Below are 57,671 nucleotides of genomic sequence, written 5' to 3'. Positions count from 1 at the left end.
GGTCACCGTCATAGGGCCGACTGATCCAGCTCAGGTTGGCTCCGGCCTCCAGCACATCGTTCCAGCTCACCCGCTGGCCATACCCCAGCAGCGCAACGGCACCTGTCGAATAATCGCGCTGGCTGTAGGTCCCGGCACCGACCTGGAATTGCTGGCTCCACTGGGTTTCGTAGCGGCTATAAAGCACATGATTGACGTTCACCGTCGGCAGCACGCTGAAGTCGGACTTGGGGTTGAAGTACGGCACGTCTTCGCTCTTGCTGTTGTGGCTGGTGCCGACCTCCAGGCCCAGGTCCACCTGCACATGGGCCGTGCTGTAGATACCTTCGCGTCCGGTAAGCAGGGCCTCGGTACGATTGTTGCCGTCGCTGAAATGCGAGGGCGTGACCGCCAGCTTCCACTCGCGGCTTTCGTCGGCGCGCCAACGCAGGAATGCACTCGCCGAATTGGCGCTGATGTCGCTGTTCAAGGCGCGCAACGGCGTCGCCGCCGACAGCCGTTCGAGGCTGCCGCCGTATTGCCAGTGATCGTTGATATCGAAGGCCGCCGCCAGGCGCGCGCCGAGTTTGTCGCCATAGCCGTAGGACTGGTTGGAGACCTCGGCCTGCAGGGTCATGTCACGGGTCCGATCTTCGATACCAAGCCGCTGCCAGCGCCGTCGGGCGTCTCCTTCGGTGAAGCGGCCAAAGGCGTAACCGGCCCCGGCGAACAGCCGCCAGTCCTCATTGATCGGCGGACTGTAGAGCGTGCTTTCAATGCCGTAGTCGCGACTGCCGGTCACCGCACCGGCACCGGCGGCGCCGCCACCGAAACTCTTGCCGGTATAGGCCTCGACCCGCAACTCGGCCATGTCATGGACTTCGCGCAGACGCTCCAGGCGCTGGACCTGCAGGCTCTCGGCAAACCGTGCGGCAACGTCGTCGGTGAGCACATCGAGCTGGCGCCACTCCTGCAACGCCAGGGCGGTGTTGGCCTGCGCCACTTCCAACCCCAGGTCGCGCGGCGCCTCGCTTTCGGTTTCCTTGTTCAAGGCCTCGGCACGCCGTGGCCACTCACGGGCCAGGTACATATCGGCCTGGGCCACCCGCAAGCCGACCTCGCCTGGCGCCTGTGCCACCAGCGCCTCCAGACCTTGCTCGCTGGCGGGCAGATCGCCGTTGTGCTGCCCCATCTGCGCCGCCAACTGCTGGGCGTCCAGCCAGGCATCGTTGGGAACACCGCCCGGCACGCCCTTGAGCTGCAATCGCGGCGGTACGGTGAGCGCCAGCGCGTCCGCCAACGCGCGGGCTTCTTCCGGCTGGTCGCTTTCAACCAGGGCATAGACCAGCGCCGAGGTATCGCCCGCCTGGTCGATGGGGTCCGCGCTGGGTGCCGCGAGAATCTGCCGATACAACGCCACGGCCTTCTCCGGTTCGCGCACCGCGAGGTAAGCCGAGGCAATCCAGCGCTGGGCATAGGGTGGGATCGTCACCCCTTCATCGATCAGTTTTTGCGCCTCGCTCAGCACCTCGGCATTGCGCGAGCGGGCCTTGAGCGCACCCAGGCGATCGATGCGCCAGTGCACCACATCATCATGGGCCTGCGGGTCCGCGGACCAGGCCGCGAGCAAGCGGTCGTAGTCGGCCAGGGCACGATCGGCGACGACAAAACGTTCCTGTTCGGTTCGGGTCGGCAGCTCGGCCAGGCGGACCCGCTCGGCGGCCAGCTCGCCTTCAAGGCGCCGGGTCGCGGCCGCGTCGATCAGCCCGGGATGCCGCTGGGCCAGGCGCAGGGCCGGTTCCGGCAGGCGCGTGCGCTCCAGGGCGAACAGGTATTCACGCATCACTTCGGGTTTATCCGACGCCCGGATAAAAGCCTGGTCGTACTCGAACAAAGCATCACTGTTAGCGCCCGAGCGGGTCAGCGCATACCCCAGGGCCATGCGTCGGGCCGGGTCGTTGGGTTGTTTGTCGACCTGTTCCCGCGCCCGGCGCACCGCATCCTGCGGGTCACCGCCATCGGCCTCGGTAATGGCCAGGCCCAGTTGCAGGTCGGCATTCTGCGGTTCGCGCTCCAGGGCCTGGCGATACAGGCGCTCGGCCTCATCCCAGCGTTTCAGGTTGCGATAGGCGCGGGCGACGGCGGTCAGGGCCTGGGTCGGCAAGACCCGCTGGGCACCCTGGGTTTCATAGACACTGACCACTTCGGCGTCCAGCCCGGCCCAGCTGGCGATCTGCAAGTGATCGCTGATCTGGCCGGCGGATTGTTGCGAGGCGGGCAGCTGGCGCAAGAGCACCAGTGCCGGGGTGTAACTGCCGTCACGGGCCTGTCGGATAAGCTGGTCGTAGGCGGCATCGGCGAAGGCATTGAGGGGCCAGAGCAACTGGCTGCACAACGCCACTCCCAGCAACGTGTGCAATCTGCCCCCGAGGCAGAGTTGAGCATTACGCGGCATATCGTCCATTTCCCCAATGACAGCCGGAGTTCAATGCTCCTGCCTGATGCAGACACACAGGGGAGCCTAGCGACAGCAGTCGAAAACGTCGCCCGCCTGTCGTTCTCGAAGGGTAGACCAAAAAAACAAGCTCAATACGTATTCAGTCGGTACTCACTAAAAAGACCTGGGGCAACGCGCGGTCAGTCCTGCCAGAGAGGCAGGCACAGCGTGAACGTCGTGCCCTGGCCCTCGACGCTGGCGCAGTGAATACGCCCCTCATGCCGGTCGATCACCGCCTTGACCATCGACAGTCCCAGCCCCAGGCCTTCGGTGTTGTCAGGGCCGGCAAAGCGTTTGTACGGTTCAAAAAGCTGCGGCAATGCCTGTGCGCCGATGCCCCGCCCCTGATCGCCAACGCTGCAGGTCAGTTCATGCTCCGCTACCGTTACATCGAGGCTGACGAAGGTGCCGGAAGGGCTGTACTTGATGGCGTTTTCCAGCAGGTTGAACAGCGCCCGGGTCAGCAGTGAGGCATCAGCCCGCACCAGGCTTTCATCGACCTCGTCGAGCCGATGGCGCAGCTCGATGCCCTTGAGCTGGGCCAAAGGGGCCACCTGGTCGAAGGCGTCCAGCACCAGCATGGCGAACAGCACCGGCTCGAAGGTGTAAGCCTCCGACTCGGCCTTGGCCAACTGCACGAAGGCCTCGGTCAGACCCAGGGCCCGGCGCACCTGCTGTTCGATCTGGCGATAGAGCGGCGCATCGTCGTGCTGCGCGCGCTGCACTTCCAGCAGTGCCAGGATCGCCGAGTGCGGCGCCCGCAGGTCATGGGACAGAAAGCGCAACAAGGTCGCCCGTTGCTGCTCGGCCTCACGTGCAAGACTCAGGTCCGCCAGGCTGAACAGCCAGCCGACGGTGACTTCATCTTCCGTTGACCGCAGCGGTGCCAGGTCCAGATGCAGGGTGCGCTGGCGACTGTCGCGAAATTCCTGGCTCGGCAGTTCGGTCAATGCTGGCCGCACTGGCCCGCCAACACCGGGAAAGCCAAGGCCCGCCAGGCAATCGAGCCAGTCCTCACCGACCAGCATGGGTCCCAGCAGGTCACGCGCGCTGCGGTTGGCGAGCAGCACCTGGCCCTGGGTGTCGGTGATCAACGTTGCCACGGGCAGGCATTCCAGGCCGTCGGCCATAAACCGCCGGGTATCGCGGGTGCGCCCGAGGGCCTGTTCCAACGCCGCGATGCGACCTTGCAACACATCACCCTTGGGTACCACGACCCGGCGCCGTTCTGGCAGCACCCTGGGCTCGTCGTTCAGACGGGCCAATTCCCAGCCGAAGTAAGCCAGTACCGCACTCAGGCGCCGCCAGTTCCAGATCAGGTAAGCCAGCAAAAAACCGCTCAGGCTGGCGGCCGGCGACCACCACAGGCCGAACCGCAACAACCCCCAGGCCGCCAGCAGCACCGCCGCCATGCTGCCGAGCGTCAGCCACAACGCATAACGCGCACGCAACAACAGCCCGCCCAGCAGGAGGGCCACCGCCAACACCGACAACAGCATGCCCGGCAGTGGCGCCAGCTCGACAATGCTGCGCTGCTGCAACAGGCCATTGAGCAGGTTCGCCTGGATCTCCACCCCGGCGGTGGTGCCGGCCTGCTCGGACACCGGCGTGACATAGCGATCCCCCAGGCCCGGTGCGGTCGCGCCCACCAGGATCAGCCGATCACGCAACAGCGTCGCCGGCACCTCACCGCGCAGCACGCTGATATAGGGCACGCTGGGGAAGCCGCCAGCCGCCGCGATAAAGGGCACCAAGATGGCGTTCTGCCGTTGCCATCCGTGGAGCTCGGAAACACTTCCGGCACCGGGCATCGGTTGCCGCTCAGCCTCCGGCAGCGCCATCTGATAGGCCAGCCAGGCCAACTGCTCACGGGGCTGGTGGACCGGACCTTCGCGCAGGAATACCCCGCGCACCACGCCGTCGTTATCCGCTTCGACATTGATATGGCCGACCGCCCTGGCGCAACGTCGCAGCGGTTCGATCGGCCCGATTTCGCCCAGCGCCGTGGCAAAGCGCGGCACGCCTTCGCGCAACAGCGGCAAGACCACATTGCCGGCGCGGCACAGGGCCTGGGCCAGGCGCTCGTCGCCGCTGCCCGCAGCCTCCGGCTCGCTGAAAATCACATCGAACAGCACACCCCGGGGCTGCGCGGCGCTCAAGCGCTCGAGCATTTCGGCATGCACGCTGCGCGGCCAGGGCCAGCGCCCCAGGGCCTCAAGACTGCGGTCATCGATGGTCACCAGGAGGATCCGTGGATCGACCGGCAAAGGGCTCAGGCGGCTCAACCGGTCATAGAGAAAATGGCTGAACGCCAGGTTCTGGCTCAAGGAGAGCATGGCGGTCAGCGGCAGCAACAACAGGCCCACCAGCAGCCATTCGCGCAACAAACCACGAAACAGCCGTTGTGCCTGCGTCGGCTCGCGTCCCTCGTGCCGTCGCCACAACCTCATGGACGCCGGATACCGCAGCTATTGCTCATGAACCGTCCTGGGCCAGTAGTAGATATCGTAGACCCCAGTCTGGCCCTCAAGTCCCTGCTCGTCGAATGCCGACAGCCGCACATGGTAGAACGCCGCCTGCAAACCACTGAAACGGATATCCGGGGTGCTGGAAAAACGTTCCTGCTTGATATTGAGAAACGCCGCGTCGGTGGCGACCTGCGCCCGATAGCGCCGGGCGCCGTCGAGGGGCTGGAGAAAAAGTTGCCAGATCGGCTTGTCGCCACGCTGGCCGTCCTGCCCGAGCAGGCGTGGAGCCGCCAGCAGGTCGACCGGCTTGAGCTCGCCTTGGTCCTGGATCTTCAGGCCCTGTCGGGCATTGACCCTGACCGCGGGCTCAGCCGCAACGGGCAGTTTGTCCCGCGCCTTGTTGCCGGGTGCCGGCGACGCTTCGGCGCGACTCACCGCGACCTGGCCGTCGAGCACTTCAACCAGCGACTGCCCCTCTTCGCTACGGGTGCGAAAGTGCGTACCGCGCACCCCGAGCACGCCGACCGAGGTGCGAATCTGGAAGCGATCATGTTCGCTGATGCGCTTGATCACATAGGACTCGACCTGACCCTGTTCGAGCTGTATCTGCGGGATCGACTGCGTCTCGTCCAGCTGCAAACGCACCTGCGAGTTGGACGGCAGGACGATCCGCGAACCGTCGCCCAGTACCAGGCTGACAAAGGCATCGCCTGAGGTTCTCACCCCTTCGTGTTCATCCAGGCTCATCCCTTCTTCCAGCGCCAGCGGCTTGCCCTTGGCATCCAGCTTCCAGGCCTCGCCCGCCAGGTGCAGCACCACCGCCGGAAAAGGCTGCGGACGGCATTGTTGTTCGCGATCAAGGTAAGGCGCGCGCAGGGCCGGTGTGGCCGCCAGGGCAGCGTGGCCGAACAGGCAGAAGACAATGCCGAGCAGCAGGCTCGGACGGGACGGGAAAGCAGGAAAATACGGGTGCGAAAGAAAGCGTTCGCTCATGGGCTTGGCCGCTCAGGCTCTGGAGGGAGCAGGATCGAAGTAAAGGAACGACGGCACACAACCATCCGGGCCCATCATGCCACAGCGCCCCCAATTGGCCGGGCCACACTGTGTTGCTTTGTATGAATGCACACCGGGGCCTGACGGAAAAATGGCCAAGGGAAGGCATCCTGGCTTCCCTTGGCGGCGGTCCGTGTGGATCCGAACCGCCACCCGTCCGTGGGTCGGACTTGCTCCAAAGTGCCCCTTTTAGTGCTGGAGCTACTCTATGGGTAAAACGGCGGTGCTCGGCGAATCTGTCAGATTTGTTCAGAATTGCCCTTGCCGGTCAGAACACCCAACGCGGCTGCTCCCGTGGGGTGATGACCTCACCGGTGGTCCATAGCGTCGGTGCGGAGAATGGCGCTATCCAGCTGCCCTCGGGCACCACGGGTAAGCGGTCGGCAACCAGCGAGGGACGGGCAGCCCCGTAATGGAACAGCCCGACGACAAAACCGAAACCAAGACACAGGCTCAACCCGGACAACAACCCGAGCACCGCCCAGGATTGCAAAGCGCTGAAACGAAAGGGACTGCCCATGGATCCTTCTCCTTGACCGTGCAAATCGTTACCCTGCGCCTGCCCCCACAAAGGCCGCGGTACGCCGGGTAAAAGCCATTTGACATCAGCCTAGCCAGCCGTCACCGGTCCTTGAGGAAATCGCCAGAATTGTTCAGATTTGACAGCCGACTTACAGACCTTCGCGTAGGAAATAGCCTGTAGAGTCCTCTTTTGAGAGACACATCCGCCGTTAAGCGAGGAGAAAGCTCCAGACATGCGTGTCGCCATACTCGACGACGAACCCGCCGAACTGCGCCGGGTCGAACAGACCCTGGGCCAGATGGCCGGTGTCGGGGAAGCCCCCTGGACCCTGCACGGTTTCGAGCGCGGCGAGGACCTGTTGCGTCAGTTGCGCCGGGAAACCTTCGACCTGCTGATTCTCGACTGGCAGGTGCCGGACCTCAGCGGCCTGGCGCTGTTGCGCTGGACCCGTGAGCACATGGAAGTACCGCCGCCGGTGATCATGCTCACCAGCCGCGATGCCGAGAGCGATATCGTCCTGGCCTTGGGCAGTGGCGCCGACGATTACGTGAGCAAACCGTTCCGCGCCAATGAGCTCAAGGCGCGGGTCAATGCGGTACTGCGCCGGCATGCCGGACAGCGCGGCAATACCAGCGAAATCGCCATCTTCAATGATTTGAGTTTCGACGATGCCGAACTGACCGTGACCCGCTCAGGCCGCCCGGTCAACCTGACCGAGCGTGAGTATCGCCTGGCGCGCTGCCTGTTCAGCAACCTCGGGCGGCCGCTGTCGCGCGAGTACCTCTATGAGCGCTTCTGGCCCCATGAGGAAATACTCTCCTCGCGGCCCCTCGATACCCATATCTATCGCCTGCGCAACAAGCTGGGCCTGACCGCCGAACACGGCTGGCAATTGCTGACGATCTATGGCTATGGGTATCGACTGGAAAGCGTCACCTCTGGCTGAACGCCGCTTAAGGCTGCTCGCCGCCGCTCGCACCACCGAACTTGGTCAGCAGCAAGGTGATGAAATCTTCCACCGGCATTTTCTGCCCGTTGAAGTCCACCTGGCCATTGGCGTAGTGCAGCGTCGAGATGATATCGCTGCCTTGCACCGTCGCCATCTCCGTGGACAAGGCCATGGTGCCGGCCATTTCACTGGCCATCGAGGCTTGCTGGGCAATCGCCTTGGCGTCGTTCTGACCCTGGATCTGCGCTTGCAGGCCCGCCAGGTCGGCGATCATCGGCTTGGACAACGACACCTTGGCATCCAGTTGCGAAACCAGTTGCTTGCCCAGTTCCACCGGTGGCAGGTCGGTGGAAGACGGGTTGGTCAGATCCACCACCAGGCTGGCGCGGCTCTCGCCGTTGGCGGTCTTGATCGAGAAGTTTTCCAGGGCGATCTGCGGCTTGCCGGTCAACACTTGCTTGATGTCCGCTTCGGCCTGGGTCTGCTGGGCCGGGGTCAGTTCCGGAACCGCCGCCTCTGGGTCTTCAGCCCCGGCCGCCTGGGCCTTTTGCAAGGCTTCCAACTGGACCTGATACAGCTTGATCAGCGATTGCATCGCCGGGAAATCCAGGTTCTTCGCCGTCCAGCTCATCTGGGCACTGCCCACCGGCTTGTCGTTGTAGTCGATCGAGGCGATGTTATAGGCCAGGCGTCCGGCGAGCACATTGCCCTGCGCTTGCGTCGAGTCTTTCTGCTCGAAGCCCTTGATGGTGACCACCGCCGGCTTGACCCCAAAGCCCAGCTTGGTCTCGCTCAACTCGAGGGTGTTCTGCCCCAGGTAGAAACCCAGGTCGCTCTTGGTCAGGTCGCTGGCCAGGGTCAGGCCGCTCAATTCGACCTGCACCGGCCCCTGCTCAGGGGTGACCGTGGAGACCTTGAGGTTATCCATATAGCCGTTGAGCTTGATCTTGGCCGCCTGGTCGCTGGCGGTCACCGCAAGGTTCAGCCCGGAGAATTTCAGGCTGCTGGTGGCGTTCGGCGCGAAGTCCAGCGGCACCAGTTCGACATTGCCGTCCACCGAACGGTTGTAGCCCAGGGCAACCTGGCCCTTGAGCGGCGCGGCGCCCTTGGCGGCATCGAACCACTTGGCGGTGGCGTCGTTCTTTTCCAGCTCGTAGTTGCTGTTGACCATCACCGGCGCCAGATTGAACGCCTTGAGACGCGACCACGGCAACGGCCCGTGCTCGATATGGTCGACGAACAGCAGCTCAAGGTCTTTCTTCTCCGCGCCGGCCTGCAGGTTCTGGAACTTGACGCGGTAGTGCGCGGTGCTGGTGAACAGATGGCGATCCAGCGATACCAGCTCGATCTGCGCGCTGCCGCCGGCACTGGCCAGGGCGGTCTTCAGCTGTTGGTTGGCGTCCTGGATCGAAGTGTTCAGCACCCCTTCCAGTTGATTACCGGTGTACCACGCGCCGACGGTGCTCACCGCACCGACCACCACGACAAAACCTAAAAGCAAGCCCGCTGATTTATTCATGAATTGACCCGATCGATGTCCGTTAAATGGAGAAATGCTGGTCTTCCTGACCCCTGACCGGAGCCGGCTCGACAATGCCCGAAGGGACGCAGGGTAGCATTTGCCGGAGCAGGCCCCAAGGCTTTGCCCGCAAGGCCATTGGCCACCACCTCATCCTACGAACAAAAGCGAAATGACTGACAGCGCAGTACGGGAATCGTGCGTTCGGCAGCGCCTATTGGCGTCCCGCGCACGTTTGCGGCGGATCAACAACCGCCGGGCAGGAACAGCAATGACTCAGGAATACTGGACTTCCATCTCATCCAGTTGATGGTCGAAGGTCTTCAAACGCGCGGTCCAGGTGTACACCAGCACCTCGAAGTCGCGGTTGATCACCACGCCGTCCGCCGAGTCATTGCGCGGGTCGCAGACGTCCAGTTGATGCCGCTCGCGGGCCATGGCCGTGGCCACATCGGACAATTCGCGGGCATTGGTCAACCAGTGGCGTTCGTCATGGGCCACTTCGCGGTCGAGTTTCAGGCATTGGATCTTGAGCATCTCAAGGCTTTTTTCCAGCGGCGTACCGGTGAGTTCGCCCATGACTTCCTGGAAGGTCCGACCGGGTTGCCAGTAGCTGCCCCAGAAATAGCGGTCGAAGACCGTTTCGACCCGGCGCAGGGCGACTTTGGTATCCCAGACCAGCACCAGGGTCTTGCTCTGGGAAAGCTGGCGTTTCTTCACCTGCTGCCCCTGGTAGCTGGCCCAGGCCACCACGGCGATGGACATCACCGCGATCAAGGCCGTGGCACTGTCGAGAAAGACCAGGGCCTTGTCGATCTGGTGCGCCAGCATCACGCCATAGAAGTAGGTCGCCGAAAGCAGGACAAGCGCCACCACCGCACACCAGAAACCAGGAGCATAAGGGTTTTTCATTATTAGAATCCCCATCGGGCCACGCTGACCACGATGGTTAGGATTCACCCAGTGCTCCCCACCAGCGGCGACCAGCCGATAGTTCAAAGCATAGCAACGGACTCAGGGTTTCGCGTGTTCGGCAGGTGGCGTTCGTCCGCTTTCCCAACCGCCGCCCAGGGCCAGGAACAAATCGATCTGGCTCATCGCGACCTGGGTATTGGCCGAGGCCAGTTGGGCGCGCACATCGGTGTAGGTGCGGGTCGCCTGCAGGTCGGCGAGGAACGAGGCGCGACCGGCGGTGAAGAAGCGGTGCGTCTGGTCCGCCGCCAGCCTGGCCGACTGCTCGGCATCGGCCAGGGCATCGCGGCGGTCGAGTTGCGCGGTGTACTGGGCCAGGCTGGTCTGGGTTTCGCGGATGGCGTTGAGCACCACGCCGTCGAAGTGCGCCAGGGCACCCTGGGTACCGGCCTCGGCTTCGCGGATGCGGGCACGGGCGCCGTTGGTCGGCACGGTCCAACTGATGGCCGGGCCGAAGCCCCAACGGTTGGTCGACGGATCGCCCAGATCCTTGAGGATACCGACCGTCCCCACCGTGGCACCGATGCTGATGTTCGGGTACAGCTCGCCCGTGGCCACGCCGATGCTGGCCGTCGCAGCCGCGAGCCGGCGTTCGGCCTGGCGGATATCGGGACGGCGCTTGAGCAACTCGGCACCGTCGCCCACCGGCAACAATTGAGTGATATGCGGCAGCGCGGCGCAATCAGCGACGCCCGCCGGCAGTTGGTCCAGGGGTTTGGCCAACAGCATCGACAGGCGATACAAACCGGCCTGGCGCGCGGCCTGATAGCGCGGCAGTTCGGCGCGCAGGGATTTGAATTGGGTCTGGGAACGGGTGACCTGGGTTTCGTCGCCACGCCCGGCATCGCGCAGACGCTTGGTCAGCTCGGTGCTCTGGGATTGCAGCGCGAGGGACTCCTCGGCAATCCCGCGCTCTTCGTTGGCCGCGCAGATCTGGGTGTAGGAGCGCACCACATCCGCCACCAGAGTGATACGGGCCACATCGCCCGCCGCCTGGGTAGCGTCGGCATTGGCTTTGGCCGCCTCGATGCCGCGCTGCAAGGTGCCCCACAGGTCGAACTGATAGGACGCGGAAAGCGCGATTTCACCGATATTGGCCACCGGGACCTTTTCCGGCAGCAGGAAGGCCTGGCCGGATTCCTGCAAGCGCTGGGCCCCGGCTTTCACCCCGGCACTGAAACCGCCGGCCGCCTCGGCCTCTTCCACCTGGGCCCGGGCCCGTGACAGGCTAGCCGCCGCCACGCGCAGATCGGTGTTGGACGCCAGGGCCTGGCGTACCAGCTCATCCAGGCGCGGGTCCTGGTACAGCCGCCACCAATCGGTCGGCACCGGCGCCGACACCACATTGTCGCCCTCACCGGCGAGCGTCCCTTGCAGGTCCTTGCGTTGCATCGCCGAGTCGGCCGGCAGGTGATAATCCGGGCCGACCATCGAGCACGCCGACAGCATCAGACCAAGGCCCAGGGTCGCGACTTGCGCCAGCGGTTTCATTGCGCGGCCTCTTTCTTCGGCGCGGCCTTGGCGTCATCGATGATCGACACCGTGGCCGTGCGTCCGGCGATCATGCGGAAGTCCGCCGGCACGTCGTCGAAGGCGATGCGCACCGGAATCCGCTGGGCCAGGCGCACCCAACTGAACGCCGGGTTGACGTTGGGCAGCAGGTTCGTACCGCTGGTGCGGTCACGGTCCTCGATCCCGGCGACGATGCTTTCGACATGCCCGCGCAACCGCGCGTTGTCACCGATCACCCGAATGTCCACGGCCTGGCCGACATGAATGCCGTCGAGCTTGGTTTCCTCGAAATAACCGTCGATATGGAAGGAGCTGCTGTCCACCACCGCCAGCACCGGCCGGCCGGCCGTGACGAACTCCCGCTCACGGGGCGCGCGGTCGTTGATGTAGCCGTCCACCGGACTGCGAATCACCGAACGATCGAGGTTCAACTGCGCGGCGTCCACCGCCACCTGGGCTTCGGCCAGGGCCAGTTCGGCACGGGCGACCCGCGACTGGCTTTCTTCCAGTTGCTCGCCGGCCACCAGGTTACCCAGACCCCGGTTGCGCTTGTTCTCGCGCTGGGCCTGGGCCAGGGTTTCCTGGCGGTCGGCGACGGCGGCCTTGGCCTGGCGCAGCGCCAGCTTGAAGCGATCCTGGTCGATGCTGAACAGCACCTGGCCGCGGCTCACCGGCTGGTTGTCGCGCACCTGCACCTGCTGGATCAGGCCGGACACGTCCGGGGCGATCTGCACGATATCGGCGCGGATATGCCCGTCCCGGGTCCAGGGCGCGAACATGTAGTACATCACCATGCGCCAGACCACCAGGCAGGCGAAGATCACCACCAGCAAAGTCAGGACTACACGGCCAATGGTCAAAAGAGGTTTTTTCATGTCATCAGGTATCGACTGAACGAATCCACAACGCCCAGCAACAAAGCGTAGAGACCGACGTTGAACAAGGCCCGGTGCCAGACCAGGCGGTAGAAGTGGACGCGCGTCAACAGCCCGTGCACCACCAGGTACAGCGCATACGTAATGCCCATCAGCACCAGCAGCGTGGGCAGGAACACCCCGCTGATATCCAGCTCACCGATCATAACGGCACTCCATTGATCCCATACGGAACGCTCTCCGGCTGATCGCCGCTATCGACAAACTCGACGCCGGGCAACAACGCCAGGCGCAGGCCACTCAAGGCGTGCAACAGGTGCAGGCGGGTTTCGCCATCGTCCAGGCCCTGGGAACTCAAGGCCCGGCGCGTGCGGTCCATCGTCATCAGCAAAGGCGCCGGGGCCGGCAAGCGCTCGCGGGCCTTGAGACAGGCACGGAAGTACTCGCCGACCTCTTCCACCACCTGTTTGAGCAACACATTCGCCACCCCCAACACACGCGGGGTGTAGGCCAGCAGGTCGAGCAGGTTGAGCGCGACCCGCAATTCGCGCAGCGCCGCGCCGGTGTCCTGGCCGGTCATGGCCAGGCGCGGCAGGTGCTGCATCAGCCGGTCGAGCATCTGCGCGCCCAGGTGCCGGTGTTCGGCCAGGGTCGCCGGCTCGGTCAGCCCGACGATGTCGTGCCAGCTGAAACGGGTCAGGCGCTTGGCCGCCAGCTCGGCGCCGAAAGGCCGCGCCACCAGGGTCCAGACAAAAGCGAACAGCAGGCCCACGGGACCGGCCAGGTTAGCGTTGGAAAAGTTCAGGAAGTCCGCGTCATAGGCCCCTGAAATGCTGATAAAGGACGAGGTGTTGACGATGGTCAGCAAGGTCCCGAGGTAGAAACGCGGCTGCACGGTGAGGGTGCCGACGCAGATAAAGGGCACGGCGAAGGCCAGCACCAGCATCGGGAAATCGTGCAGGTTGGGTAGCACCACGAACAGGTAGAGGCTGGCGAAAATCACCGACATCGCGGTCCAGAAAAAGAACCGGTAGATCTGTGGCGCCGGGTCGTCCATCGCCGCGAAAAAGCTGCAGGCCACCGCCGCGAGGATCACCGCGCTGGCCCCGTCGGTCCAGCCGAGCAGGATCCACAGCACCGAAGCGACGATGATCGCCAGCACCGTCGAGCCCGCCGAATAGAGCATCAGGCCACGGTCGAGAAACGGCGTCAGGCGGCCCAGGCGCCAGTGGCGATAGACCGCGCGCCAGCTGTCCTGGCTTTCGCACTGGATGGCATATTGCAGGCTGCGCAGGTCCTGCCACAGGTCAATCCATTCGCCGAGGCGGTAGAGGGCGTTGGAGAACAGCAACTGGCGTCGGTCATCCAGCTCGAGCGGGCTCGGTTGCAGGCTCTCGATCTCGGCCCGCAGGCTTTGCCAGCGTTCAACCGGCGCTCCTTTTGTGGTGCTTTCCAGCCATTCGCGGGTGGCCACGAGCAAGGGTTCGAAACGCGCCACCAGCTCCGGCGTGCGCCGCTCCATCGCATACAGAGCATCGTCCAGGGCATCGACCACCGGCAACAGGTGAATCATCCGCCCGCGCAACTCCTTGGTGTTGCGCACGGTCTGCGGCCGGGCACCTTCGTGGGGCAACTGGCCGATCATCAATTCAAGGCTGTTGAAGGTCGCCACCATCGCCGAGCGCAGCGCGCTGACTTCATCGGCCTGCACGTTGCGCGAAAGGAAACGCAGGCTGTAGGTCGAGGCATCGCCGAACCATTTGCCCGCCGCGTCGATAAACACCGGGGCCAGGCGCCGGGGCCAGAACATGCTGCCGACCACCGCCGCCACGGCGATGCCGAGAAAGATCTCCTCGGTCCGCGACACCGCCACATCGAACACCCCCAGCGGGTTGTCAACCACCGGCAGGGCGATCATCGGCATGGTGTAGCCGGCGAGCATCAGTGCGTAGCTATTGGCGGTACGCAGGTGTAGCGAGAGAAACAGCAGGATGCCGGTCCAGAGCGCGATCGCCACCACCAGCAGATAGGGTGTCTGCACGAACAGCGGGACGAACAGCACCGCCGCCGAGGCGCCAAGAAAAGTACCGACCGCGCGGTACAGGGCCTTGGAGCTGGTGGGACCGACAAAGGGGCTGGAAACGATGTAGACGGTGGCCATGGCCCAGTACGGACGCGGCATTTCCATCAGCAAGGCGATATACAGCGCGATCATCGAGGCGGCGAAGGTACGTACACCGTAGAACCAGTCGCGGGCGGGGGGCATGCCGGTCCAGAAACCGTTCACGGATTCGCCACTCCCAGGTTCCGCCCGGCCGCTTCGAAGGCGCGGATGACTCGCAGCGCCGCTTCCAGATCAGCGGGAGCGATGCCGTCGAGCACTTCACTACGCAGGCGGATCAACTGGATTTCGATGTCCTGCATCAAGTGCTCGCCGGCCTCGGTCAGGCTCAGGCATTTGGCCCGGCGGTCACTCGGGTCTTCGCTGCGCAGCACATAGCCGGCATTGCACAACTGGTCGAGCAGGCGCACCAGCGACGGGCTTTCCATGCCCGCTTCCTGGGCCACGGTGACCTGGCGCACGCCAGGCCCCATACGGCCGATCAACAGCAACGGCATGGCGCAGGCTTCGGAGATCCCATAGTTGACCAGCGTGGTCTGGCACACCCGGCGCCAATGGCGCGAGGCGACGACGAGGCCGGCACTGATGTGCTTGTGCAGCTGTTCGAGGTGCTTGGACACGGGGAGATTCGCATTGTTAGTTTGCTAACTATCAATATCTCGCATCAGTTGGGGGCTCGTCAAGTTTTGAAACAATTACTTCATTCGACCGGGTAACGGCTGGGGACAGGGTAGCCCGGCTGAACTCAAGCCTAGTTCACGGGTGATGAGGTGCTTGGGGAATCGTCGGGCTTGAATCGTAGCGTGATGTAAAAATTCTGCTGTTTTGGCTTGGGAAACTTCAGCGTTCTTGCACCGTTGCTCCGTGCCCGTGGACGGCGCTGCCCGCCACAATGGGGACGAGCAGCGATTGGACGAAAGCCACGCGTCACGCTTGCAATGGGGTTTCCAGGGGGAGACGGAACTGGATCCGGTCGAGAATATCCAGGCCATCCTGCAGCAGCAGGTAAGCCCCGTTGGTCAGCCGGTACAGATCGGCGTCATCGATGTTCCTGATAGTGACCGAGGTGAGGGTTTCCAGTTGCGCGGTACCCGCACGGATGCGGGCGCAGGCGGTTTCGTGGAGCAGGCGTAGCGGGGCTTGGGTGTCGATCAGCAGGACTGGGGTGCCGGCGGGGTTAGTGGTCAACGGGTGATATGTCGTCATGACTATGGCTCCAAAGTTATAGACCTAAAGCCATGGTTGATCGGATCGCCAAATCCGCTGTCAGCAGGTGCCGACGGGTCAAACTATAGAGTTGAAAAATCAAGGGACACAACAGAGGCAAAATGCCCAAGGCCGAATAAAGCGTTACCAAGCATGACGCCGATCCAGAAGACAACGAGTGACTGTGGGAGCGGAGCTTGCCCGCGAAGCTTTTAGCGGTTTCAGGGACCTCTTCGCGAGCAAGCTCTGCTCCCACAGTTTCTTGTCAGACTTGGGATCGTTCTTAACTGAACGACACTAGGACAATCTCGCTGGCCACACGACCACAGAAAAAACTGACTAACGCGATTAAAGCCCAGATTTTTTTACTCTTCCCCAGATTTTTTTACATTTAGGGCATTTTCCACATTTTTTTTTACACCCCTCTCCCCTTCCTCAACAACACATCCAACTGATCCACCACTTCCGCCCAGTCGGCATCGTCCAGGATCTCGGTACGCAGAAAATCCGCCTGGCTCTTGCTCCAGAAAAACGCGTCCGCCAGGTGCAGCTCCGGCTTGAGTGGCGAATGGGTGGCGATGAATCGGTCGATGCCGGCCGGGTCATCGGGCAGGCCCAATTGCTTGAACAGGGATGGCAGACTGTGGTCAGGCGATTCCATGGAGGTCTCCGGTACAAGGAAAAGGGCGATGCTGGTCAGACAGCTTCGCGAGCAAGCGCGTTCCCGCTGTGAAGCACCGCGTGAGTCGAAAACAGACAGCGCCCGGGTCTTAGTGACAGACCTCGCACACCTCGGCATGGGGCACCAGCTTCAGGTACTGGTCCATCTGCATATGCACCAGATTGTGGTGATTGCCGGCCTCCAGGTAGATGTCGTGCTGGCGGGTCAGTTGCGGATCGACCACCATTTTCAAACCATAGGATTCGCCCAGCGCCGGCACCGCCCCGCGTTCGCAATCCTGGAACAGATAGGCCAGGGTGCTTTCCCGGGTGATCTGCCAGGTACTGGCGCCACGGACCTTGCTCAGGTCCAGGTGCTGGCTGGCGGGCAGGACCGCCATCAGGTAGTGGCCGTGCTGGTCGTCGAGCACCACCGATTTGGCCATGCGTTCGGCCGGGATCCCCGCCAGGCGGGCAGTTTCCAGGCTGCTGGACGAATGCGGATGAGCGACGAGGTCGAATTCGCAGTGCGCCTGTTCCAGGCTGCGCTGCACGGTTTTTGCCATGCGCATGATGCACCTCCGGGCCCTGTCGAATGCCCCAGGGCGATGGGTTTGCTGCATTCCTTGAGTAAGAGTCTAGGCAGTTCGCCGTGGAGCGTCGGCTTAACGTCAGTAACCGTTCTCGCTATCACAGGTCCTCGATAGTCGAGTCGGGTCTAAAGCTTCGAGTCCACAAATTCGGCCATACGCGGAATCTTGAGCCGACAAGGAACCTGTAGGAGCAGGGCTTACCCGCGAAAGGGGCCTTGAGATCGCTAAAAGCTTCGCGGGCAAGCCCTGCTCCTACAGGTTCCGTGGGGCTCTAAGCCTGCGTTTATCCGGCGGGGCGCCCTCACTCGACTAAGCTTCTAGATGGGGGTAACGAACTCGCGGAGAATACAAGTGAGCGGTCGTTGCTGGTGGCGTTGGTTGTTGATCGGGTGGCTGATCGTCTGGCCCGTCGGGCACCAGCTTGCCGAAGGCGCCGACTCCGTCGTGACCCTGATCGTGTTGCCCCTCGACGACTCCGGTTCCGGGCTGATCCTGCTGGGTATCGCCCTGATCGTCGCCGAGACGCTCCTGCCCAGCTTCGGCGTGATCGGCTTCGGTGGCCTGGTCGCCGTCGTGGCGGGCACATTGGTCCTGTTCGACCCACAGCTGTTCGACGACAACACCGCACGGCCGTTGAAACTCACCCTGATGCTGATCGGGCTGCTCCTGCTGGTCGGCTTGATCGTCGCGGCCCTCAAGGCCCGCCAGCGCCAGGTGGTCAGTGGCGATGCCGGACTGGAAGGCAGCCTGACCCCGGTGACCGCCCTGAAAGCCGGCGATGCCTATGCCGGTTGGGTGCAACTGCAAGGCGAAAACTGGCAGGTCCTCAGCCCCACGCCGCTGCATCCCGGCCAACAGGTCCGGGTCATCGCACGCAAGGGCCTGCTCCTGGAAGTGAAAGCCGTTGACGACCCGCCAAGGCGAGGAGATTGATCATGGTCCTGCAATTGGGCTCCGGCGCGCTGCTCGCGCTTCTGCTGCTGATGCTGCTGGCATCGACCTTTCGCATCCTGCGTGAATACGAACGCGGCGTGGTGTTCCAGCTCGGACGCTTCTGGCAGGTCAAGGGACCGGGGCTGATCATCTTGATTCCGCTGGTGCAGCAGATGGTCCGGGTGGACCTGCGCACCGTGGTCCACGATGTCCCACCGCAAGACGTGATCACCCGCGACAACGTCTCGGTAAAGGTCAATGCGGTGCTGTATTTCCGCGTGCTCGACCCGCAGAAGGCAATTATCCAGGTGGAGAATTTTCTCGCCGCCACCAGCCAGCTGGCGCAGACCACATTGCGCGCGGTGCTCGGTAAGCACGAACTGGATGAGCTGCTGGCCGAGCGGGAAAAGCTCAATTCCGATGTCCAGCAGGTGCTCGATGCCCAGACCGATGCCTGGGGGATCAAGGTGGCCAATGTCGAGATCAAGCATGTGGACCTCAACGAGTCGATGATCCGCGCCATCGCCAAGCAGGCCGAGGCCGAGCGGGAACGGCGGGCCAAGGTGATTCACGCCGAAGGGGAATTGCAGGCCTCCGAAAAATTGATGCAGGCCGCCGAAATGCTCGGGCGCCAGCCGGGGGCCATGCAGTTGCGGTATATGCAGACGTTGTCGTCGATTGCCGGGGACAAGAGTTCGACCATCGTGTTTCCGCTGCCGATCGAGTTGTTGAAGGGGATGGCGGATCTGTCACAGAAAGATAAGACCTGACGCGCGTTAGCGTTGACGTCCATTGCGCGCGATCAAGAGACGGCCGGATGTTCCTGGAGGATTGCGTTCGGCCCGCAAGGTTTCCAATGCCTGATAAGGCCCCTCGGCCCAGAACGCCACCCGCTCCTTGAGCCGCTCCGATGCCTCCCGGTGCTTGTCCTGGCTATCCGGCACAAACACCTGGTCTGGCTGCTTGGCGTGTTGTCGGGCCACGGAAAACACCTGGTCGCGTTGCTCCGCGTCGAGTCCGAAGAACTCCCCCAGATGCCCTTCCAGCGCCCCCGGCAACTCGCTGTAGTTGACCGGCAAACCGCCAAAAGCCACGCAGTGCTCCCAACCCTTCTGAAGGATCCGCCCGAGGCGCGCCGCGATATAGTCCTCCCGCGAGTCATCCTGCCCCGGGGTGTCCAATACGCTATGACCAATCATCCCCGGCACCATATGCAGTCCGGCCCGGCGCACATGGGACACGGCTATTTCCAGCGGATCGCGGTACAGGAACAGCCAGGGCGTCTCGGGAAAACACTCGCGCAGCAACGGCAACTCGCCGATATTCCAGGCGTCCAGCTTGATCACCAGGGCCTGCTCGCCGCCACTGCGTCGCTGACCATAGGCCGCCAACAAACCCTGCAGGGCCGCACGCCGCCCCTGCGGATCGAGGTCATCACGCAACAGGCGGTCGAGGGGCGGCGGCTCGCTGATCACGATATGGCTGTCCAACTGCGCGAGCATCTGACCGATCAGCGTCGAACCACAGCGCGAGGCGTGATAGATAAAGGCGCTCGGCGCCACCGCCGGCAATTGCCACTCGCTGAGCACCGCCAGCGGTGTCTCACGCCGAAAGACCTGGTTGAACGGCAGCTGCAGGGCCGCGTCCACCGAATCGCCAAAGAACGGCAGATCCAGACGACGCTCGCCGAACCAGCACCAATCGACACGCCAATAGGCGTCTTCGCGCCAGACGCGAATCGGCAACCAGTCCTTCAGACCGTCCATGGTGGATTCCAACGCCGGCCCCGGGTCATGGCCGCGCGCAGGTCCTCATGGGCGAAGTGCAAGCCATGGGCGGCGGCCCGCTCCAGGGTCCGGGCGATAAAAGCCTCGCTGTCGGTTTGCGCTTGCAGCTCACGGCACAGCTGCGGGTCACGCTCCAGCCATTGGCGAAATTGTTCGAGCGCCATGGCCGCCCGCCCCAGGCCGGGCGCCGGAGTACTCGGCAGGCCCGCGGCGATCTGCTGTTCCAGCCAGGCACTTGGGCGACAGTCGAGCACCAGATGAACCCGCTCGCTATCACCCCAGTTGTCGACGCTGTGGGGCCGCGCCAGATCGAGAAACCAGCACTCGCCGGCCCTCATGGGAATGCACTGCCCGTCGAGCATGAACTCCACGTCGGGCGGGCTGAGCAGGGGAATATGCAGGCGCCGGTCGGCGTCCGGAGGACTGAGGTCGTAATCACGGTGTTCATGAATTCGCCCACCCGGCCCCAGCCGCAACAGGCGCGCCGAGCGGATTTCCAACGGCAGGCCCTGCAAGCCATAGGACCAGCGCGAGTCCTCCAGCCAAGGCTTGCGCGCAACCGCCTCGCCCTTGCCCGGCGCCAGTTCGCCCGGGGCATCGTTGGCGGACACCAACGCCACCCCGCTCCACTCGCCGGTGAAATAATCGCGATTGAAATGCGCTACCCAGGCGCTGTCGCCCACCTGCGCCAGGGCCTGGCGCAGCAGCGGCAGGTCCACGGCGACCGGCAGGCGGGAAAACGCCGGCCGGCTCAAGGAATCACTCCGCCCGCGCCCAGCCTGTCGAGCAAGTGTTCGACACAGGCCTCGCGCCGGCTGGCGCTGATGGACCCCGTGGACAGGTCGGTCATTTCGCTTGAGCAGGCCTCACAGGGTCATCGATCTTACCCGCGGCCCAGTCGGATTCACGGGTGGCCAAGGCCCCGGCAATCGCCTGGATCTTGGTCGAAGAGACTTCCGGCGGCAGCGGATCAAGCCCGGCACTGGCAAAGATCTGCCCATAGGCGTTGCGCAGGTCGGCATAGGCCAGGTCGCGGCGCAGGTCGGCCTGCAAGGTGTTGAGCTCGCCCTGGATCAGGTCCAGTTCACCGAGCCCCGCGGCCTTGTAGCGGTTGCGCAACTGACCGGCGATCTGCCCGTCAATATTCGACAGTTGCTGGCTGGTCTTGAACTGGCGCACGGCTTCGTTGAAGTTGGCATTGGCCACGTAGAGCTGGGCCAGCACCGCGATGGACATGGCCTGGCGGCGTGCCGTGGCGACTTCTTCACCGGCCTTGGCGACGTCGATGGCCGCCGGGGCGGAGATCACGTTGAACAGGTTCCAGGTGACCTTGACGCCGTAGTCGGCCCACTTGTCGTTGACCAGGAAGGAGTTGCTGTCGTAATGGCCGCCGGCGGAGAATTCCAGGCCCGGCAGCAGGCGCAGCATGGCCTTGCGGGTTTCGTTGGCGCTGATGCGGGTCTGGTAGTCCTGCTCGCGCAGTTCCGGACGGTTGGCCAGGGCTTCCTGCTCCAGCTTGCCCATGTCGACCTTGAGTTCCGGAATCTCGTAGTTTTCCGGGGTCGCCAGGGTCAGCTCGGTGCCCATGGGCAGGTTGATCAGGGTCGCCAGCTCGGTCTTGGCCAGGGTCAGCGCCTTGCGTTGTTCTTCCAACTGGCGCGTGGCGACGATCAAAGCGCGCTGGTAACCCAGGGCCTGGATCGGGTCGCCGATACGCTGGTCGCTCATTTTCTCGCTGTTGCCCTGGGCCTGCTCGACCCGCGCCATCAGGCTGTCGATCTGCTTGAGCAGGCGCTCGGCGGCCACGGCGCGCCAGTAGGCCGACCGCACGTCCTGGACGATGGTGTTGACCACCTTGCGCCGACGTTCCTGGACGATCAGCCGTTGGTCGCCCTGTTGCTTGGCGTTGATGTAACTCACGCCGAAGTCGAGCACGTTCCAGACCATGGTCAGGTCGCCGACACGACGGTCGCGGTCCTGGGAGGTCGAAGGGACCAGGGACTGCTCGCCGGTCTGGACGTTCTGGCTACTGGAGGCGCTGACGTTGTTGCGCCCGGCATAGCCGGCGGACAGCGCCATGCGTGGCAGCATGTCGAAGCTGGCGAGGTCGAGTTGGCGCTTGGCCAGGGCCTCTTCCATGATCTTGAGGCGGCCTTCAAGGTTGTACTTCACCGCTCGGGCCATGGCCTGGTGCAAGGTCAGCGGGCCATTCAGCGGCTCCTGATCCTTGAACATGGTCTGCATGTCGCTCTTGGCACGTTGTTCACTGACACTACGATCGATCGGCTGGCTGGTGACGGCACAACCACTAACTACCAGCGCCAGCAAGCTGACGCTGAACAACTTATGACCTCTTCTCATCCCTTGCACCGCCCCTGACTACTGCATTCTTTTTTTATAGGCGTCGACCAGCGTCGGCGCAGCTTCCCAATAGTGCTCAGGCCGACATTTCGCTGATGCCGACTTGTTCCAATGCCCAGGCTAGTTCATGCAGCTGTTTCTGCTCGCCGTCTTTGATTTTCTGCAATTGCTGCCCCAGGGTCGGCGCGCCGAAAATACCGCGCGCGCCCTGTGCCGGCTCGCCCAGGCCCTTGCCATTACGGTCGAAGACCTGGTTGGCCGAGGTGTCGCTGTTGCCCGACTCACGATTGAAGATGCTCGACATGGTGCTGCTGCCGAACACCCCGCCATCGCCGCCGCCGAAACCGAGGAAACCACTGGTACTGCCCGTGGCACCGCTGTCGCTGCTGAACACCTGGGCGATAAAGCTCGGCGCCAGCACGTTCGGATTGATAAAGATATTGCCCAGCGGTGGCAGGCCATCTCCCGAGCTGCGCTGTTCGAACAACGGCGGGAAGCCCAGCGGCGAGCCGAGGTTGCCGGTCGGAGCGACGCTGATCTGTGGCTGCAGCGGTTGGTTCGGCGCATCCGGCCGCGCCACGGGCGTGTCCACGCGGAACTGCGGATCGCCGCCCAACGCGACCGTATTGACCGCAAAGTTGTTGGAGTTGGCGAAGCCGGTCCCGGCGTTGCCGGCCAGGTCCGTGACCAGGCTGTTATCCAGGGTGATGAAGTTGCTCGGGTCGGTGACGTTCGCCGTCGGGGTCAGGGTCGCGGTCCAGGTCTTGCCACCGTCGGCGCTGGCCAGGTTGGACAGCACGCCGTTGGCCACGCTCAACTCCGAAAGGTCGAAGTTGCTGACTTTCTCGCTGAAGGTGAAGGTCACCACGGTGGTCTGGCCGGCGGTCAGGTTCGGGTTGGCGACGCTGATGGTCGCGGTCGGCCGGGTGGCATCGACGGCGTAGTTGTTGGAAATTGCGATGCCGGACCCGGCATTGCCCGCGGTATCGTTGACCAGGCTGGTGTCCAGCACGATCAGGTTGGTGGCATCGGTGACGGCCGCCGTCGGGGTCAGGGTCGCGGTCCAGGTCTTGCCGCCATCGGCGCTGGCCAGGTTGGACAGGGTGCCGTTGGGGACACTGAGCTCGGACAGGTTGAAGCCGGTCACCACTTCGCTGAAGGCGATGGTCACCGTGGTGGTCTGGCCGATACCCAGGTTGTTGTTCGCCACGGAGATGGTCGCGGTCGGACGCTGGGTGTCGATGCTGTAGGTATTGGAGTTGGTGCTGCCGCTGCCGTCGTTGCCCGCCGCATCCTGTACGCCACTGTTGTCCAGGGTGATCACGTTGCTGCTGTTGGTGATGTTGCTGGTCGGGGTGAAGGTCGCCGTCCAGGTGATGCCGCCGTCGCTGCTCTGCACCGCGCTCAGGGTGCCGCCATCGATAATCGTCAGGTCGGCGTTGCTGAAGCCGGTCACGGCTTCGCTGAAGGTGATGGTCACCAGCGAGGTTTCTCCGATCTTCAGGGCGTTATCCGCCACCACGATGGTCGCGGTCGGGCGTACGGTGTCGATGGTGAAGTTGCCCGAGTTGGTGATGCCGGTGCCGGCGTTGCCCGCCCCATCCTGCACGCCGCTGTTGTTCAGGCTGATGACGTTGGCGGTGTCGTGAACGCCGTCGGTCGGGGTGAAGGTCGCTGTCCAGGTGATGCCTCCGTCGCTGGTACTGACTGCCGTCAGGATACCGTTGGGCACGCTCAGGTCGCTGTTGTCGAAGCCGGTCACCGCCTCGCTGAAGGTGATGGTCACCAATGAACTCTGCCCGGCCGCCAGGGTCGGGCTGGCAACCACGATGGTTGCCGTCGGGCGCACGCTGTCGATGTCGTAGGCGTTCGAGCTGGTGGTCCCGCTACCGCTGTTGCCGGCACCGTCGATCACCGTGCTGTTGTCCAGGACGATGTGATTGTTGTTCTGAGTGATGCCCGCCACTGGCGTCAGGGTCGCGGTATAGGTGATGTTGTCGCTGGTACTCAAGCCGCTGAGGGTGCCGTTGTCGGTCGTCAGGTCGGCCAGGGTCATACCGCTCACCGCCTCGCTGAAGGTAATGGTCACCGTGGAGGTGCCACCGATACCCAGGTGATCGTTCGACACGACGACAGTGGCGGTCGGGCGCTGGGTGTCGATGGCCATGTCGTTGGACGTGGTGATGCCGCTGCCGGCGTTACCCGCCGTATCCTGGACCCCGGTGTTGTCCAGAGTGATGTGGTTGCTCGGGCTGGCGATACCCGCCGCTGGGGTAAAGGTCGCGGTCCAGGTGGTGCCACCGTCGCTAGTGCTCACCGCACTCAGGGTGCCATTGGACACCGTCAGGTCGGCGTTGGTGAACCCGGTCACGGCTTCGCTGAAGGTGATGGTCACCAGCGAGGTCTGGCCGATCCCCAGGTTGGTGTTGGCGAACACGATGCTGGCGGTCGGCCGCAGGGTGTCAACAGCATAGGCGTTGGAGTTGGTGGTGCCGCTGCCGGCGTTGCCCGCAACGTCACTGAAAACCGTGTTGTTCAGGGTGATCATATCGCCGGTATGGGAGACCCCGCCGGTCGCGGTCAGGGTCGCGGTCCAGGTGATACCGCCGTCGCTGCTGCTCAAGCCGCTCAGGGCACCGTCGGCGACCGTGAAGGCGCCGGCGGTGAGCCCGGTGACCGCCTCGCTGAAGGTAATGGTCACCAGGGACGTGTTACCGGCGATGTTCAGCGCCGTGTCGGACACCACGATGGTCGCGGTCGGCCGCTGGGTGTCGATGGCGTAGTTGTTGGAGTTGGTGCTACCGGTCCCGGCGTTGCCGCTGGTGTCGGTGTAGCCGGTATTGTCCAGGGTAATGAGGTTGGTGGCGGCGGTGGTGCTCGCCGACGGGGTGAAGGTCGCGGTCCAGGTGACGCCGCCGTCACTGGTCTGCACCGCGCTCAGGGTGCCGTTGGCGATGGTCAGGTCGGCGTTGGTGAAACCGACCACGGCTTCGCTGAAGGTGATGGTCACCAACGAGGTATCGCCGATCTTCAGGGCGTTGTCCGCCACCACGATGGTCGCGGTGGGGCGTACGCCGTCGATGGCCACGTTGTTCGACGTGGTGCTGCCGCTGCCGGCGTTGCCCGCCATGTCCTGGACCCCGGTGTTGTCCAGGGTGATGTGGTTGCTCGCACTGACAATCGCCGCCGTCGGGGTGAAGGTCGCGGTCCAGGTGACGCCGCCGTCACTGGTCTGCACCGCGCTCAGGGTGCCATTGGACACCGCCAGGTCGGCGTTGGTGAAACCGGTCACGGCTTCGCTGAAGGTGATGGTCACCAGCGAAGTCTGGCCGATGCCCAGGTTGGTGTTGGCGAACACGACGGTGGCGTTCGGCCGCAGGGTATCGACGGCATAGGTGTTGGAGTTGGTGGTACCACTGCCGGCGTTGCCCGCGCCATCACTGACCGCGGTGTTGTTCAGGGCAATGACATCGCCGGTATGGGTGACCCCGGGGGTTGCCGTCAGGGTTGCGGTCCAGGTGGTGCCACCGTCACTGCTGCTCAAGTTGCTCAGGGCACCGTCGGCGACCGTGAAAGCGCCGGCCGTGAGCCCAGTGACCGCCTCGCTGAAGGTGATGGTCACCAGGGAGGTGTTACCGTTGACGTTCAGCGCCGTGTCTGACACCACGATGGTCGCGGTTGGTCGCACGGTGTCGACGACGTAGGTGTTGGAGGTGGTCGTACCGGTACCGGCGTTGGTCGCGGTATCGGTATAGAGGGTGTTGTCCAGGGTGATGACGTTGCCGCTGCTGTTGTTGCTGGCGCTCGGCGTCAGGGTCGCGGTCCAGTGGATATTGTCGCTGGTAGTCAGGTTGCTCAGGGTGCCATTGGACGCCGTCATGTCGGCCAGGCTGAAACCGCTCACCGCTTCGCTGAAGGTAATGTTCACCGTCGAGTTGACCGTGGTGCTCAGCGTAGGCGCGACCACCGAGACGGTCGCGGTCGGACGCACGGTATCGATGGCATAGTTGTTGGACGAGGTGGTGCCGGTTCCCGGTGTACCCGTCGACGTGGAGGTGACGCCGGTATTGTCGAGGACAATATGGTTGGTGGCGCTGGTCACGCTCGAGTTCGGTGTAAAGGTCGCGGTGTAGGTGATGTTGTCGCTGGTATTCAGGGTGCCCAGGATACCGTTGCTAATTGTCAGGTCGGCGCTGGTAAAGCCGGTCACTGCCTGGTTGAAGGCAATGGTCACCAGCGAGGTACTGCCGATATGCTGCGCGGTGTTGGTCACCACGATGGTCGCGGTCGGCGCCGGCGCATAGGCGGTGTTGAGCGTACCGCCGTCGTTGAAGATATTGTTCACCGCCGCCACGCTGGCGCCGGTACCGCCACCGCCCAGCGCCGGACCACCGGAGCCGCTGCCACCGACGTTGCCGGTCATCGCCGCGAAGTTGGCGGCGGTCATCAACAACGTGCCTTTGTTCCAGATCGCGCCGACGCCTTTGCCGGCCGCGCCACCGGAGTCGGCGGAGCCGCCCAGGCCACCGCCGCCGCCACCACCGCCGCCAGCCGCGATGTTGCCGGAAATCACCGAAGTACCGACGATGGTCAGGGTACCGGTGCTGGCGTTGTAGATACCGCCGCTGGCCGATGCGCCGGCCCGGCCAGGCTTGTCCCAACCGGAGCCACCACCGCCGCCGCCAATCGAGATGGTGCCGTTGTTCGCCGTGCCGCCGGCCCCACCGTTACTGTAGTTGGCGGCGCCTATACCGCCCGCGCCGCCGGTGCTGCTCCCCCCCTTGCCACCCATGTAGCTGGGGTTGTAGCCGCCGCCGGTACCGCCATGGTTGGCGGTGCCGGAGGTACCGCCATAGACCCCCGTACCGAAGCCCGAGCTACCACCATGACCACCATTTTGTCCGCCAAGAGCACCACCGCCGCCGCCGCCGCCACCAACCGCGCCGCCGACGTAGGGCGCCGTGACCCCGCCGCCGCCGCCGCCGCCCGAGGCCGCGTTGCTGGTCACCGTGACATTGTTCAGGGTCAGGTTACCGGCGTTGACAATACCGCCGCCCATCGCCGCGGTGCCGTCGACCCCGGCCGCCGCGCCATTGCCCACCGCCAACCCCTGGGTAATGACCAGCCCGTCCAGGGTCGCGGTGATCCCGGAATTGACCATGAGCACCTGGGTCTTGTATTGCCCGCTGAGGATCACATCGGGTGTGCCGTTGTGGTCCAGGTCGCCTTCGATGGTGAGGTTCTTGCTGATGACCAGTTGCGAATTCAGGTTGACCGTCATGCTGGCGTTGAAGGTAATGATATCGCCCGCCACCGCACTGCTCAGGGCCGAACGCAGTGAACCGACGCCACTGTCAGCGTTGCTGGTCACGGTAATGGTCGACAGGGCGTACTGGTACGCGGCCATGGCGTCGGCCGAGAGCACGTTGTGGCTTTCGATGACCCCGGTGGAAATTTCCAGGGTCCAGTCGCCGCCCAGGCCGGTACGGTCGTTGGACGCGGCGATATCGCGCCCGGTGTATTGCGCCAGGGAGTCGACAAAGCCCAGGCCGGTGGCACCCTCGGCGGTATTACAGGCGTAGATCAGGATATCGCCGCCGACATTCATGTCATTGCCGATGCGCGCCAATACGTCGGCCCGCGCCGCGACGTTGGTCGACGAAAGGTAGGTGCTGCCCAGCCACAGGTCGCCCGAGTTGCCGTGGGCGATGATTTCCACGGTGCTCACACCCTGATGGGTGTCCAGGTAATCAGCGATCTGTTGCAGGCCGTCCTTGCCGGCCTGCAACACCACCACCTGGGTGCCAGGGGCGACGCCCTTGAGCAGGCTGTCGAAATCCTGCACCCGCGAGTCGACGAAAACCACCGACTGGCCCGGTACAGCGGCTGGCGCCGGGGTCGGTGTGGCATCGGATTGCGGGTGGGCATCGGCGGGCGCGGTCGCGTGATCGGTGGCCGGGGCCTTCGCCGCATCGGTGGTGGCGTGGCTGGCCGGCTGCGCGGCTTCGGCCACGGTGGCGGCCACGGCACCGTCGAACAGCATGCGCGGCTCGAGCGGAATGATCATGGGTGAAACCAGGGTTCTCACGCCTTCAGCCCGCGATTTCTGTTTGCTCCACCACATGCTTCACCTGCACTCGAGCGCTCACACGCCCAAAGGATTTTTTTGTTGGAATAAAAAACCGCGATCAACTGACCGCGGCATTGGTTTTCATGCGAATAACATTGGCGGCGCTGGCTGAACCATCGTTCCAGAACGACAGCGTCGCATATTTTTCGAACAGGTCCGGCGGCAGAATCGTACGCCGTGGCTCCATCGCCACCTTGGGCTTGACCTTATGCAGGCCGGCAACCCCGAGGGCCTGGTCGAATGCCGGGGCGTCATACACCAGATGGTCGAAATCGTGCTCGAACCAAGGTTCACCGATAAAGTCGTAGACCAACCGCAATACCCGCTCCGGCGCCTGGGACAACAGGTCGTAGTCGACCAGCAGCACGGAGTCGGCGTGCTCGCCGTAATAGGCTTCCTTGAGCGCGGTCCAGGAGAACCCCACCAGGCGATTGCGCTGGGCCAGGGTTTCGCAACGGCTATAGACCGTGTTGCGCTCGATCTCGTCGTTGAACAGCTTGGTGTTCTCGAAAGGGTTGGCACGGTACAGCCGCTCGAGGCTGTCCATGACCCAGGCGACATTGCGCACGCAGGCGATGACCTTGGACTGGGGGAACAGGTCCATCAGCGCGGGCAGGCGCGCGGTCCACTGGCGATTGGTATCGAAGACCACCGATTGCCCGGTTTTGTCGGCGTAATAGGATTCGAACAGCCCGCGCAACAAGCGGCGGCGCATATCGGTGTCGATCACCGCGCCGAACTCGCTGCCGGCGCTGCACTGCTCGAGCACGCTGTTGAACAGGGTGCCGACCGGGCTGCTCATGCCGGCATGAAAGCGGGGATTCTGGAGAAGAATGGCGGACAGCAGGGTTGACCCTGAGCGCGGTAAACCGGAGATAAAGTGAAAACTACGCAATCCCTTCACCCTAAACGGAAGTCCATTTGTAGGACAAAGCGTAGCTTAAAGGGAATAATTCACACTAGTAGTATTTTGATATCAACCATCAGCGTTTTAAGTCTAAAAGAACCATAGACAGAGAAACTTATGGCCTTAAAAACGACTTGGCAGCTCTAAGTCAAGCCTATAGCGGTTAGTCATCACTGCACGAAGGATGACAGACCTCATATAAAACCGCTTGGGTGTCGCCTCCGGCATGCTGGTCAATTTTTCGCCAATTGTCCGGAATAAACGGGAACTCATCCGGTGCCACCCGGCTCATCACCAACCAGACCCGACCATTGCCCTGGGGCAGGTCGTCCAGATGATCGAGGTAGACGCCGGCGTTTTCATCGATCAGCGTACCGAAACCATAGTTATTGGGCCGGGTCGGTACACCCTTGGCAGTGGGCGGCGTGTACAGCCGCGGCGCGGTGGCGCTCTTGTCGTAGTAGCCCCAGGTGAGCAGCCAGAACATATCGCCCAGCACCACCTGGTCGCCGGCGACGCTGTGCTGGTTCATGTACTCGACCATATTGTTGAACTGATCGCCGGCGTCGACGGTGTAGTTGTTCTTCAGGCCCACGCCCTCCACCGCCAGGACCGCCAGCAGCAGCAACACGGCCAGGACCTTGAAGCGCCGCGCCAGGCGGTCGATGGCCAGGGCCAGGATAATCGGCAGGCCGAGCGCCGGCACGGTCAGGTAACGCTCGATAAACACCGGCGAGGCAAACGAAATGGCGAACACCAGCAGCAATGGCAGGGCGCTGTAGATCACCAGCAGCGTGTCGAAGCGGTAGCGGCTGCGATCACTCCAGACAAGGAATGTCATCACGGCCGCCATCACGCCCGGCAAGGTGACGAACAGCCACAGCGGCATGCCTTCGCCGTCGTCCTGGGCCATCAGTTGCCAGAGCATCGACGGCAGCGAGCGCAAGGTGACCGGCGGCTCCCAGCCGACATCGCCACCGACCTTCAACTCCTCCATATGCCGCACCAGGTCGATCAGCCCCGGCAGCCAGGGCAGGAACAACAGCACGATCGCCACATTGGCCAACCACCACTCGCGGCGCGCGATGTGACGGTGTGCACTGCCGGGCTGCGGGCGGATCACCAGCAGATAGAGCCAGTGCGACAACACACACAACGCCGAAAAGTAGTGGGTATAGAAGGAGGCCGCCATCAGCAGCGCATAGATCACCAGATAACGCTGGCGCGCGGGCTCACGAACCCAATACACCAGGGCAATGGTGGCCCCCAGCAGCCACACGCCCATCAGCGAATACATGCGTATTTCCTGGCTGTAGCGTACGGCCGTGGGCAGCAGGGTCAGCAGCAGGCAGGTCAGCATCGTGACCCGCCGGTTGGCGACCAGGTGCGCCAGCCAGGTACCGAGCAGCACCGTGATCACCCCGGGCACCGCACTCATCATGCGGATCGACAGGATCGAGTCGCCGAACAGGCCGATCCAGACATGCAGCAGCATGAAATACAGCGGCGGATGGACATCGTGGGACGCATGGGACCAGATGCCGGCCAGCGGGAACTGGGCCAGCAGCAGGCTGGAGCCTTCGTCGCCCCAGATCGCCGAGGCCGTCAGTTCATAAAGACGTAACGCCACGGCCAATAGCAGGAGGGCTATCAGCCAGGGTTCGCGAAGCAACTGGACAAGGGATTGCGGATGCGTGACAGGCTGACCGTAAAGTCGTTTTGCTACTTCATCATTGCTCGGAACGCCCATCACCATCCTCTAGAAATCGACAACTGCACCCGCTGGGGGTATGACGCGGTGATTGTAGGCTAGAACGATACCGCCTTGCCTGACTGTTCCCATCACGACCTTGAGCATGCAAAAAACCCGGCGCTGGCCAGGACAGCGTCTACGCTTCAAGACGGTGCACAGCAGACCCGGACCGGCGGCCTACGCAGCCCGTCCAACGGGCAAGGCACTTCACTTAACACAGCTGAAGGATAAGGATCTATGGACGTATTTCTCGGCAGTATCCAGATGTTCGGCTTCAACTTCGCCCCTAACGGTTGGGCGCTCTGCAACGGCCAGTTGCTCAATATCCAGCAGTACAATGCGTTGTTCGCCTTGTTGGGAACGACCTACGGTGGCAATGGCCAGCAGAGCTTCGGCCTGCCCAACCTGCAAAGCCGCCTGCCCATTGCCCAGGGCACCGGACCGGGCCTGACGACCCGGGTGATGGGTGAAGCCAGCGGCACCGAACACGTCTCCATCCTGGGCAGCAACCTGCCGCCGCAAGCGATCCCCACCACCGGCCTGACCGTCAGCACCACCATCAACCTGGCGAGCGTCGCCAGCAATCCGGTCACCGCACCGACCACCACCAATGCCTATATCGGTGCATCCGTCCCTGGCGGGCCGCCCTCGGCCGCGATCTACTCCGACGCGCAAGGCACCTCGCCGGTCGCCCTGAAAGGCGCCACCACCACCATTGGCGGAACCCTGGCCATACCCGGCAGCGGCGTGCCCGTGGGAACGATGAATCCGTATCTGGTGGTGAACTTCAGCATCGCCCTGCAAGGGCTGTTCCCTTCCCGTAACTGATCAGGAACCTGCGCTTGAACGCGCCGCGAAACCTGTAGGAGCCGGGCCTGTCAGGTCGCCGTACGCCGCGAAGCTTTTGGTGCTCTCACGGGCCTCTTCGCGAGCAAGCTCTGCTCCTACAGGGACCGTGTTTGGCCTTGACTGAGCGGTGTTGAGCCAAATGCCCTGATTCTTGCCGCGTATGACGGAGAATATCGATGCTGCAACAAGTTTCAAGTGAACACTTCCAGTTGCTGATGAAACAGCACTGCCCGCTGCACCTGCCCGACGGCAGCCTGCTGCCGATCGAGATCGAGTCGATCGCGCTGCGCCCGCAATCGCGCCTGCCGGAGAGCAGCCGGATTCCCTTCAACGTGGTGTTGCGCAGCCTGGGACCGACGGAGTTCGTCGACGGCCTGTGCGCCCTGGAGTTACCGCAGTTGGGCCGCGTAGACGCCGTCTTCGTGTCCCGCGAGCCGCCCCTGGGCCGTGATCCGGCCCTGGGTTATTTCAATATCGCTTTCAACTGAACCCCGGGTACCAGATCAAGCGCTCAGCCCCTGGCGAGCTCTCTTCGACCCGAAACCCCAGCGCCAGGTAATGCTGGCGCGCCTGGGGATTACTCGCCCAGACCACCGTCGCCACCGGGCAGCGCACCTGCTCGGCGGCCTTCTGCACCCCTTGCAGCACGCTACGACCAAACCCCTTGCCACGGGCCGCCGGGATAAACGCCAGGTACAGCACGCGGATTTCGTTGGGGCCGAAGTCGGCGCTGAGCACGCCGATGGGGATGTCGAGCTTTTCCACCACGTAGTGCATCGCATCGGGGAAGTGCTCGCCGATCCCATGCTCCTGCACCTGGAATTGCTGGGCGACCACCTGTTCGACCACCTCGGGATCGGCGTCGATCCACTGCAACTCGGGCCGGGCCGACTTATAGAGACTCTGCAGAAAAGGCCCGTCGGTAGGCCGTGAGGGCCGCATGGACAAACCGGCGGCAGACGCATTGTTCAACATCGGTTGTACTCCCTGAACCGTTGTACTGACTAGAAACCACTCTCCCGCACGCCCAGGGCGGCCATGCGCCGCCAGGCCGTGCCCAACAGTGACTCACTGCGTCCCTGCAACACCGCTACACCGCGCAGTGGATGGCTGGGCGTCGGCATATCCTCGAGCAACCGCAAGCGGGCGCCGTACTGCGCCTGCACCGGCTCCGGACGACGGTTTTCGTCGCGGCGCACGGCAATCGGGCCGTGATGATCGGAGGTCAGCGCCTCCTGGTCGATGGCTGCCACACCGTTGGCGTCGACGTCCAGCAACTCCACCGGCCAGGCCGGGCGCATCGGGTCATCCGCGACAAAACGCCCTTTCGCCCCCGGCGCAACTCGCCACAAGTCCTCTTCGGCCAGATAACCACGCATACGGGTGCCACCCTCGACCACCCGCGCCAGCGGCTCCTTGGTCGAAACCCAGCGCCCGACCGCCAATTGCGGCATCAGGTCGCGCACCTGGCCGGCCTGGGGCGCCTTCAGCAACAAACGCTCACGACGGGCCTGCAACCCCCGGTATTCGGCGACGGCCTCCGCCAGCCGTTGTTCGAGAATACCGACATCCGCCGCGGTCTCGCTGCGTCCGGCCTGGCGGCGCATCTGCAATTGGAGGATATCGATTTCACGGCGCACGATGATCAACCGCGAATCGACGTCCGGCGACTCCAGCTCCACCAGCACCGTGCCCGCCTCGATCATCTGCCCATCATGCACATTGACCTGCTTGACCCGCGCGGCAACCGGCGCGTGCAGGGCCGTGACCCGCCCGGCTTCCAGCATCACCGGTATTTCCACGCTGCTGCGCCAGGGCACCACCACCAGTAACAGCAGCGCCAGCAGACCCAGGCCGCTGAGCAACACCCGTGGGGTATGCGCCTGCTCACGTCGCGACCACCATTCGCGGGTCTCCTTGAAAATCGGCAGGAAGATGAACCAACCCAGTTCCACCATCATCAGGAAGATGCCCAGCAATTTGAAGAAGAGGTGGTAGACCGCCAGGGCGATCCCGAAAAACAGCGCCGCGCGCCACAACCAGGAGAGGAAGCCCCACCACAGCAGGCGTCGGCGCATCGCCGGCGGCCAGGGTTCCGGGGCCGGCTCGTCATAGCCGAACAAGGCCTCGCGCAAGCGCCAGCGGCACAGGGCAAAGGCCCGGCCCTGAAGGTTGTCGATTTCCCAGAAGTCGCTGAGCAGAAAATAACCATCGAAACGCATGAACGGGTTGAGGTTGACCGCCAGGGTGGTCAGCCAGGTGGCGCTGGCGAGCATGAACGCCGCCGTGCGCGCCGGCCCATCCGGTAACAGCGACCAGGCCAGCAGGGCGATACAGGCCAACAGCATCTCGGCCATGACCCCGCCGGCCCCGATCAATAATCGCGCCTTGCGGTCGTTGATCCGCCAGGCGTCGCTGACGTCGGTGTAGAACAGCGGCAGCATGACCATGAAGGCCACGCCCATGCTCTGCACCCGACACCCCGCGCGCTTGGCCATGAAGGCATGGCCGAACTCGTGGCAGAGCTTGGCGAAGAACAGCGCGATGCCAAAGGCCATGGCCCCGCCGAGGCTGAACAGGTGCGGGAAGGTCGAGAGAAAACGCTCCCAGTCCCGCGAAACCAGGAATACCCCGAGCCCCAGGGTGGCCGGCAAACCGTAGCGCAGCAGGCGCGGGCCGAAGCGTTGCAGCCAGGGCCAGGCGCGATTGAGGAAGGCATCCGGGCGCCACAGGGGAATGCGGAAAAACAGATATTGATGCAGCGCCATCTGCCACAGGCTCTGGCGCGACGCGGCGGCTTTCCAGGCATAGCTGGCACGCTGTTGCGGGTCCAGCGAGGCGATCAGGTCATGGGAACGCAAAAAGCCCAGCAACTGCTCCAGCTCCGGGTCGCCCAGGGGCAGGCCCGGTTCGCGGTTCGCCGCTTGCAGCACCTGCGTCGGATCACCCAGCGACCAATGCCGCAGCAAACGCATGGCCTGGACACCGAGCTTGAAATAACGCCCGCGCACCGGGTCGGCCAGGGTCCAGCGCGGCGAGCCATCCAACGCCGGGGCGGCCGCGGTGAGCTGCAGATCCGCACGCAGGCTGGGCAAGTTCATTACAGCCCGACGCTCTGGCGCAGCCCGGCCAAGGGCCGGCGCAGCAGGTACAAGGCCAGCGGCGCGCGCTGGCCGAAGAGTTTCGCCGTGCCGCGCAAGCCGATACGCGGTACCGAGGTATCGGTGAAGCTGGCATCCAGGCGATAGGCCAACTGCCCGGCCGGGGTCGATTGCGCCTCGTAGGCCACCCGCTCCAGCTTGGCCGAGTAACGCTGCAAGGGGTCGCTGTCGAGGAACAAGGCGACTTCGGCGTCGGACGTCAGGGCAATGGCGTCGCCGACCGCCAGTTCGATGCGCAGTTCGGCCTGGCTCGGGTCGGCGATTTCCATCAGCCGCTCACCGGTCTGCACCGGCTTGCCGGTCCAGCGTTCGGCGTCGGCGAACACCGCGATACCGTCACGCTCGGCGCGCACTTCGCTGCGTTTGAGCAATTCGGCGGCGTAATCGCGCTCGGCGCGCTTCTGCTCGACCCGCGCCGCCAGTAAATCGATCTTCGAACTCGACTCTGCATCGGCAAAAGCCCGCTGGGCATTGGCCTTCAATTCGGCTTCGGCCACGCCCAGGGCGCGCTGGGCCACATCGGCCTGGGCCTTGAGGGTGGTGCTTTCGAAACGTACCAGCAGGTCGCCGCTCTTCACTGTCTGGTTCGGCTTGACCAGGAACTCGGCAATCACCCCGTCCAGCGGGGCTGCCACCACCCGGCCGGCCAGCGGCACGACTTCCGCCGGCGCCAGCACCGACTGGCGCACTGGAATCAACAGGCTCAGCAGCGCCAGGACCACTAGCAACGCCTGGCGCTTGCGGGTGAAACGCAAACGCCACGGCCGGCGGGGCTGCAGGGCGAGCCAGGCATGGCTGTAGGTGTCGCCCAATTGCGCCAGCAGCACCTGTTCGGAAGGACTCCAGGGATTGTCGCGAGCCAGCCAGAGGCCGCCGAAGACCTCGCCCTTGTGATCGAGCAGCGGCAGCCAGAACACCTGGGGCGCCGACAGGCTCTGCCAGTCCTCACGCACCGAGGTGGTGAAGGCATCCATCGGCACCACGGTCGCCGGCTTGGCCCGTTCCAGCTTGAAAATCTGCGCCACGGCGTGTTCGACGAAGGCGACAAACGGCGCATTCGGTTCCACCGAGCTGACCCCGGTCACCGCCCGCACCTTACCGGCGATCAGCAGGGCAGCGTGGCGAAAGCCAAACAGCGCCTGGCCGTCGTTGACCAGGCTGTAGGCCAGCTGTTCGGTGGTGCGGGCAGCGCGGGTCAGGCGTTCAAGGTCGAGGAACTGGGCGAACACCCGTTCCACGGCACCCGCTACCGGTGCGTTCATTTCAGTGCCTCGAAATGCGCGGTGCCGCTCATACCCGCCAGCAGGCCGTCGGCCTTGGGCAGGCTGGCCACCAGCAACAGCGTCTGGCTGCCTTCATCGATCCGCGCGCCCAGGCGTTTGATGGTGGCAGTCAGTGGCTGCCCGGTTTCATCCGGGACAAAACTGAAAGTCTGGCCGGCCTTGAGCTTGCCCATCCAGCGCGACGGCACCAGCAGGTGGATTTCCAGGGTACGGTTGTCGACGATCTCCAGCATCGGCGACCCGGCCGAGACGCTTTCATAGCGCTGGACCTTGCGCTGCACGACCTGGCCGTCATAGGGCGCGATCACGCTGCAACGCTTGACCTGCACCTGGTAGACCTGGGACTGGGCCTGGGTTTCGGCGAGCTTGGCCTCGGCGCGGGCCACTTCGAAGCGGCCGACGGAGTTCAACGAAGCCAACTGTTTATTGTGGGCCAGCTCTTCACCGGCACCGCGGCTGGCGGCCTGGGCGGCATTGAGCTGGGCCTGATAGGCCGAGCAGTCGAACCGTGCCAGGGTGTCGCCCTGCTTGAAGGTTTCACCTTCACTGAACGGCAACTCGACAATACGCCCCGACAGCTCGCTGGCGAGCATCGCCTGGTCACGGGCGCGCAACACGCCACGGGCCTCGCTCGCGGCGACGGCATGGGTCGCTGCAGCATTATTATTGTTATCCAACAGCGGGTCAGTCTCGGCCGGCGTCTGCGCCTGAGCCAGGCACGCCATGCAGGACAACCCAAACAAACCCATCCGCAAACACCACATATACAGGGACTCCTTGTCGGACAATCGCGAGTCTACGGCAGCCGTATCAAGCGTAAAGCCAATTGCCACTATGCTTATCGAGCGACCGGGAGGTTGCCGATGTGCGGCAGATCACAGGCTGCAGCGTCGTGCTGGGTACAAGCATAGGTGCTGCGGCCCGGCTTCGGTATTATTTGCACCACTTCCGGCCTCGGTGCCGCTCGTTTACGGAATTAGGGACAATTCATGCGTATCGGTCTTCTGACATCTCTGGCCCTGGCGGTGAGCGCCGGCTTCTGCTCACAGGCCTTGGCCAGTTCCGACGACACCTGCTACCCGCGTTGGTCAATGCTCAAGTACAGCCTCGACGGCTGCAGTAACCTCGCCTTCCTCAACCCGGGCAACGACAGCCGGGTCAACCTGCGCCTGTTGCTCGCCGACCAGAGCGCTTTGCCCCTGGCGCCCAACCCGTTGAGCAACGACGACCTGGGCGCGGGCTTCGGCCCGGTACCGTTCGCCACGACCCGCCTCGACGCCGCCCCTGAGCCGGTCGTCGGTGCAGAACCAGGCAAGCCCGTCGCCGCCCCGCTGGATGAGGCCCTGGGAAAACTCGGTATCACCCGCGAAAACGCCGACACCGCCGTCAGTTCGCTGCTGTCCGGCGAGGGTGGCCGCTGCCGCAGCAACGACACCGACAGCGCCACGACCTTTATCAACCAGTTGCTGGGCAGCAGCGAACTGCCCGACCCCGAGCGCCAGGCCCTGGCCCGCGCTCGCGTGCAGATGCTCGGCACCTGCGCCTGGGAGCCGGCGCAGCAAGCAAGCCTGGTGCCCGCCGTGCAATCGGCCCAGGGCCAGGCATTTGCCAGCTACCTGAACGGTGCCATCAGCTTCTATAGCGGGCGCTTCGCCGACGCCGCCCAGGCCTTCGCCAGCCTGGGCGAAAGCCCGCAACCCTGGCTGAAGGAAACCGCGCAGTACATGCAGGCGCGCACCGCCCTCAACCTGGCGCAACAGAACACCTTCGACAGCGACGGCATGCCGACCAAGGAAGAGGCCGACGCGGCCCAGCTGAAACTGGCCGAAGAAGGTTTCCAGCATTACCTCGGCACCTGGCCCGAGGGCCTCTATGCGACCTCCGCCCGCGGCCTGCTGCGCCGGGTCTACTGGTTGGCGGGGAATGCCGAAAAACAGGCGACCGAATACCTCTGGCAACTGGGCCAGGCCAAGGCCGAACAGCGCAACGTGACGCCTGACGAGCTGGTGCAGGAGATCGACAACAAGATGCTGTTCGGCGGCGGCAAGGTCGAGCAACCCTTGTTCCAGGCCCTCGACGACCTGATGGGCATGCGCCCCGGATACGGCGAGAACGCCACGCCCAAGCTGACCCTGGAAATCCTCCAGGCGCAGAAACCGATCTTCGCCGCGCAACCGGCGCTGTATGACTATTTGCAGGCGGCGTTCCAGCTGTATGTCGCGAAAAACCCGGAGCTGGCGCTCAAGAGCCTGCCGACCGAGATCCCGGCGAAACTCGACTACCTCGCCTTCAGCCAGCAGATGCTGCGCGGCCTGGCCCTGGACGCAAAACAGGACGTGAACGGTGCCGAGGCCCTCTGGCTGCAATTGCTGCCGCAAGTCCATCAGCCGCTGCAACGCGAGCAGGTCGAACTGGCCCTGGCCAATCACTACGAGCGCAACCAGCAGGTGGCCAAGGTCTTTGCCGCCGACTCGCCGATCAAGACCGCGCAGGTGCGCGCCATCCTGTTGCGGCATATCGCCGATGCCGGGCTGTTGCGTCAGGTCGCCCAGGGCGAAGCCTCCACCGAGCGGGATACAGCCCTGTTCGTATTGCTCTACAAGGACCTGCGCCTGGGCCATTACGCCGATTTCACCGCCGACCTCAAGCAGTTGCCGGCCGAGCCGTCCGACACCAAGTTGGGCGCCTCGTTGGGTTACACCTACAGTGGCGGTCAGCCGCTCAAGCTGTTCCGTTGGAGCGGTGCCAAGGCCGAGTCCGGCTATGCCTGCCCGACCATTGGCGAGACGGCGACGACCTTGCAAGCCGACGCGAAGCAGCCCCAGGCGCTGAACTGCCTGGGGGAATTCATCCTGCGCAACAGCCTGGACGGCATGCCGCTGGATAGCCAGCGCAGCGCGGATGAACTGGGCGGGACCGCGTCCTTGTTCAAGGGCACGACCTTCTCGCGTCTCGACGGTTACCAGAGCGTGATCGGCGATGCCAAAGCGTCGTCCACCGACAAGGCCTACGCACTGTTCCGCGCCATCAACTGCTATGCGCCCTCGGGCTACAACAGTTGCGGCGGGAAGGAAGTGACACCGGCGCAGCGCAAGGCCTGGTTCAAACAGCTTAAAACCAGCTATGCCAGCACCCAGTGGGGCAAGTCGCTGCAGTACTACTGGTAAGTGGCCGTGGGTCGCTGGCGCTGGCTGTTGCTGGCCGGGCTGCTGGCGTTGGCCGATGCCCGGGCGGCGGTCGATGCGCGGGACTACGACAGTTTCTGGCTGTGGAGCGGCGTCGCCCCGCAGCCGGTGCTGAGCCGGGCCAAGAGCCTTTACATCCTGCAAGGCCAGGTCAGCGAGTCGCGGCGCTCGCCGCAGCGGACGGTCAACTTTATCGCCCAGGGCATTGCCATTCCACGCCTGACCCGGGGCGAGGTCTGGGTGGTCTATCGCGCCCACACCCTGCGTTGGCCGGAGTCGGTCTATCAGCAGTTGCTTGGCCAGGTGAAACGCTGGCAACAGGCGGGCAATCCGGTGGTCGGCATCCAGATCGACTTCGATGCCCGCACCCGCTATCTCGACGAATATGCCGCTTTTTTGCGCGACCTGCGCCAGCGACTGCCGGCGGAGTTGCGCCTGAGCATCACCGGACTGATGGACTGGAGCAGCAATGCCGACCCGGCGGCCATCGCCCAACTCAAGGGCGTGGTGGATGAGGTGGTGGTGCAGACGTATCAGGGGCGGCACAGCATTCCCGATTACGCCGCGTATCTGCCACGGATGAACCGGCTGGGCGTGCCGTTCAAGATCGGTTTGATCCAGGGCGGCGAGTGGCAGGCACCGGGGTATTTGAAGGGGAATGAGTGGTTTCGGGGGTATGTGGTGTTTCTCCAGAACCCTTAGCGACCGGACAATTCCCTTTCCCTTGCCTGAAGTTTCCTAGAAAATCCTTTCGCCTTGCGCCTGCTGGAAGCGGTCACTAGTCTTCGTCCTATCGCTGCAAAATCAGCGATCGGGCGTGAGAACCCGTGCTCAGTAAGCGCATCAGCGCCACTTTCGTTACGAACGCCTTTTCATCAGAAAACGCTTCATGGCGGCTGTGCGCAGGCAGACTTCGGTCTGGCCGGTTGCCTACTGTCCGGTATTCTCACCCTGTGTACAGCTGCCACCCTTTGCCGCGTGAGAACGGCAAACGATGGCCCCTCATTACAGACATGTAGGAGCTGGACCATGGATAAAAGACTGACACCCGACCCGCCGATCACTTTCCCGGCATCACGTCGCGCAAAGACCGGAAAACCTCATTTCGATGCCGCTGCCGAACGCGCCTTTGCGCACTACGGGCTGCCGATGAGCGACGATCCGCTTAGACCTCACCCGACCTTCTCGCCCTCGCCCGCCCGTATCCCGTCGTTACTCAGCGTGGAAGACAAGCTGGTCAACGCACTGTCGATCCTGCAATCGGCGGCGGCCACGGCTTATGAGTCCGCCGACCAACTCGACGGGGCGAAGCGCAAGTTGGTGATGGGGACGGTGCATTTGATCGAGTTGGCGCAGTCGTGGGTGGACTCGGTGATCGATGAGACGTCGACAATGGGGACTACGGGCTGATCCAAAGTCTGTGGCGCCTGTCCCGCCGCCTTCGCGGGCAAGCCCTGCTCCTACAGTTTCGAGTCGGTCACAGATTTTGCGTACGACACAAACCTGTAGGAGCAGGGCTTGCCCGCGAAGACGGCGGGACAGGCACCACAAAATCAACGGGTGTTCATCACCTGCCGAGTGATGTCGACGACAGGACCTCAGGCATTGAGCCGAAAACTCTCCAGCCAGGCACCCAGCTCGGCCGCCCGCATCGGTTTGGAAATCAGAAACCCCTGCGCCACCTCATAGCCCTGGGCCTGGAGGATTTTTTGCTGGCCAAGGGTTTCCACCCCCTCGGCCACCACCCGCAACTCCAGGCTCTCGCCGATGCGAATCACAGCCTCGCTCAAGGCCTGGCTGGTCTCGTCGGTTTCCAGGTCGTGGACAAAACTGCGATCGAGCTTGAGCTCCTGGATCGGCAACCGCCGCAGGTAGCTCAAACTCGAATAGCCCGTGCCGAAGTCATCCATGGCCAGACGGACCCCAAGGGCATGAATCTCATCGATCGTGCACAAGGTATCCGGGTTGTTGTCCATCAACACACTCTCGGTGATCTCCACCGTCAGGTCCGCCGCCACCAGTCCGTTCTGCGACAAGGCCCGACTGATAAAACGTGGCAGATCACGGTTGTGGAAATTGGTCGGCGAGAGATTCACCGAAATGCTCGGCACCTTCAGGTGCTGACGACGCCAGCTCGCCAGCTGCCGACAAGCCTCACGCACCGACCATTGGCCGAACTCGCCGATCAGGCCGCACTCCTCGGCCATGGGAATGAATGTGCAGGGTGATACCTCGCCGAATTGCGGATGACTCCAACGCGCCAAGGCTTCGATGCCGCACAGGTCCTGATGGTTGAGATCGACCTGCGGCTGATACACCAGATGCAGCTGTTTGCGATCAATCGCCTCACGCAGAGCGGTTTCCAGGCTCAGCCGCCCCTTGGCCATCTGATCCAGCCCGTGACTGAAGAAACTGACGCTGCCCCGTGCGCTGGTCTTGGCCTGGTACATGGCAATGTCGGCCCGTTGCAGCAGGACCTCCATGGTCCGGCCATCCTCGGGAAACATACTGACGCCAATGCTGGCGGACGGCCTGAGGGTCACCCCGGCGATCTGGCACGGGACGCTCAGGCAGCTTTTGAGACTGACGAGAAGATCGGTCACTTGCTCCAGCGAGCATTGCGGCAATACCAGCACAAACTCATCGCCGGACAGCCGACAGACAATATCCTGCTTGCGTCGCCGCTCCTGCAAACGCCGGGCGATCATGCACAGGAACTCATCGCCCGCCGCATGCCCAAGGGAGTCGTTGACCTGCTTGAAGCGGTCCAGGTCAATGAAGACCACGGCCAGGCTGCTCTTGCTCCGCACCGAATCGGCAATCGCCTGGTCGGCCTTGGCGTGCAGCATATTGCGATTGGGCAGCCCGGTCAGGTCATCGTAAAACGCCAACTGACGAATATGCGCGCGGGACTCTTCGCGCTCCAGGGCCAGCGCACAGAGGTGGATCGTGGCATTCACCAGCAGTTGATCCAGCGGGCTCGGCTCACGCCTCTCCCGGTAGTAGAACGCGAAGGTCCCGAGCACCCGGCCAGAACTGGATTTGATCGGCGTCGACCAACAGGCCTTGAGCCCCAACGGAATCACCTTGTCGCGAAAACCTTCCCAGAACGGGTGATGAGCAATGTCCGCCACAACCACCGGCTCACCGCTGAACGCCGCCGTACCGCAAGACCCCACTTGCGGCCCGATGCGCAAGCCATCCAGCGCATTGGAGTAATGTTCAGGCAAGCTGGGGGCGGCCAGGGGGTGCAAGGTGCCCCCTTCGTCCACCCGCAGAATCGAAGCAATCACGTCAGGGGCAATCCGCTCGACTTCACGGCAGACCAACATCATCAAGGCCGCCAGTGATTCCTCTCGAACCATCGCTTCGAGCACTTTGTGCCGCAGGACTTCCGGCATTCGCGAATGAGTCACGTCAATCAGCACGCTGACGGTATGGGTCAGGTGACCGAGGCTATCGAGCACCGGATAGGTAGTGACATTGCACCAGACACGACGGCCATCATGGCGATAACCGAATTCCTGTGAGTGATATGCCTCACCGCGCCCCAACTGAGCACGGATGGCGGCGATATCTCCCACCTCGAAATAGGGGGCAATCAGGCTGATGGGCGTTCGTCCCACCACGGCGGCTTCGTCATAGCCGAACATCTCGGTGAACCCACCGTTGACGTAGCGGATCTGCCATTGGGCATCCGTGACGATGATTGCGTTTTCGGTGCTGTCGACCACCAGTGACAGTAGATACAGGCGTTCGCGCTCTTCATGCTGGACCGTGATGTCCTTGATGAAGGCGGTGTACATCAACTGGCCGTCGCTCTTGACCTTGGAGATGGACATCGCCCCCCAACGCCGGGCGCCGTCTTTGCGCTCGATCAGCACGTCGCGACTGGTGCCGACGATCTTGTTGAGGCCGCTGCGACGATTGGCATCGATGTAGCCGTCGTGCTCCGCACGGATCAACTGTGGCACCAGGATACTGACGTTCTGCCCGATCACCTCCTCCCGGCTGTACCCCCACAAGGCTTCGGCGGCAGCGTTGAACAGGATGACCCTGTTCTGGCTATCAATGACCACAACACTGTCGATGCTCTGCTCTAGGGTCTGGATGAAAACCTGGGAAAGATCCTGAATGTCAGGCATGGCGGTAGCCCACTCACGGGAAGGAAGACAAACACGGTGTCGGGCTCCTTCCCGGTGCTTCAGGACTTTGTTGATCGCCGCCCCACTCTTGCAGAGATCAGAGGGGGGTTGAATGGCCCTCCCTATCGATGCGCGACAGTAGTAAGGTCGTCATGTAAACACTAATATCAATATGCCTCCATCCGATCATCGGACTATTGACCCGCATCAAAGAACCCCAAAGGACAGATGTAATATCTTCGTCGCGACCCCGCGACGTAGGCGTTCTCAAAAGCATTCTCATTAGCTATAGCGCTGCATCCCCCAACGCTTCACCGTGATTCGCTCCAGGGTGTCGAACACCAGGTTCTCCACCAGCAGGCCGATCAGGATCACCACCGCCAGGCCAGCGAATACCTTGTCGGTGTAGAGCTCGTTGCGGTTCTGGAAGATGTACCAGCCCAACCCGCCCTTGCCGCTGGTGGCGCCGAACACCAATTCGGCCGCGATCAGGGTGCGCCAGGCAAACGCCCAGCCGATCTTCAACCCCGCGAGAATCGACGGCAACGCCGCCGGAATCAGGATGAACAGCACAAAACGCAAACCCTTCAAACCATAATTACGCCCCGCCATGCGCAAGGTCTCCGACACCCCGAGAAACCCGGCATAGGTATTCAGCGCCAACGCCCAGAGCACCGAGTGCACCAGCACGAAAATCAAACTGTTCTGCCCCAATCCGAACCAGAGCAACGCCAGCGGCAGCAACGCAATCGCCGGCAACGGGTTGAACATCGACGTCAGGGTACTCAGCAGGTCCCGTCCAAACTGGGTCGACACCGCCAATGTGGTCAAGGCGAACGCCAGGACGATCCCCAGCACATAGCCCTTGAGCAGCACCACCAGGGAAATCCCGACCTTGCTCAGCAACTCACCACTGATCAGGCCGTCGTACAACGCACTCGTCGTCTGCAGAAAACTCGGCAGCAACAGATCGTTGTTCTGATACCGCGCCGCGGCCTCCCAAAGCACCGCCAGCAAGATCAGGATCAGGCTCTTGCGTAACCAGCCCTGTTGCCACAACCGTTGCCCCAGAGGCAGTTCGCGCTCCAGCGGGACCTCGAGCAACGGCTCCAGGACCACTTCATATTCTTCACGCACAGGGGATGAAAGACTCATCGGGCATTCCTCCAGCCGCTCAATAGGCGATGCGGATATCGGCGAAATTCAGTTCGGTTTCAGCCTGCGGGGTTTCGTCGAACAGCAGCCGGTGGATCCGTCGCGCCGACGCCTGGAACTCGACGCCGCCCAGGCTGTGCAGGTTGTACTGATGGCTGTGGATCTCCGCCCGTACCCGACCCGGATGGGGTGACAACAGCAGAATGCGGTTGCCCACCACCAGCGCCTCTTCAATCGAGTGGGTGACGAACAGCAGGGTGAAGCGCACCTCCTCCCAGAGCTGCAGCAACTCCTCCTGCATCTTGCGCCGGGTCAAGGCGTCGAGGGCGGCGAAGGGCTCGTCCATCAGCAGGACTTTGGGTTGCATCGCCAGGGCCCGGGCAATCGCCACCCGGGCTTTCATACCGCCGGACAAGGTGTGCGGATAGGCATCGGCAAAGGCCGACAACCCGACCTTCTCCAGATAATGCAGCGCCCGCTCCTCCGCCTCCCGACGCTTGAGGCTGCCGGACGCCAGCAGCGGAAACATCACGTTCTGCTTGACGGTTTTCCAGGGCGGCAACTGGTCGAATTCCTGGAACACCACGATACGGTCCGGGCCCGGCTCGGTGACGGCCTGGCCTTGCAGGCGGATCTCGCCTTCACAGGGCCGGAGAAACCCGGCTACCGCCTTGAGCAAGGTCGACTTGCCACAGCCCGAAGGCCCGAGCAGCACAAAACGATCTTCACGGTCGACTTCAAAACTGACCTGATGCGTCGCCCGCACCACCCGCGCCGGCGTGCGGTATTCCAGGCTGACCTGGTCGACCGCCAGCAACGCCGGGGTGGCGACGCTCGGGTTGCTGGCCGTGTGGCCTTGCAAGGGGGCATTCATGTCGGTCAGCTCCCCTGCAACAGTTTGGCGTCCTCGAAGAAGTAGTCCTTCCACGATTCCGGCTTGTGCTTGATGGCGCCCACACGATAGAGGAACTCGGCCAGGGGGTAGGTGTTCTTCGGCGTCACGCTGAATTCGAACTGCGGGTTGTCGATGATTTTCAGCAGCGCCGCACGGTCGATCTTGGCCTTGGTCACCCGCAGGTAGGTGTCCGCCGCCGCGCCTTTGTCCTTCTGCGCGAACTCGGCCGCTTCGGCCAGGGCGTCAACGAAAGCCTTGTAGGTTTTCGGGTTGTCGTTGCGGAATTTCTCCGTGGCGAACAACACCGTCGGCGAGTTCGGCCCGAGCAGGTCGTAGCTGTTGAGCACCACATGCACGTTGGGGTTTTCCAGCGCCTGTTCCTGGAACGGCGGGTTGGAGAAGTGCCCGGTCAATTCGGTGCCGCCGGCGATCAGCGCCGCCGTGGCGTCGGGATGCGGGACGGCGACGGTGTATTTGTCCAGGCGATTGAATTCCTTGTCGCCCCACTGCTTGGCCGCGGCGTATTGCAGGAAGCGCGACTGCACGGAAACGCCAACCGCCGGCAAGGCGATGCGGTCCTGGTCGGTGAAGTCGGCGATGGTCTTGACCTTCGGGTTGTTGCTCACCAGGTAGTAGGGAAAGTTGCCCAGGGAAGCGACCGCCTTGACGTTCTGCTTGCCGTAGGTGCGATCCCAGATGGTCAGCAAGGGCCCGACACCCGCACCGGCGATATCCACCGAGCCGGAAAGCAGCGCGTCATTGATCGCCGCGCCGCCGGACAGCTGGGTCCAGTCGACCTTGATATCGATGCCTTCGGCCTTGCCGTATTTCTCGATCAGGTGCTGGTCGCGGACCACGTTGAGCAACAGGTAGACAATGCCGAACTGTTCGGCGACGCGGATCTCGCCCTCGGCCTGTGCCGTGGCAGGCGCCAGCAGGCTGCCGGCCAACAGGCTCAAGCCGAGGCCGACGGCGGTGGTGAGACGGCCAAGTTTCGGCCACAACGCAAAGGGTGCAGGCATGGGGATGCTCCTTAAAGCGATCAGATCAGAACGGGGCATCGCCCTGGATGGTGGTGCGGTAGAGCTTGCGCCGCAGGTAACTCGGGCAACCGGCAGCCAGGTGCACCAGCGAACGGTTATCCCAGAACACCAGGTCGTGGGGCTGCCACTGATGGCGGTAGATGTTTTCCGGCAACACGCTGTGGGCATACAGCTCGCTCAGCAGCTGGCGGCTTTCGTCTTCCGGCAGGCCGACAATCCGCGTGGTGAAACCCTCGCTGACGAACAACCCCTTGCGCCCGGTTTCCGGGTGGGTACGCACGATGGGATGCACCACCTCGGCGACCTGGGCCAGTTGTTCAGGGGTCAGGGTCGGCCGCCAGTTGCCTTCGAATTTGGTCTCGCTGTAACGCGCCGTGTAGGAGTGCGCCGCCGAACGGCCTTCGATCGCCTTGCGCAGGGCCTCGGGCAAGCTGTCCCAGGCCTTGTGCTGGTCGGCAAACAGGGTGTCGCCGCCTTCGGATGGCAGCTCTTGGGCGTGCAGCATCGAACCGAGGCTCGGCAGCTCCTTATAGGAGAGATCGGAATGCCAGAACTTGCCCGCATCGCCCAGGCCGATGTTCTGGCCGTTTTCGACGATGTTGGAAACGATCAGGATCTCCGGGTGCCCCGCCAGCAGGAATTGCTTGAGCACATGAATCTGCAACACGCCAAACCGGCGGCTGAAGGCGATCTGCTGTTCGGGACTGATGCGCTGGTCGCGGAACACCACCACAGGGTGATCCAGGTGCGCACGGTGAACGCGCGCAAAGTCCTCGGCATTGAGCGCCTGGCTCAAGTCGAGGCCGACGATTTCAGCGCCCACCGATCCATCAAAGGGGCGGACGTCGAAGTGCTGTGCCGGGGCATCAGCGGTGGTCGAAACGGAAGAAGCCAGGGACATGGAAGGACTCCTGCGCAGGGCACGCTCAGAGGTGCACTTGGTGATCAGACACTCACGCGGGTCGCGTGTGGGTTCAGTTCATACGGCCCACCCAAGGGTCGGTGAGCACGCAGAAATATGACGATATAGATATAAGAGAGATAACTTAAATACTATTAAGGAATATCAATAGGGCCTTTTTCATAAGCGCCCCGGCGCCGAGCCGGTGAGAGGCGATGATTTTTTCACGTGCCCCGAGGACCTCTCCGACACATCCGGATACCTTGAAAACCCGGGTTCTGGAACCTTGTGCAAAACACTGGAGCCGCGGGAAGCAATACGCATCGCCAAGAGGGCGAGTCCCTACAGCCACTTGGGAATCGATTGATAGTTTCAGTGAGGGCTGGTGAAAGAGAATGGCACCATGCAATCATCCGTTATCGCGTGCCTCAGGCGCAGAGAATGGACGGTTTGACAAGCACCCGGGCAGCTTCTAGTGTGCCATCGGATCACCCTTCAACCTTGTTCAAAACAGAGTAGTCGCGTGGCGGAAAAACCGAATCCCTTGAACAGCGTTCACGTCAATGGACCCATACCCGCCCATCTGGCCCGGGCGGTGATTGAGGAGACCTTGCGCAACGCCATCCTGGACGGGCGTCTTCCCTGTGGCCTGGCCTTGCGCCAACAGGAACTGGCGACGCTGTTCGGCGTCAGCCGCATGCCCGTGCGTGAAGCCCTGCGCCAGCTCGAAGCCCAGGAACTCCTGAATGTGGTGCATCACAAGGGGGCCGTGGTTGCCCCTTTGATCGTCGATAATTCCATCGAAGCCTACGACTTGCGGATCCTCCTGGAGACCGAGGCCCTGCGCCTGTCGGTGCCCCTGCTCGATGACAACGACTTCAAGCAGATCGAGGCCTATATCGATCTGCTGGAAACCGAACAGGACTATACCCAGGTCGGACGGCTCAATCGCCTGTTCCACATGGGGCTCTACAGCAAGGCCCCCAATCACAAACTGTTGAAGCTGATCGAGCAGGGCCTGGTGGAAGAAGAACGCTTCCTGCGTTTCAACCTGTCCGCCATGGGGCTGGGCAAACTCTCCCAGGATGACCATCGCGCCCTTCTCAGCGCTGCTCGGGCCGGCGAGATCGAGGTGTGCGTGGAGAATCTGCGACACCACCTGCAACGCGGCATTGAAGTGATTCTGCGTTATCTGGCCCAGGCCCGGTCTTGACCCCTGAGCCGATACGCCTGTTGGGCCCGGGGTCTGCTGTTCTATCGATGTGCATGGCAGCCCACAGGCTGATGAGACGGGTTGTCGGTGAGCGATAACAACACCGCCGACAAGCTGCCATCAGCTGTTTTCCATGATTTGTGAAAAAGGTCGTGGGCGCACGCCCTGCCACGCGGGATGACCCTATCTATTCACCGCTTCGGACAGGTTTCGCCTCTTCCGGCGATAGCAGAACTGTCCGTTTGGGCACAGGCTTGCTCACCGATAATCAATTGACGAGCGACGTACGGCTCTGCGCATGCAACTTTCGGATTACATCACTCAACCAAGGAGCACTTCCACGCGCCGGAAGTACGGATCAGCCGTGTCTCGGCCACGCCTATCAAACTATTAATCCATCCCATTGAGAGCCAGTTGAATGAGGCATTCCATCATTCATTTAAATTCTGATCGTTATTATTCGGAAGGGGCACTCTCACCCCTAAAAACACGGCATCGCCAGTGTTATCGGGGACACTCATCTATTAAAAAGTGCCACTTACAATTGTTCTAAAAATAACTTGATCCGCGCTGATTATTTGTATTAATTTTTAATGGCTTTCGGGCAACCCCTGTCGCCAAGGCCTTAGCCAGCCTAGACATAGGCGCCCGGCAACACCAAACAAAATACGCTCAAAACGCTTGCACGATGACACTTTGGCGTACGTTAAATACGCCGTGATCCCTCTCGATACTTTCAATTTCTTATTGAGGACTCTGTTCGTCCGCCCGTTAGCCAATGCAACACCGTGACACCGCCATACCGTATAGAAAACACCGTGCAACCTGTCACAGCCCTTTCAACTTCGCAGACACGTGGTGAATATTAATGAGCGCACTAAAGCACCTTCTCGACGCCCGTAAAGAACAACTGACCCAACATCCTGTATTCAGTGAGATTCATTCACTTTCACTCCTTCGACGGTTCATGGAAGTCCATGTCTTTGCGGTCTGGGACTTCATGTCGTTGACCAAGCGCTTGCAACAGGAACTGACCTGTACCACTTTGCCCTGGCTGCCGCCCAGGGACCCCCAGGCCGCACGCCTGATCAATGAAATTGTCCTTGGCGAGGAATCGGACCAACGCGAAGGCCCCGGCCATTGCAGCCACTTCGAGTTGTATCTGGAAGCCATGCGCGAGGTGGGCGCCAGCACGGCCGCCATCGAGCACTTCATCGAACTGCTGCGTGAAGGCGTGACGGTCGACACCGCGCTGCGCACGGTGAACGCCGCGCCGATGGTGATCGGCTTTGTCAGAAACACCCTCGATATCGCCCTCCACGCCTCGGCGCATCAGGTAGCCGCGGCCTTTCTGCACGGCCGGGAAAGTGTCATCCCGCAGATGTTCCAGCGGATTCTCGATGAGTGGGGCATCGATCACGCCCAGGCCCCGACGTTGCGCTACTACCTGCAACGGCATATCGATGTCGACTCCGAGGACCACGGGCCGGCGGCCGAACACTTGCTCGAACGCCTGGTGGGCGGTCAGCCGCAACGCGAGGCGGAGATCTACAGCGCCGCCCTGGCCGCCGTGGACAGCCGCCTGGCGCTGTGGGACGGCTTGCAACTGAGCCTGAGCGAACGCGCCGTCGAGGTGGCCCTCTCATGAACGCCGTCGACTACACCTCCTTCGCCGATGCCTGGGAAAGCCGCGCCAGCATCCGCACCCGCCCACGGCGCCTGCTCGAGGACGACGATCGGCTGATCTATCCCCTGAGCCGCCAGCCCCTGGTCAGCAGCGAGAGTTTCCTCACCCTGTGTCCGGAGCAGCGGGATTTCGTGCTGCTGCAGAGCCTCTACAAATTCATCAATGACGTGGTGATTTTCGAGACCGATATCGTCGACCGCACCGCCCGCAGCATTGCCAAGGGGCGCTTCCCGATCCGCTTTCCGTTCGCCTGTCGTTATGACGCCATGACCGTGGTGGTGGACGAGGACTATCACGCCCTGGTGGCCATGGACTTCATGCAGCAGACCGTGGCCATGACCGGCATCGAACCCCTTGAGCTGCCCGAGGAAATCGAACTGAGCCGGGCGATCCCGGCGGCCATGGGGATGGCCCCCGAGCACCTGCAAGCGGCCATGGAGCTGATCTGCGTGGCGATCTCGGAAAACACCGTGACCAACGATGTCGCGGCCTTTGCCAAGGACGACACGATCAAACCCTCGATCAAGGGCCTGATGGCCGACCACCTGCTCGACGAAGGCCGGCATGCCGGGTTCTGGACGCGCCTGGTGCGGATCTACTGGCAGACCGCGAGTGAGGACGACCGCGACCTGATCGCGCAGATCCTGCCGGTGTTCATCGTCCATTACCTGACCAACGACATCCAGAAAGCCTTCGACTTCCGCGTGATCGAGCACCTGCCGGTGAGCGAGGCGATTCGCCAGGAACTCAGGCGCGAGGCATTGGGGCTGGCGTATCCGATCAATCGCCACCATCCGCTGGTGATCAATATCGTGCGCTTTCTGCGTAACAGCTCGCTGCTCGATTCGCCCTGTGTTCAGGACGCCTTGAGCGACTACCTGATCTAGCCAAGGAGATCATCATGAGACGTCTCACCCTTTTGCTCGTCGGCAGCAGCCAGGCGCTGGATGAATTGCTCCGCGAGCTGGAACAGCACGGTCATTCGATTCAACGCCTGAGTCACGCACAGGCCATCGAAGCACAACCGCCGGGCGCGGCGGATCTGTTGATCGAAGATGGCAGCCTGGTGCTGCCCACCAGTTGGCGGCGCGACCTCGGCGCCTGCATTCACCTGGCCCTGCGCCTGGAACAAGGGCCCGTGGCGCCCCAGGGCCTGCCCGCACTCAGCCTGCTTTGTCGGCTGGTCGAGGATGCCGGGAGCCGCCTGATCCAGCGCCTGGGGGTTGATCAGGACGGCTCCGGAAACGGCCAGGCGCTACGCCTCGCCGCAGTCCAGGCATTGGTGGAGCGGGTGGCCTTGCAGGTCAGCCGCTATTCCCGTGACGCCGAATACTTTGCCGAGGCCGCCACGTTGCCATCGGCGTCGGAGCACCCGGAACAGGATCTGCGCAGGCTTGAGACGCTGGCTTTCGAACACCGTCTCAACCAGACCGCCCGCCCCGAGTTGCTTGCCCTGGCCCAGGTGTCGGTCATCGAGCATATCGAAAGCAGCCTGCTGCGTTTCGCCGAACGCCCCGCGCTGACCCTGGACGGGGTGTCGCTGACCTACCGGGAACTGCACGACCTGAGCCGGACGATCCAGCAAAGTCTGCTGGCCCGGCTCGATGCCCTGGGACCGTTCACCGAACCGCCGGTGATCGGGCTCTGCCAGCACAAGAGCCCCGCGTTGTATGCCAGCATCCTGGCGATTCTCGGGGCCGGCGCGGTGTATCTGCCGCTGGACCCGGGCCACCCGCTGCAACGCCAACTGTTCGTTCTCAAGGATGCCGGCGCCAGCCTGCTGCTGCATGACGGACAATCTTCCCTGGCCGAACAGCTGCCGGCCCTGGATGTCCGTGGCCTGGCGCAAAAACCGACTGATCAGCCCCTGGTGCGCCAGGCACGCGCCCCCCAGGCACCCTGCCTGGCGCTCTACACCTCGGGCACCACCGGACAGCCCAAGGGCGTGCTGCTCAGCCAGCACAACCTCAGCCACTTCACCGCCTGGTATGCCGACTATGTGCAGCTCAGCGAAACCAGTCGGGTGCTGCAGTTCTCCACCCTGAGTTTCGACTCGTCGCTGATCGACATCTTCCCGACCCTGGTCAGCGGCGCGGCGCTGGTGGTGCCGACTGAAGACCAGCGTCGCGATCCCTTGCAACTGCTGGCGCTGATTCGCGGGCAACGGCTCAGCCATGCCTTCCTGCCGCCGGCACTGCTGAGTATCCTGCCGCTGGACACGCCCCTGGGCCTGAGCCATGTGATGACCGGCGGTGACGTGTGCGAACCGGATGTCATCGAGAAGCTCTCGACCCAGTGCCATTTCTACAATCTCTATGGCCCTACCGAGACCACCGTGCTGGTCACCGCCAGGCGCTTCCAGCCCGGCTCCGGCAATCGCAGCCTGGGCCAGGCCATCGCCAACAGCCAGGTGCTGATTCTCGACGAACAGCGCCAGCCAGTCGCCGAGCAGACCGTCGGCGAGCTGTATATCGCCGGCCCCGGGGTCGGCCTCGGTTACCTGAACAATCCCGACAAGACGGCGGACAGTTACCTGCAACTGGCGCTGGGCCAGGGCGAAAGCCTGCGTGCCTACCGCACCGGCGACATGGCCAAGTGGACCGGCGAAGGCATCGAGCTGTGCGGGCGCCGGGACAACCAGGTGAAGATTCGCGGCTTCCGGGTCGAGCCGGAGGAGATCGAGCAGTGCCTGCGCGACAGCCGGCTGTACCGCCAGATCGCGGTGGTCATCGATCCCCGGCGGCGGGTGCTGGCCTTTATGAGCCAGCCGCAGTCTGTCGGCGGCCAGGACGCCCTCAGGCAGCATGCCGAGCGCTACTTGCCGGACTATATGCAACCGACCGTCTACACCGAGCTGGCCAGCCTGCCTTCGGCCAGCAACGGCAAGATCGACCGCGCGGCGTTGCTCAAGCTGCCGGTGGAGACGCCCGAAAACAGCCGCCGCCGGTTACCCGCCACGGCGGACGAAAGTCGCCTGCTGGAACTCTGGGCCGAGCTGCTGGAACTGCCTGTCGAAGATATCTCCACCGACGAGAGCTTCTTCAACCTGGGCGGCCACTCGATCCTGTTGTCGAAAATGCTGCTGGGTATTCGCGAGCAGTATGGCCGGGGTATCTCCATCAACCGCTTTATCGAGGAACCGACCCTGTGCCGCCTGGCGATGCTGGTCGGTGGCGCCGCCACCAGCCAGGCCCTGAGCGAGCAGATCCTGATCGATGTCGAGCGGGAACTGGGCCTCAACGTATTACCCGCTGATCGCGCTGGCGATGTGAACAAGGTGGTGGTGACCGGCGCCAACAGTTTTGTCGGCGTGCACCTGGTCGAAGCGCTGCTGGCCGGCGGGGCCGTCGAGGTCGCCTGCCTGGTCCGCGACAGCGCCGCGGAACCGGCGGCCGAGCGCTTTGCCCGGGCCCTGCGGGAAAACCGCCTGGAGCACCTGGATCTGAGCCGGGTGCGGGTCCATGCCGCCGACCTGACCCGTCCTCTGTTGGGGCTCGCCCCGGCGGTCTATGAACGGATCGATCGCGAGTTCGGCGCCCTGGTGCACAACGCGGCCAACGTCAACCACGTGCTCGACTACGAGTCGCTGGCACCCGATAACGTCGATCCGCTGTTCGAATGCCTGCGCCTGTGCGAGGGGCGCAGCAAGAAGATCTTCAACTTCATCTCGACGCTGTCGGCCTCCAGCAGTACCGATGCCGAGGGTCGGGTGCTCGAGCAACCGGCGGCCCAGACACCGCCGATCTATATCCGCAACGGCTACAACCTGAGCAAGTGGGTCGGCGAGCGGATCCTGCAACGGGCCCGCGAGCAAGGCGCCTGGGCCAACCTCTACCGGCCCGGCAATATCAGCTTCAACAGCCGCACCGGGGTCAGCCAGCCCCACAAGAACCGATTGATGCTGATGCTCAAGGGCTCGCTGCAGTTGGGCCAGGTGCCCGCCCTGGAGCTCAATTTCGACCTGATGCCGGTGGACTTCCTCGCCCGCTTCATCGCCGTGCACTGCCGACGTACCAGCGCCCACGGGGTGTTCAACCTGCATAACCCGCAACCCCTGAGCTGGGCCGACTACATGGCCTCGTTCCGTGAAGCCGGCCATGACTTCCAGCTGGTCAGTGTCGCCGACTGGCAGCGCCAGTTACACCGGGTCGACAGCAACAATGCGCTGTTCGAAGTCCTCGGTTTCTACCTCAACGGTTTCGAAGAGGACATCGGCGATATCTCGGCCATCGGCCATGCCCATGCCGCCGCAGCCGTGCGCGAGATGGGCGAGCAATACCCGGCCAAGACCCCGGCGCTGCTGCGCAAGGGCTGCGACTACCTCAAACAGATTCAATTCATCTGATTCACCCCCACCCACAAGGAGTTACATCATGAATAACCTGCAACCCGATAGCCTGATCCGCAATCCACAAGGCAGCCCGGTGATTTCATCGGTGGAAGTGGCCCGCGACGCCGCTACGGTCTGGGCCGTGGTCGGCGATTTCGGTGGCTTTGCGGCGTTTATCACGGCGCTGGAGCGCATCGAGATCACCGGCGAAGGCGTCGGCTCGCTGCGCAAGAAGTTCTTCAAGGACGGTAACCTGGTGGTCGAGCAGCTCAACTCGCGGGACGAGCAGGCACGGCGGATGACCTGGACGACGATCTACAACACCCTGGGGGTTGGCCAGCTGTGGGCGTCGATGACGGTCGAGGCGCTGGATGCGGACCGCAGCCGCGCAACCTGGACCATCATTGCCGAACCGGCCAGTGGTGGTGAGGAGGCGCTGCCGGGGTTCCGCAGTTTTGTTCAGGGGTTTGCCGATGATGCGATGAACAATGTGCGGACGTTGTTGGCCTGATCAAGTTAGGCGCCTGCCGTCAGGTGTCGCCTGCGGCCTGCTGAACAACAGCCGCTCTCTGTGGGAGTGGTGCTTGCCCGCGAAGCTTTTGGCGTCCTTGAGGCCGCCTTCGCGAGCAAGCTCTGCTCCCACACAAGCCCTGCTCCCACAAGAGAGGGGGTCAACACAGGTATCGCGGGATCAGATCCTGAAACTGTCCACCAACTGCTTCAACCGTCCGGCCTGCTGCGCCAAGGCATCGCAATCCTTCAAGGTTTCATTCAGGTTGGCCACACCCTGCTGGTTCAGCAGGTTGATCTGGTTGATATCGACGTTGAGGGTTTCCACCACCGCGGTCTGCTCCTCGGTCGCAGCCGCCACCGACTGGTTCATCCCGTCGATCTCGGTAATCCGCTGGGTCACGCTGACCAGACGGGCACCGGCCTGGTTGGCGACTTCAACGCTCTCTTCGCTGGACACCTGGCTGGCGTTCATGGTCGTCACCGCTTCCCGCGAACCGACCTGCAGCGAGGTGATCATCTTGTGGATTTCCTCCGCCGATTCCTGGGTCCGGTGGGCCAGGTTACGCACCTCATCGGCCACCACGGCAAACCCGCGTCCCGCTTCGCCCGCCCGCGCCGCTTCAATCGCCGCGTTGAGGGCCAGCAGGTTGGTCTGCTGGGAGATGCCCTTGATCACATCAAGAATGTGCCCGATGTTATCGGTGCTGGCGTTCAGCGTTTCGATCTGGGTGCAGGACAGGCTGATCTTCTGCGACAGCTCGGTCATCGCCAGGATGGTTTTTTCCACCACCTGACGCCCGTCGTCCGCCTGCTCGCTGGCGCCACTGGCGTGTTGCGAAGCATCGGCGGCGTTGCGGGCGATCTCCTGGGTGGCCGCCCCCAGCTCGTTGATGGCCGCCGCCACGCTGTTGGTCCGTGCGCTCTGCTCATCGGACCCGATGATCGAGGCATTCGAGGAGTTCATCACCCGCTGGGACAGGTCGTGCACCTGGCGCGTGGCCGAGGACACTTCACTGATGGAGGCGTGGATGCGCTCGACGAACTGGTTGAAGGAACCGGCGAGCTCGCCGAACTCGTCCCGGTTCTCGATGCTCAGGCGGCGGGTCAGGTCGCCCTCGCCCTGGGCGATGTCCTGCATCGCACGACCCATGGTGGTCAACGGACGCATCAGGAACTGGATCAACAGGGTCAGCAGCACCGCGATCGCCACCACGGCAATCAACATCGCGATCAACGCCGAAGTCCGGAACTTGCTCAGTGGCGCGTAGGCCTTGTCCCGGTCGATGGACAGGCCGATATACCAGTCCGCCGAAGGCAGGCCCACCACCGGTGTGAACGAGATAATCCGTTCCTGGTTGTTCAGGGTGACTTCCTGGATGCCCTTGGTAATCCGCAGCCCGGAGTTCGGGTAGAGGTCCTTGAGGTTCTTCATCACCTGGTCTTTGTCCGGGCTGACGATTACCTGCCCGTCGCCGCTGACCAGGAAGGCCTGGCCAATCCCGCCGAAGTCCACCGAGTTGATGATCTTCACCAGGGTCTCCAGGCTCAGGTCACCCCCCACCACACCGAGCAATTGCCCGTTGCTCTTCACCGGCAGGGCGATGGTCACCACCAGGCCGCCGACCGAGGCCATATAGGGCGGAGTGAGCATGGTCTTGTCCGCCACGACAGCGGATTTGTACCAGGGGCGCTGACGTGGATCGTAGCCGTCGGGCATCTTCGCGTCAGGACGCTGGGTGAAGGTGCCATCGGTCTGACCGACATAGGTGAACTGGAAGTTGGAGGTCAATGCCGGTTGATCGACCAGGCCCGGGTAATCGGCCTTGCTGCCCTGATGGGCCAGGTTCTGCGCCAGGTTCTCCAGTACCAGGATCCGCCCGCCCAACCAGTTCTGCACGCTGCTGGCGGTCAGGTCACCGGCTTGCTGGACGGAGGACTCGAGATTCTGCCGGATGGTACTGCGCTGTAGATAGTCGTTGTAGAACGTGAACAGCGCAAAGGCGAGAACCACGACACCGGAGGCGGCCAAAAGGATTTTATGGCTGAATTTCAGATTCATTTCATGGACTTCTTATTATGCCGAAAATGGGGATGCGTGCGGGTGCAACACTCGTTGGGGGGCGCAGGCAGCGTTCTATGACTGCTCCACTTTGGTGCACGCATCATTCACCATACTGTCGGCACCATGGGATGAAAACTTAGCTCATTTCAGGAAATGTCTGGAGGATTTTTTGCACGCCCAAAACAAAACCCCCGTCTGCGTGAGCAGACGGGGGTTTCGGAATTCAATCTTGACGATGACCTACTCTCACATGGGGAAACCCCACACTACCATCGGCGATGCATCGTTTCACTGCTGAGTTCGGGATGGGATCAGGTGGTTCCAATGCTCTATGGTCGTCAAGAAATTCTGTGGCCAGACCCGCCACCGGAGGGCGTGTCAGCAAAATCGGGAACTTCTACTAAAACAAAACCCCAACTGCTTTCGCAATTGGGGTTTCGGAATTTAATC

At 63.0% G+C, this 57,671-nt stretch carries 43 protein-coding genes and 1 rRNA gene (1 of these 44 running past the window's edge); 13 read left to right on the top strand and 31 right to left on the bottom strand.

What is annotated here, in order from left to right:
* The 4 genes from pgaA to M5C01_RS27950 form a co-directional block, all read right to left on the bottom strand.
* Window positions 1-2,434, bottom strand: partial view of a poly-beta-1,6 N-acetyl-D-glucosamine export porin PgaA gene (pgaA, locus tag M5C01_RS27965; RefSeq protein ID WP_152741808.1) — the 5' portion only. It extends 47 nt beyond the left edge of the window; only the first 2,434 of its 2,481 coding nucleotides appear in the window; it begins with the start codon at window positions 2,432-2,434; its stop codon lies off the left edge, out of view.
* A gap of 182 nt (window positions 2,435-2,616) precedes the next feature.
* Complete coding sequence (locus M5C01_RS27960; protein ID WP_152741809.1) at window positions 2,617-4,926, bottom strand: CHASE2 domain-containing protein; 2,310 nt, start codon at window positions 4,924-4,926, stop codon at window positions 2,617-2,619.
* A gap of 18 nt (window positions 4,927-4,944) precedes the next feature.
* Complete coding sequence (locus M5C01_RS27955; RefSeq protein WP_152741810.1) at window positions 4,945-5,937, bottom strand: FecR domain-containing protein; 993 nt, start codon at window positions 5,935-5,937, stop codon at window positions 4,945-4,947.
* A gap of 328 nt (window positions 5,938-6,265) precedes the next feature.
* Window positions 6,266-6,517: a hypothetical protein gene (locus tag M5C01_RS27950; RefSeq protein WP_152741811.1), complete on the bottom strand. Its 252-nt coding sequence runs from the start codon at window positions 6,515-6,517 to the stop codon at window positions 6,266-6,268.
* Window positions 6,518-6,752: 235 nt separating this feature from the next.
* Here M5C01_RS27950 and M5C01_RS27945 point away from each other — a divergent pair, with 235 nt between their 5' ends.
* Window positions 6,753-7,466 carry a response regulator transcription factor gene (locus tag M5C01_RS27945; RefSeq protein WP_103496026.1) on the top strand — a complete coding sequence of 238 codons (714 nt, stop codon included), beginning with the start codon at window positions 6,753-6,755 and terminating at the stop codon, window positions 7,464-7,466.
* Window positions 7,467-7,473: 7 nt separating this feature from the next.
* Here M5C01_RS27945 and M5C01_RS27940 read toward each other — a convergent pair whose 3' ends face one another.
* The 10 genes from M5C01_RS27940 to M5C01_RS27895 form a co-directional block, all read right to left on the bottom strand.
* Window positions 7,474-8,988, bottom strand: coding sequence for a YdgA family protein (locus M5C01_RS27940; RefSeq protein WP_152741812.1), 1,515 nt, complete (start codon window positions 8,986-8,988; stop codon window positions 7,474-7,476).
* Window positions 8,989-9,264: 276 nt separating this feature from the next.
* Complete coding sequence (locus M5C01_RS27935; RefSeq protein ID WP_152741813.1) at window positions 9,265-9,900, bottom strand: NADH:ubiquinone oxidoreductase subunit N; 636 nt, start codon at window positions 9,898-9,900, stop codon at window positions 9,265-9,267.
* Window positions 9,901-10,002: 102 nt separating this feature from the next.
* Window positions 10,003-11,451: an efflux transporter outer membrane subunit gene (locus tag M5C01_RS27930; protein WP_152741814.1), complete on the bottom strand. Its 1,449-nt coding sequence runs from the start codon at window positions 11,449-11,451 to the stop codon at window positions 10,003-10,005.
* Entirely contained in the window at window positions 11,448-12,347 is a 900-nt protein-coding gene (locus tag M5C01_RS27925) for an HlyD family secretion protein (protein ID WP_103496030.1), read from the bottom strand. Before M5C01_RS27925 ends, M5C01_RS27930 begins: the two co-directional genes overlap by 4 nt.
* On the bottom strand, window positions 12,344-12,553 hold the full coding sequence (locus M5C01_RS27920) for a DUF1656 domain-containing protein (protein ID WP_103496031.1): 210 nt from the start codon (window positions 12,551-12,553) through the stop codon (window positions 12,344-12,346). Before M5C01_RS27920 ends, M5C01_RS27925 begins: the two co-directional genes overlap by 4 nt.
* On the bottom strand, window positions 12,550-14,634 hold the full coding sequence (locus M5C01_RS27915) for an FUSC family protein (RefSeq protein ID WP_178129995.1): 2,085 nt from the start codon (window positions 14,632-14,634) through the stop codon (window positions 12,550-12,552). The genes M5C01_RS27920 and M5C01_RS27915 overlap by 4 nt, the downstream gene beginning before the upstream one ends.
* On the bottom strand, window positions 14,631-15,089 hold the full coding sequence (locus tag M5C01_RS27910) for a MarR family transcriptional regulator (RefSeq protein ID WP_177104183.1): 459 nt from the start codon (window positions 15,087-15,089) through the stop codon (window positions 14,631-14,633). The genes M5C01_RS27915 and M5C01_RS27910 overlap by 4 nt, the downstream gene beginning before the upstream one ends.
* Before the next feature lie 307 nt (window positions 15,090-15,396).
* Window positions 15,397-15,675 (bottom strand): hypothetical protein, encoded by a 279-nt coding sequence (locus M5C01_RS27905; RefSeq protein WP_152741815.1) that lies wholly within the window; start codon window positions 15,673-15,675, stop codon window positions 15,397-15,399.
* 415 nt (window positions 15,676-16,090) lie between these two features.
* Window positions 16,091-16,336: a DUF2789 domain-containing protein gene (locus M5C01_RS27900; protein ID WP_152741816.1), complete on the bottom strand. Its 246-nt coding sequence runs from the start codon at window positions 16,334-16,336 to the stop codon at window positions 16,091-16,093.
* A 109-nt stretch (window positions 16,337-16,445) separates the two neighbouring features.
* Window positions 16,446-16,907 carry a YbaK/EbsC family protein gene (locus M5C01_RS27895; protein ID WP_152741817.1) on the bottom strand — a complete coding sequence of 154 codons (462 nt, stop codon included), beginning with the start codon at window positions 16,905-16,907 and terminating at the stop codon, window positions 16,446-16,448.
* A 372-nt stretch (window positions 16,908-17,279) separates the two neighbouring features.
* Between M5C01_RS27895 and M5C01_RS27890 the strand changes: the two genes are divergently transcribed.
* Both M5C01_RS27890 and M5C01_RS27885 read left to right on the top strand, forming a co-directional pair.
* Complete coding sequence (locus tag M5C01_RS27890) at window positions 17,280-17,861, top strand: NfeD family protein (RefSeq protein WP_247263348.1); 582 nt, start codon at window positions 17,280-17,282, stop codon at window positions 17,859-17,861.
* Window positions 17,862-17,863: 2 nt separating this feature from the next.
* Window positions 17,864-18,631, top strand: a complete 768-nt coding sequence (locus M5C01_RS27885; protein ID WP_103496037.1) for a slipin family protein — start codon at window positions 17,864-17,866, stop codon at window positions 18,629-18,631.
* A 6-nt stretch (window positions 18,632-18,637) separates the two neighbouring features.
* Here the strand turns inward: M5C01_RS27885 and M5C01_RS27880 are convergent, their stop codons facing one another.
* The 6 genes from M5C01_RS27880 to M5C01_RS27855 form a co-directional block, all read right to left on the bottom strand.
* The gene (locus tag M5C01_RS27880; protein ID WP_248764420.1) at window positions 18,638-19,627 is read right to left on the bottom strand and encodes a sulfotransferase family protein; all 990 of its coding nucleotides are present in this window, start codon (window positions 19,625-19,627) and stop codon (window positions 18,638-18,640) included.
* The gene (locus tag M5C01_RS27875; protein WP_152741819.1) at window positions 19,615-20,403 is read right to left on the bottom strand and encodes an aspartyl/asparaginyl beta-hydroxylase domain-containing protein; all 789 of its coding nucleotides are present in this window, start codon (window positions 20,401-20,403) and stop codon (window positions 19,615-19,617) included. Before M5C01_RS27875 ends, M5C01_RS27880 begins: the two co-directional genes overlap by 13 nt.
* A gap of 91 nt (window positions 20,404-20,494) precedes the next feature.
* A complete protein-coding gene (locus M5C01_RS27870; protein ID WP_152741820.1) occupies window positions 20,495-21,991 on the bottom strand; it encodes a TolC family protein in 1,497 nt (498 codons plus the stop codon).
* 94 nt (window positions 21,992-22,085) lie between these two features.
* The gene (locus M5C01_RS27865) at window positions 22,086-28,076 is read right to left on the bottom strand and encodes an Ig-like domain-containing protein (protein ID WP_248764419.1); all 5,991 of its coding nucleotides are present in this window, start codon (window positions 28,074-28,076) and stop codon (window positions 22,086-22,088) included.
* A gap of 121 nt (window positions 28,077-28,197) precedes the next feature.
* Window positions 28,198-29,043 carry a sulfotransferase gene (locus M5C01_RS27860; RefSeq protein ID WP_177104187.1) on the bottom strand — a complete coding sequence of 282 codons (846 nt, stop codon included), beginning with the start codon at window positions 29,041-29,043 and terminating at the stop codon, window positions 28,198-28,200.
* Window positions 29,044-29,209: 166 nt separating this feature from the next.
* Window positions 29,210-30,796: a glycosyltransferase family 39 protein gene (locus M5C01_RS27855; RefSeq protein WP_152741823.1), complete on the bottom strand. Its 1,587-nt coding sequence runs from the start codon at window positions 30,794-30,796 to the stop codon at window positions 29,210-29,212.
* Window positions 30,797-31,036: 240 nt separating this feature from the next.
* Here M5C01_RS27855 and M5C01_RS27850 point away from each other — a divergent pair, with 240 nt between their 5' ends.
* Window positions 31,037-31,627, top strand: coding sequence for a tail fiber protein (locus M5C01_RS27850; protein ID WP_152741824.1), 591 nt, complete (start codon window positions 31,037-31,039; stop codon window positions 31,625-31,627).
* A gap of 197 nt (window positions 31,628-31,824) precedes the next feature.
* Complete coding sequence (locus M5C01_RS27845) at window positions 31,825-32,136, top strand: hypothetical protein (protein WP_152741825.1); 312 nt, start codon at window positions 31,825-31,827, stop codon at window positions 32,134-32,136.
* Here M5C01_RS27845 and M5C01_RS27840 read toward each other — a convergent pair.
* The 4 genes from M5C01_RS27840 to M5C01_RS27825 are packed head-to-tail and all read right to left on the bottom strand — an operon-like array spanning window position 32,129 to window position 36,856.
* The gene (locus M5C01_RS27840) at window positions 32,129-32,623 is read right to left on the bottom strand and encodes a GNAT family N-acetyltransferase (RefSeq protein ID WP_152741826.1); all 495 of its coding nucleotides are present in this window, start codon (window positions 32,621-32,623) and stop codon (window positions 32,129-32,131) included. The two genes, M5C01_RS27845 and M5C01_RS27840, sit on opposite strands and share 8 nt — an antisense overlap.
* Window positions 32,624-32,652: 29 nt before the next feature.
* Window positions 32,653-34,749 carry a biotin/lipoyl-binding protein gene (locus M5C01_RS27835; RefSeq protein ID WP_152741827.1) on the bottom strand — a complete coding sequence of 699 codons (2,097 nt, stop codon included), beginning with the start codon at window positions 34,747-34,749 and terminating at the stop codon, window positions 32,653-32,655.
* Window positions 34,749-36,071 (bottom strand): HlyD family efflux transporter periplasmic adaptor subunit, encoded by a 1,323-nt coding sequence (locus M5C01_RS27830; RefSeq protein WP_152741828.1) that lies wholly within the window; start codon window positions 36,069-36,071, stop codon window positions 34,749-34,751. Before M5C01_RS27830 ends, M5C01_RS27835 begins: the two co-directional genes overlap by 1 nt.
* The gene (locus tag M5C01_RS27825; protein WP_152741829.1) at window positions 36,068-36,856 is read right to left on the bottom strand and encodes an efflux RND transporter periplasmic adaptor subunit; all 789 of its coding nucleotides are present in this window, start codon (window positions 36,854-36,856) and stop codon (window positions 36,068-36,070) included. The genes M5C01_RS27830 and M5C01_RS27825 overlap by 4 nt, the downstream gene beginning before the upstream one ends.
* Before the next feature lie 225 nt (window positions 36,857-37,081).
* Between M5C01_RS27825 and M5C01_RS27820 the strand changes: the two genes are divergently transcribed.
* The 3 genes from M5C01_RS27820 (at window position 37,082) to M5C01_RS27810 (ending at window position 40,687) form a co-directional block, all read left to right on the top strand.
* Entirely contained in the window at window positions 37,082-39,259 is a 2,178-nt protein-coding gene (locus M5C01_RS27820; protein ID WP_152741830.1) for an outer membrane assembly lipoprotein YfiO, read from the top strand.
* 6 nt (window positions 39,260-39,265) lie between these two features.
* Complete coding sequence (locus tag M5C01_RS27815; RefSeq protein WP_178129996.1) at window positions 39,266-39,979, top strand: DUF3142 domain-containing protein; 714 nt, start codon at window positions 39,266-39,268, stop codon at window positions 39,977-39,979.
* Between the two features lie 327 nt (window positions 39,980-40,306).
* On the top strand, window positions 40,307-40,687 hold the full coding sequence (locus tag M5C01_RS27810) for a hypothetical protein (protein WP_152741831.1): 381 nt from the start codon (window positions 40,307-40,309) through the stop codon (window positions 40,685-40,687).
* A gap of 188 nt (window positions 40,688-40,875) precedes the next feature.
* On the opposite strand, the gene M5C01_RS27805 is transcribed toward M5C01_RS27810, so the two are convergent.
* From M5C01_RS27805 to M5C01_RS27785, 5 genes are all read right to left on the bottom strand, one after another.
* Complete coding sequence (locus M5C01_RS27805) at window positions 40,876-43,422, bottom strand: EAL domain-containing protein (protein ID WP_152741832.1); 2,547 nt, start codon at window positions 43,420-43,422, stop codon at window positions 40,876-40,878.
* Between the two features lie 282 nt (window positions 43,423-43,704).
* Window positions 43,705-44,577 carry an ABC transporter permease gene (locus tag M5C01_RS27800; protein WP_103499538.1) on the bottom strand — a complete coding sequence of 291 codons (873 nt, stop codon included), beginning with the start codon at window positions 44,575-44,577 and terminating at the stop codon, window positions 43,705-43,707.
* A 19-nt stretch (window positions 44,578-44,596) separates the two neighbouring features.
* On the bottom strand, window positions 44,597-45,451 hold the full coding sequence (locus tag M5C01_RS27795; RefSeq protein WP_152741833.1) for an ABC transporter ATP-binding protein: 855 nt from the start codon (window positions 45,449-45,451) through the stop codon (window positions 44,597-44,599).
* A 5-nt stretch (window positions 45,452-45,456) separates the two neighbouring features.
* On the bottom strand, window positions 45,457-46,494 hold the full coding sequence (locus tag M5C01_RS27790; RefSeq protein ID WP_152741834.1) for an ABC transporter substrate-binding protein: 1,038 nt from the start codon (window positions 46,492-46,494) through the stop codon (window positions 45,457-45,459).
* Window positions 46,495-46,519: 25 nt separating this feature from the next.
* Entirely contained in the window at window positions 46,520-47,416 is an 897-nt protein-coding gene (locus tag M5C01_RS27785; RefSeq protein WP_152741835.1) for a TauD/TfdA family dioxygenase, read from the bottom strand.
* 523 nt (window positions 47,417-47,939) lie between these two features.
* Here M5C01_RS27785 and M5C01_RS27780 point away from each other — a divergent pair.
* From M5C01_RS27780 to M5C01_RS27760, 5 genes are all read left to right on the top strand, one after another.
* On the top strand, window positions 47,940-48,629 hold the full coding sequence (locus M5C01_RS27780) for a GntR family transcriptional regulator (protein ID WP_103499534.1): 690 nt from the start codon (window positions 47,940-47,942) through the stop codon (window positions 48,627-48,629).
* Window positions 48,630-49,497: 868 nt separating this feature from the next.
* Complete coding sequence (locus tag M5C01_RS27775) at window positions 49,498-50,277, top strand: DUF3050 domain-containing protein (RefSeq protein ID WP_103499533.1); 780 nt, start codon at window positions 49,498-49,500, stop codon at window positions 50,275-50,277.
* Window positions 50,274-51,203: a diiron oxygenase gene (locus M5C01_RS27770; protein WP_103499532.1), complete on the top strand. Its 930-nt coding sequence runs from the start codon at window positions 50,274-50,276 to the stop codon at window positions 51,201-51,203. Before M5C01_RS27775 ends, M5C01_RS27770 begins: the two co-directional genes overlap by 4 nt.
* 14 nt (window positions 51,204-51,217) lie before the next feature.
* Window positions 51,218-54,661 (top strand): amino acid adenylation domain-containing protein, encoded by a 3,444-nt coding sequence (locus tag M5C01_RS27765; protein WP_152741837.1) that lies wholly within the window; start codon window positions 51,218-51,220, stop codon window positions 54,659-54,661.
* A gap of 28 nt (window positions 54,662-54,689) precedes the next feature.
* Window positions 54,690-55,157, top strand: a complete 468-nt coding sequence (locus M5C01_RS27760) for an SRPBCC family protein (RefSeq protein ID WP_103499530.1) — start codon at window positions 54,690-54,692, stop codon at window positions 55,155-55,157.
* A 180-nt stretch (window positions 55,158-55,337) separates the two neighbouring features.
* Here the strand turns inward: M5C01_RS27760 and M5C01_RS27755 are convergent, their stop codons facing one another.
* Both M5C01_RS27755 and rrf read right to left on the bottom strand, forming a co-directional pair.
* The gene (locus M5C01_RS27755) at window positions 55,338-57,218 is read right to left on the bottom strand and encodes a methyl-accepting chemotaxis protein (RefSeq protein WP_103499820.1); all 1,881 of its coding nucleotides are present in this window, start codon (window positions 57,216-57,218) and stop codon (window positions 55,338-55,340) included.
* Between the two features lie 230 nt (window positions 57,219-57,448).
* Window positions 57,449-57,564: ribosomal RNA gene (gene rrf / locus M5C01_RS27750) — 5S ribosomal RNA — on the bottom strand.
* Window positions 57,565-57,671: the final 107 nt, after the last annotated feature.

Origin of the sequence: Pseudomonas sp. MWU12-2319 (genome assembly GCF_023242525.1) — a bacterium.
Lineage (GTDB): Bacteria > Pseudomonadota > Gammaproteobacteria > Pseudomonadales > Pseudomonadaceae > Aquipseudomonas > Aquipseudomonas gingeri_D.
Note: the sequence above shows the minus strand (reverse complement) of the source record. Positions and strands in the feature narration are given on the sequence as shown.

Excerpts from the sequence above, each read along its gene's own strand:
- M5C01_RS27795 (WP_152741833.1), bottom strand. The coding sequence starts at position 45,451 with ATGAATGCCCCCTTGCAAGGCCACACGGCCAGCAACCCGAGCGTCGCC.
- M5C01_RS27930 (WP_152741814.1), bottom strand. The coding sequence starts at position 11,451 with ATGAAACCGCTGGCGCAAGTCGCGACCCTGGGCCTTGGTCTGATGCTG.
- M5C01_RS27770 (WP_103499532.1), top strand. The coding sequence starts at position 50,274 with ATGAACGCCGTCGACTACACCTCCTTCGCCGATGCCTGGGAAAGCCGC.
- M5C01_RS27850 (WP_152741824.1), top strand. The coding sequence starts at position 31,037 with ATGGACGTATTTCTCGGCAGTATCCAGATGTTCGGCTTCAACTTCGCC.
- M5C01_RS27865 (WP_248764419.1), bottom strand. The coding sequence starts at position 28,076 with ATGATCATTCCGCTCGAGCCGCGCATGCTGTTCGACGGTGCCGTGGCC.
- M5C01_RS27940 (WP_152741812.1), bottom strand. The coding sequence starts at position 8,988 with ATGAATAAATCAGCGGGCTTGCTTTTAGGTTTTGTCGTGGTGGTCGGT.
- M5C01_RS27760 (WP_103499530.1), top strand. The coding sequence starts at position 54,690 with ATGAATAACCTGCAACCCGATAGCCTGATCCGCAATCCACAAGGCAGC.
- M5C01_RS27840 (WP_152741826.1), bottom strand. The coding sequence starts at position 32,623 with ATGTTGAACAATGCGTCTGCCGCCGGTTTGTCCATGCGGCCCTCACGG.
- M5C01_RS27925 (WP_103496030.1), bottom strand. The coding sequence starts at position 12,347 with ATGAAAAAACCTCTTTTGACCATTGGCCGTGTAGTCCTGACTTTGCTG.
- M5C01_RS27835 (WP_152741827.1), bottom strand. The coding sequence starts at position 34,749 with ATGAACTTGCCCAGCCTGCGTGCGGATCTGCAGCTCACCGCGGCCGCC.
- M5C01_RS27825 (WP_152741829.1), bottom strand. The coding sequence starts at position 36,856 with ATGTGGTGTTTGCGGATGGGTTTGTTTGGGTTGTCCTGCATGGCGTGC.
- M5C01_RS27775 (WP_103499533.1), top strand. The coding sequence starts at position 49,498 with ATGAGCGCACTAAAGCACCTTCTCGACGCCCGTAAAGAACAACTGACC.
- M5C01_RS27950 (WP_152741811.1), bottom strand. The coding sequence starts at position 6,517 with ATGGGCAGTCCCTTTCGTTTCAGCGCTTTGCAATCCTGGGCGGTGCTC.
- M5C01_RS27845 (WP_152741825.1), top strand. The coding sequence starts at position 31,825 with ATGCTGCAACAAGTTTCAAGTGAACACTTCCAGTTGCTGATGAAACAG.
- M5C01_RS27820 (WP_152741830.1), top strand. The coding sequence starts at position 37,082 with ATGCGTATCGGTCTTCTGACATCTCTGGCCCTGGCGGTGAGCGCCGGC.
- M5C01_RS27830 (WP_152741828.1), bottom strand. The coding sequence starts at position 36,071 with ATGAACGCACCGGTAGCGGGTGCCGTGGAACGGGTGTTCGCCCAGTTC.
- M5C01_RS27960 (WP_152741809.1), bottom strand. The coding sequence starts at position 4,926 with ATGAGGTTGTGGCGACGGCACGAGGGACGCGAGCCGACGCAGGCACAA.
- M5C01_RS27855 (WP_152741823.1), bottom strand. The coding sequence starts at position 30,796 with ATGGGCGTTCCGAGCAATGATGAAGTAGCAAAACGACTTTACGGTCAG.
- M5C01_RS27885 (WP_103496037.1), top strand. The coding sequence starts at position 17,864 with ATGGTCCTGCAATTGGGCTCCGGCGCGCTGCTCGCGCTTCTGCTGCTG.
- M5C01_RS27785 (WP_152741835.1), bottom strand. The coding sequence starts at position 47,416 with ATGTCCCTGGCTTCTTCCGTTTCGACCACCGCTGATGCCCCGGCACAG.
- M5C01_RS27955 (WP_152741810.1), bottom strand. The coding sequence starts at position 5,937 with ATGAGCGAACGCTTTCTTTCGCACCCGTATTTTCCTGCTTTCCCGTCC.
- M5C01_RS27765 (WP_152741837.1), top strand. The coding sequence starts at position 51,218 with ATGAGACGTCTCACCCTTTTGCTCGTCGGCAGCAGCCAGGCGCTGGAT.
- M5C01_RS27800 (WP_103499538.1), bottom strand. The coding sequence starts at position 44,577 with ATGAGTCTTTCATCCCCTGTGCGTGAAGAATATGAAGTGGTCCTGGAG.
- M5C01_RS27895 (WP_152741817.1), bottom strand. The coding sequence starts at position 16,907 with ATGCGCATGGCAAAAACCGTGCAGCGCAGCCTGGAACAGGCGCACTGC.
- M5C01_RS27900 (WP_152741816.1), bottom strand. The coding sequence starts at position 16,336 with ATGGAATCGCCTGACCACAGTCTGCCATCCCTGTTCAAGCAATTGGGC.
- M5C01_RS27880 (WP_248764420.1), bottom strand. The coding sequence starts at position 19,627 with ATGGACGGTCTGAAGGACTGGTTGCCGATTCGCGTCTGGCGCGAAGAC.
- M5C01_RS27920 (WP_103496031.1), bottom strand. The coding sequence starts at position 12,553 with ATGATCGGTGAGCTGGATATCAGCGGGGTGTTCCTGCCCACGCTGCTG.
- M5C01_RS27935 (WP_152741813.1), bottom strand. The coding sequence starts at position 9,900 with ATGAAAAACCCTTATGCTCCTGGTTTCTGGTGTGCGGTGGTGGCGCTT.
- M5C01_RS27805 (WP_152741832.1), bottom strand. The coding sequence starts at position 43,422 with ATGCCTGACATTCAGGATCTTTCCCAGGTTTTCATCCAGACCCTAGAG.
- M5C01_RS27810 (WP_152741831.1), top strand. The coding sequence starts at position 40,307 with ATGGATAAAAGACTGACACCCGACCCGCCGATCACTTTCCCGGCATCA.
- M5C01_RS27755 (WP_103499820.1), bottom strand. The coding sequence starts at position 57,218 with ATGAATCTGAAATTCAGCCATAAAATCCTTTTGGCCGCCTCCGGTGTC.
- M5C01_RS27905 (WP_152741815.1), bottom strand. The coding sequence starts at position 15,675 with ATGACGACATATCACCCGTTGACCACTAACCCCGCCGGCACCCCAGTC.
- M5C01_RS27790 (WP_152741834.1), bottom strand. The coding sequence starts at position 46,494 with ATGCCTGCACCCTTTGCGTTGTGGCCGAAACTTGGCCGTCTCACCACC.
- M5C01_RS27945 (WP_103496026.1), top strand. The coding sequence starts at position 6,753 with ATGCGTGTCGCCATACTCGACGACGAACCCGCCGAACTGCGCCGGGTC.